The sequence below is a fragment of the Alteromonas sp. MmMcT2-2 genome, from assembly GCF_022348305.1.
In the GTDB taxonomy this organism is placed as follows: Bacteria; Pseudomonadota; Gammaproteobacteria; order Enterobacterales; family Alteromonadaceae; genus Alteromonas; species Alteromonas macleodii.
The window spans coordinates 1-57,671 of the sequence record NZ_JAKRFA010000011.1 but is presented as its reverse complement, the minus strand read 5'-3'; the positions used below and the strand labels follow the sequence as shown (position 1 = coordinate 57,671).

41 protein-coding genes (1 of these 41 running past the window's edge) are annotated in these 57,671 nt (G+C 44.5%); 26 read left to right on the top strand and 15 right to left on the bottom strand.

Translation table 11 applies throughout. The annotated features are described in order from the left end of the window. Positions 1-690 carry the end of an efflux RND transporter permease subunit gene (locus MHM99_RS08815; RefSeq protein WP_239219027.1) on the top strand. Its footprint begins 2,427 nt before the window's first position, so 690 of the gene's 3,117 nt are visible here — the last part of the coding sequence; the start codon falls outside the window, past its left edge; it ends in the stop codon at positions 688-690. A gap of 206 nt (positions 691-896) precedes the next feature. Here MHM99_RS08815 and MHM99_RS08810 read toward each other — a convergent pair whose 3' ends face one another. The 7 genes from MHM99_RS08810 to ffh form a co-directional block, all read right to left on the bottom strand. Next, positions 897-2,153, bottom strand: coding sequence for an alpha/beta fold hydrolase (locus MHM99_RS08810; protein WP_239219025.1), 1,257 nt, complete (start codon positions 2,151-2,153; stop codon positions 897-899). Positions 2,154-2,187: 34 nt separating this feature from the next. Continuing rightward, the gene (locus tag MHM99_RS08805) at positions 2,188-2,580 is read right to left on the bottom strand and encodes a TerB family tellurite resistance protein (RefSeq protein ID WP_239219023.1); all 393 of its coding nucleotides are present in this window, start codon (positions 2,578-2,580) and stop codon (positions 2,188-2,190) included. Between the two features lie 468 nt (positions 2,581-3,048). Further along, a complete protein-coding gene (locus MHM99_RS08800; protein ID WP_075176223.1) occupies positions 3,049-4,266 on the bottom strand; it encodes a phosphoenolpyruvate carboxylase in 1,218 nt (405 codons plus the stop codon). After that, the gene (locus MHM99_RS08795) at positions 4,263-4,898 is read right to left on the bottom strand and encodes a hypothetical protein (RefSeq protein WP_014976014.1); all 636 of its coding nucleotides are present in this window, start codon (positions 4,896-4,898) and stop codon (positions 4,263-4,265) included. The genes MHM99_RS08800 and MHM99_RS08795 overlap by 4 nt, the downstream gene beginning before the upstream one ends. Further along, positions 4,895-8,617: an ATP-binding protein gene (locus MHM99_RS08790; RefSeq protein WP_239219021.1), complete on the bottom strand. Its 3,723-nt coding sequence runs from the start codon at positions 8,615-8,617 to the stop codon at positions 4,895-4,897. The genes MHM99_RS08795 and MHM99_RS08790 overlap by 4 nt, the downstream gene beginning before the upstream one ends. Positions 8,618-8,969: 352 nt before the next feature. Then, positions 8,970-11,036: a collagen-like protein gene (locus tag MHM99_RS08785; protein WP_239219019.1), complete on the bottom strand. Its 2,067-nt coding sequence runs from the start codon at positions 11,034-11,036 to the stop codon at positions 8,970-8,972. A gap of 186 nt (positions 11,037-11,222) precedes the next feature. Beyond that, complete coding sequence (gene ffh, locus MHM99_RS08780; protein WP_014948819.1) at positions 11,223-12,662, bottom strand: signal recognition particle protein; 1,440 nt, start codon at positions 12,660-12,662, stop codon at positions 11,223-11,225. Positions 12,663-12,960: 298 nt separating this feature from the next. On the opposite strand from ffh, the gene ccsA reads away from it, so the two are divergent. Next, a complete protein-coding gene (ccsA, locus tag MHM99_RS08775; RefSeq protein ID WP_014948818.1) occupies positions 12,961-13,752 on the top strand; it encodes a cytochrome c biogenesis protein CcsA in 792 nt (263 codons plus the stop codon). Between the two features lie 175 nt (positions 13,753-13,927). After that, positions 13,928-15,223 carry an HlyC/CorC family transporter gene (locus MHM99_RS08770; RefSeq protein WP_014948817.1) on the top strand — a complete coding sequence of 432 codons (1,296 nt, stop codon included), beginning with the start codon at positions 13,928-13,930 and terminating at the stop codon, positions 15,221-15,223. Between the two features lie 37 nt (positions 15,224-15,260). On the opposite strand, the gene MHM99_RS08765 is transcribed toward MHM99_RS08770, so the two are convergent. Together MHM99_RS08765 and sixA are read right to left on the bottom strand one after the other, a co-directional pair. Beyond that, complete coding sequence (locus MHM99_RS08765) at positions 15,261-15,455, bottom strand: hypothetical protein (RefSeq protein WP_014978722.1); 195 nt, start codon at positions 15,453-15,455, stop codon at positions 15,261-15,263. A gap of 121 nt (positions 15,456-15,576) precedes the next feature. Next, a complete protein-coding gene (gene sixA / locus MHM99_RS08760; protein ID WP_014976012.1) occupies positions 15,577-16,092 on the bottom strand; it encodes a phosphohistidine phosphatase SixA in 516 nt (171 codons plus the stop codon). A 171-nt stretch (positions 16,093-16,263) separates the two neighbouring features. Here sixA and MHM99_RS08755 point away from each other — a divergent pair, with 171 nt between their 5' ends. The 3 genes from MHM99_RS08755 (at position 16,264) to MHM99_RS08745 (ending at position 24,258) form a co-directional block, all read left to right on the top strand. After that, complete coding sequence (locus MHM99_RS08755) at positions 16,264-19,011, top strand: insulinase family protein (protein ID WP_239219017.1); 2,748 nt, start codon at positions 16,264-16,266, stop codon at positions 19,009-19,011. Between the two features lie 225 nt (positions 19,012-19,236). After that, complete coding sequence (locus MHM99_RS08750; RefSeq protein ID WP_239219015.1) at positions 19,237-23,790, top strand: EAL domain-containing protein; 4,554 nt, start codon at positions 19,237-19,239, stop codon at positions 23,788-23,790. A 300-nt stretch (positions 23,791-24,090) separates the two neighbouring features. Beyond that, positions 24,091-24,258 (top strand): hypothetical protein, encoded by a 168-nt coding sequence (locus MHM99_RS08745; protein WP_168532690.1) that lies wholly within the window; start codon positions 24,091-24,093, stop codon positions 24,256-24,258. Between the two features lie 100 nt (positions 24,259-24,358). Here MHM99_RS08745 and MHM99_RS08740 read toward each other — a convergent pair whose 3' ends face one another. From MHM99_RS08740 to fadI, 3 genes are all read right to left on the bottom strand, one after another. Beyond that, positions 24,359-24,556 (bottom strand): hypothetical protein, encoded by a 198-nt coding sequence (locus tag MHM99_RS08740; RefSeq protein ID WP_136780893.1) that lies wholly within the window; start codon positions 24,554-24,556, stop codon positions 24,359-24,361. A 207-nt stretch (positions 24,557-24,763) separates the two neighbouring features. Continuing rightward, positions 24,764-26,905, bottom strand: a complete 2,142-nt coding sequence (gene fadJ / locus MHM99_RS08735; RefSeq protein WP_239219071.1) for a fatty acid oxidation complex subunit alpha FadJ — start codon at positions 26,903-26,905, stop codon at positions 24,764-24,766. Between the two features lie 19 nt (positions 26,906-26,924). Then, positions 26,925-28,235 (bottom strand): acetyl-CoA C-acyltransferase FadI, encoded by a 1,311-nt coding sequence (gene fadI / locus MHM99_RS08730; protein ID WP_187446097.1) that lies wholly within the window; start codon positions 28,233-28,235, stop codon positions 26,925-26,927. A 429-nt stretch (positions 28,236-28,664) separates the two neighbouring features. Between fadI and MHM99_RS08725 the strand changes: the two genes are divergently transcribed. The 17 genes from MHM99_RS08725 to MHM99_RS08645 all read left to right on the top strand — a co-directional run bounded on the left by MHM99_RS08725 (position 28,665) and on the right by MHM99_RS08645 (position 50,143). Beyond that, positions 28,665-29,621, top strand: a complete 957-nt coding sequence (locus MHM99_RS08725; protein WP_014948808.1) for a MoxR family ATPase — start codon at positions 28,665-28,667, stop codon at positions 29,619-29,621. A 3-nt stretch (positions 29,622-29,624) separates the two neighbouring features. After that, positions 29,625-30,599: a DUF58 domain-containing protein gene (locus MHM99_RS08720; protein WP_049585850.1), complete on the top strand. Its 975-nt coding sequence runs from the start codon at positions 29,625-29,627 to the stop codon at positions 30,597-30,599. Further along, positions 30,599-31,261, top strand: coding sequence for a DUF4381 domain-containing protein (locus tag MHM99_RS08715; RefSeq protein ID WP_239219013.1), 663 nt, complete (start codon positions 30,599-30,601; stop codon positions 31,259-31,261). Before MHM99_RS08720 ends, MHM99_RS08715 begins: the two co-directional genes overlap by 1 nt. Then, the gene (locus MHM99_RS08710; protein WP_239219011.1) at positions 31,254-32,330 is read left to right on the top strand and encodes a VWA domain-containing protein; all 1,077 of its coding nucleotides are present in this window, start codon (positions 31,254-31,256) and stop codon (positions 32,328-32,330) included. Before MHM99_RS08715 ends, MHM99_RS08710 begins: the two co-directional genes overlap by 8 nt. Beyond that, entirely contained in the window at positions 32,330-34,384 is a 2,055-nt protein-coding gene (locus MHM99_RS08705; protein ID WP_239219009.1) for a VWA domain-containing protein, read from the top strand. The genes MHM99_RS08710 and MHM99_RS08705 overlap by 1 nt, the downstream gene beginning before the upstream one ends. Then, entirely contained in the window at positions 34,385-36,205 is a 1,821-nt protein-coding gene (locus MHM99_RS08700; protein ID WP_239219007.1) for a BatD family protein, read from the top strand. Positions 36,206-36,410: 205 nt separating this feature from the next. After that, positions 36,411-38,264: a DUF885 domain-containing protein gene (locus tag MHM99_RS08695; RefSeq protein WP_156078085.1), complete on the top strand. Its 1,854-nt coding sequence runs from the start codon at positions 36,411-36,413 to the stop codon at positions 38,262-38,264. Between the two features lie 116 nt (positions 38,265-38,380). Continuing rightward, the gene (locus tag MHM99_RS08690) at positions 38,381-38,938 is read left to right on the top strand and encodes a sigma-70 family RNA polymerase sigma factor (protein WP_039233340.1); all 558 of its coding nucleotides are present in this window, start codon (positions 38,381-38,383) and stop codon (positions 38,936-38,938) included. Further along, positions 38,931-39,635 carry a DUF3379 family protein gene (locus MHM99_RS08685; RefSeq protein WP_239219005.1) on the top strand — a complete coding sequence of 235 codons (705 nt, stop codon included), beginning with the start codon at positions 38,931-38,933 and terminating at the stop codon, positions 39,633-39,635. The genes MHM99_RS08690 and MHM99_RS08685 overlap by 8 nt, the downstream gene beginning before the upstream one ends. 388 nt (positions 39,636-40,023) lie before the next feature. Further along, the gene (locus tag MHM99_RS08680; protein WP_239219003.1) at positions 40,024-41,814 is read left to right on the top strand and encodes a GGDEF domain-containing protein; all 1,791 of its coding nucleotides are present in this window, start codon (positions 40,024-40,026) and stop codon (positions 41,812-41,814) included. 116 nt (positions 41,815-41,930) lie between these two features. Continuing rightward, positions 41,931-43,436: a sodium/proline symporter PutP gene (gene putP / locus MHM99_RS08675; RefSeq protein WP_239219001.1), complete on the top strand. Its 1,506-nt coding sequence runs from the start codon at positions 41,931-41,933 to the stop codon at positions 43,434-43,436. 265 nt (positions 43,437-43,701) lie between these two features. Next, on the top strand, positions 43,702-44,616 hold the full coding sequence (gene cysD / locus MHM99_RS08670) for a sulfate adenylyltransferase subunit CysD (RefSeq protein WP_014948797.1): 915 nt from the start codon (positions 43,702-43,704) through the stop codon (positions 44,614-44,616). Next, positions 44,616-45,212: an adenylyl-sulfate kinase gene (gene cysC / locus MHM99_RS08665; RefSeq protein ID WP_049585841.1), complete on the top strand. Its 597-nt coding sequence runs from the start codon at positions 44,616-44,618 to the stop codon at positions 45,210-45,212. Before cysD ends, cysC begins: the two co-directional genes overlap by 1 nt. After that, entirely contained in the window at positions 45,212-46,003 is a 792-nt protein-coding gene (gene cysQ, locus MHM99_RS08660; protein ID WP_049585840.1) for a 3'(2'),5'-bisphosphate nucleotidase CysQ, read from the top strand. Before cysC ends, cysQ begins: the two co-directional genes overlap by 1 nt. A gap of 1 nt (position 46,004) precedes the next feature. Next, complete coding sequence (gene cysN / locus MHM99_RS08655) at positions 46,005-47,420, top strand: sulfate adenylyltransferase subunit CysN (protein WP_014948795.1); 1,416 nt, start codon at positions 46,005-46,007, stop codon at positions 47,418-47,420. Between the two features lie 16 nt (positions 47,421-47,436). Then, positions 47,437-49,161, top strand: a complete 1,725-nt coding sequence (locus tag MHM99_RS08650; RefSeq protein WP_014948794.1) for an SLC13 family permease — start codon at positions 47,437-47,439, stop codon at positions 49,159-49,161. 277 nt (positions 49,162-49,438) lie between these two features. Beyond that, positions 49,439-50,143, top strand: a complete 705-nt coding sequence (locus MHM99_RS08645; RefSeq protein ID WP_014948793.1) for a YIP1 family protein — start codon at positions 49,439-49,441, stop codon at positions 50,141-50,143. Positions 50,144-50,372: 229 nt separating this feature from the next. On the opposite strand, the gene MHM99_RS08640 is transcribed toward MHM99_RS08645, so the two are convergent. Continuing rightward, positions 50,373-51,242, bottom strand: coding sequence for a DUF3025 domain-containing protein (locus MHM99_RS08640; RefSeq protein WP_239218999.1), 870 nt, complete (start codon positions 51,240-51,242; stop codon positions 50,373-50,375). Positions 51,243-51,312: 70 nt separating this feature from the next. Between MHM99_RS08640 and MHM99_RS08635 the strand changes: the two genes are divergently transcribed. Together MHM99_RS08635 and asnB are read left to right on the top strand one after the other, a co-directional pair. Further along, positions 51,313-52,980: a M28 family metallopeptidase gene (locus MHM99_RS08635; protein WP_239218997.1), complete on the top strand. Its 1,668-nt coding sequence runs from the start codon at positions 51,313-51,315 to the stop codon at positions 52,978-52,980. 390 nt (positions 52,981-53,370) lie between these two features. After that, a complete protein-coding gene (asnB, locus tag MHM99_RS08630) occupies positions 53,371-55,041 on the top strand; it encodes an asparagine synthase B (protein ID WP_014948790.1) in 1,671 nt (556 codons plus the stop codon). A gap of 68 nt (positions 55,042-55,109) precedes the next feature. Here the strand turns inward: asnB and MHM99_RS08625 are convergent, their stop codons facing one another. Both MHM99_RS08625 and queE read right to left on the bottom strand, forming a co-directional pair. After that, positions 55,110-56,006: an amino acid ABC transporter substrate-binding protein gene (locus MHM99_RS08625; protein ID WP_014975996.1), complete on the bottom strand. Its 897-nt coding sequence runs from the start codon at positions 56,004-56,006 to the stop codon at positions 55,110-55,112. A gap of 76 nt (positions 56,007-56,082) precedes the next feature. Next, positions 56,083-56,757: a 7-carboxy-7-deazaguanine synthase QueE gene (gene queE / locus MHM99_RS08620; RefSeq protein WP_239219069.1), complete on the bottom strand. Its 675-nt coding sequence runs from the start codon at positions 56,755-56,757 to the stop codon at positions 56,083-56,085. A 95-nt stretch (positions 56,758-56,852) separates the two neighbouring features. On the opposite strand from queE, the gene queC reads away from it, so the two are divergent. Beyond that, positions 56,853-57,509: a 7-cyano-7-deazaguanine synthase QueC gene (queC, locus tag MHM99_RS08615; protein WP_014975995.1), complete on the top strand. Its 657-nt coding sequence runs from the start codon at positions 56,853-56,855 to the stop codon at positions 57,507-57,509. Positions 57,510-57,671 lie beyond the last annotated feature (162 nt).

The window sequence follows — 57,671 nt, the reverse complement described above, 5'->3', positions numbered from 1 at the left end:
CTGGAAATGGAATTGCCCGAAGACGTAGCGCTTAGTAATGTAGTGGAAAATATTCGCAATCTAGCAGCAGAATCATTACCGAACGGTATCGGACTTGTGTTTCTTGGCGAAGCACAAACTTATGAGGAAACGTCTAAGCAAGTAGCGCTTACCTATGTGTTGGCTTTTGTCATTGTACTGCTTGTATTGGCTGCACAATTTGAAAGTGTGAACAGTGCGGTTGTGGTTATGCTTACCGTTCCTTTTGGTATTGCAGCCGCGGTCTATGCCCTGTTTTTAACCGGCACCAGCATTAATATTTACTCGCAAATTGGCTTGGTAATGTTGATAGGTCTTCTCGCCAAAAACGCGATTCTTTTGATTGAATTTGCCGACCAGCTTCGCGATAAGGGTTATGATATTTACGATGCTATCGTTGAGGCTGGTAGAGTGCGATTACGCCCTATTATGATGACGCTGGTTTCAACAATCCTAGGTGGCCTGCCGCTCATTCTGTCCACAGGCGCTGGCGCAGAAGCTCGTAATGCTATTGGCTGGGTCGTATTTGGTGGATTGGGTATTGCCGTAGTATTTACCCTTTACCTGACACCGGTTTTGTATCTTGCACTTGCCCGATTTACCAAGCCACGTGCAGACGAAAGCGCTAAGCTTGAGAAGGAAATGGAAGAAGCCAACGCACAGCATTCCTAGGATTTTCCCGCTTAAGTAGGCGCTATGCCTATTTAAGCGGCATCTAAACGGCTACTGTGCGCTAGGTTTGCTTTGAGAATTAAGAGAGACGCCCAAGCTACGTGTGTTGTCACAACAAGTGTTACTTCCCGCGTTAAGGCTTGGGCGTTTTTTTATTAAAAAACGGCTGATGCTAGAGCTTTCAAATGGATTAAGAACCTACTGCCCTAGTAGGTTTTACAGAACGCTTTGACTTTGGCTTTACCAGTAAAGGCGAGTAGTTGATCGACCATTCTATCAAAGTAAGGGTTGTAGGTTAGCCTTGCATACACTTTATCTTTCTTATTAGTTGCTAACTCTTCATCAGCGTTATCGGGCTCAAATCCCCACGGCCCATACCACACTTCTTCGCCCGCTTTGCAGCGCGCTTCAGCGTCACTACCTTGACCGTTATCACATATGCGAAAGTCACTCGAAGTACCATATAGCGGGTTCTTATCTGAAAAAAGTGTACTCATATGGGAGGCTGCGCTAATCCGCTGCTCCGGGACCTTCATGGTTTGCATGACGAGTGTATTTTCAGGTACATCGGGTTCATCCTCACCCTGCCACAATAAACACTTGTGTGGATGAGTAAAATTATCTCTAAACTGTTCAGCTACTTTTGATGTGTCAACCACACTGTCTTTTTCTGCCACCACCATAAGCACAGGTAAATTCAACGCACGCTTTTCTTTTTCCGATTTAGAGAATAAATCTTGAAGCACATTTACGCTTTCTTGATAGGCAGCGAACCCTGGCATTGCAGTGGAGTTATAGCGGCTTGGGTTATCTTCTTCTTCAACATTAGGCCAGGGAAATAATGAGTCAATATAAGGCGCTAAACGGGACACAAAGAAGCGTGATTTAAAGGCTGGTGAAAAATGCATTAGCCCTTTTATATCAAGCTCTTCAGCCATCGAAAAACTTGCTATTGTGGTCAAGTTAGCGCCCGTCGAAAAGCCACCAATGTAGAGGTTGTCTACTTCTTCGGAAAATAGTCGTATGTGATGATTAGTTTCTGTCTGCCACTGCTGATAGCTAACATTTAGCATGTCTCCGGGTTTTGAGCCGTGCCCCGGCAACAAGATGGTTCTAACGTGAATGCCCTCTCTGCACATGGCGTTGGCGACATCACGAAAAAAGTAAGGTGAATCGCCTAATCCATGAACTAACAAGACGCCAATATTGCGGTATTGTGTGCCGCATTCAAATGGCATATTCATGGACATTTCTTGTGCTTTGTCGTCAGAAATAAATGCCCTATGTTCAAGCAAGTAACGTTCAACTTCATTTAGGTAATTATCGAAAGGCTGCACACCAACCGGGAAGGCCTGTGCACTGGCGCTGAACTGAGAACTGTGCGACGAATGGCAGCCGCTCAATAAGAACAGCGCGAGAGAAGCAGCACATGCGTGTGCTGCTTTAACGGTAAAATTTGGCATTGTTAACGTTTAGGTCTATGGCAATAAAAAGCGATTATTGCAGTGTATCTTTACCCGAAACTAATGCTTTGGCGAGTAATTTATGGGTAAGTAATGATAGCAGTTCGGTTTCTTCCTCGCTTCGTTCGCCATCAACGCCCGTGATCGCCATTGCAACCTCTAACGTTTTCTCGGCATCAAACGATAGGTCGTGCTTCAAACTGCGTAAAAACGTCCTGGCATCGCCGGTGTCAATGGCCTTTCGCGTTTGGTATATCGTGTCGTTTAGAAATGCTTCGCGACAGATTGGGCTTTGCCAGTCTAAAGACTCAACCATTGCATTCAGGTAGTCTTGTTCCGACAGTGTGACCATTCCGTCGACTTGATAAAGTAATACTGAAAGCTTGATAAGGGCTTGGTTAAAACTTTGTTCTTCTGATAATTGCATAACACTCTTCCTCTTCGTACTGTACGCGGCAGTACCACAACATGCTCTGCGTCCTAGCAGTAGCGATAATTTTTTTGTGTCTACACCGAGCTATTTAACACCCAAAGCATCAATAACGCGTCGTTGTTGAACTACGATAGGACCTATAAACCTTTAACTTGGTTCAAAGGTTTAACAGGGCTAATAATGTAGACCGCTGAATTGACGATAGTGTTACGCCGCGATGAAGCTTTTAGTTCACAATGTTAAATAAGTGTAAACACCTATTGCATTATAGGTGTTTTTTGACAGGTTCCAAGTGTCACACATCGCAAAAATTGGCGTGAAAAAGAAAAGAACGAAGTTAATCAACATTGTTAACTTACGTTTAAATTTGAACCGTTGGCGTTGTATGAAAGCCTGGCACACCCTTAATAAACGTGGGCCAGACTTACTTTTACAGGCGATGGGTAAAATTAAGAAATGACGTTAACGCAAGCCTAACGTGATATCGTTTATGTAGAAATTGCCCGTATAGACTTTATCGTTATTACCATGGGATTCTAATGCAAAAAACTGCTTATCTTCATCGTTCAGGGCTTGATACCCACCAATTACTTGATAAATCCACACTTCAGGATCAAAGTCTAAAGCCTGTTCCTCAAAGTAATCCAGCGCCGTTTTAGGCTGACCGGAATCGATGACTTCACAAAAATACGCTTCTACCGCTTGCTGCAATGGATCTTTTTCAAGTGACAAAGTTGATTGCTCAGTCACATCAATATCGACTGGCTTCGTGTCTTCGTGCTTAGTCTGACGTTTGTGTACGTGGGTTAACGACGCCACTATATTTTGGTAATCGGCTTCATGCTCAACGTTGTTCACGTCTGGAGCAGCGTTAGCAATAATCGCGTCCGATTGGTTAAACAACACAGGTACGTTAGTCAGGTTAGCGTAGTTGCCTGGAGCAAAATCAGGCTGCTGCTCCATGTGTAGCAAGAAGCCTTTAAGCAAGCGTGTTCGACCTTGGAACTCTCTGAACCGACCCAACAAGTCTAATAAGCGTGCTTGTACTACTGACAACTCCTGTGCGGCCTTGGCAAAGCGCTGCTGTAGCGACACCACCAGCAAGTGACGAAGTTCGCGGTTAGATCCTGCCAGTTCACTTAACTCATCAAAGCGGAAACACTCAAGCTGAGCAAGTAAGTCGGTTACCTGTCCTTGCGCTAGCTCATTTTCGCGAATTTTAGCTTCAACCGAAGACACGTAGCCAAACTCATTGTTAATACGGCCAAACATGACACGTACGCTATTACTCAATGATTCTGAAAGTTGATAGACATGCTCGGTTAAATCGCCCATGTGGGCTGCCGCTTCATTGTACTTGTTGTAGTGAAGGGCTTCTTTATAGTGCTCAGTTAGGGTTTTAAGGCTTGCCAGCGACGCACCAATATTGGCGTTGATAGTCCGGTTGCGCTCGTCTTGTAAGCTCCCCTCTAAAAGCGTTCTCACCGCGCTTTTCAAACGCAGTTCGCTTTGCGCTTCCGGGCGCCACAATACGCCTAGTTGAACAAGCTGGTCTAATACCTTAGGGCTGTGATCGCGCTCTTTTACTGAACCATTAATGTACGCCTGCATGATAAGGTCGCTGTGACGACCCAATGCGTTTAATAGTTTAGTTCCTGCCTGAATTAACACCTGACTCATATCAAGCTACCTTGAGAAATAGCGGCCTCCGCCTGCTCAGATAAACTCAGCGCTTCGGTTTCATCAATGAAACGTAGCATTTCGTAAAGGTGTTCAATTTTGCCAGTGCCCAAATAAATCTGTTTATCTGGGTTTGGCTTAATCAGATAACCCATTTCAGTTAAGCGTTTAAACACCTGCTTTAGCTGACCATCCAAATTCACACTGGTAGAACCAAACATGCGATAGCGCGATATTTTCTCTAACTGCTCAGCATAGGCGGGCGTATCTTCAATGGTAGTTTGCAGCTCGTTTAATCGAATAGCGCTACCCATGGTAATGGGCATATCAGATTCATTAGCTTGCTGAACTAGCAATAACCACTCTACCAGAGGCACTAGGTTAGATGCTGTATCTTGGAACTGCTGTGTAAGCACTTTGCGCTCGTTCTCACCAATGGTGAGGAAGCTGGCAAAGAATACGTCACCCTCAGCGGTGGTCGATAATGTACGATTTAATAACGCTAAATGAGGTTCTAACTGCGCAGCGTTGTCTCTTGATTTAAGATAACGCCATGCCTCTTCATCGGTCACCTGACATATAAACGCGCCTTGTAGAAGTGCACTTAGTACACGGCCTTGTTCTGTCATCATGCTGATGTCTCCTCACCTGCTACTTCACTGTTCTTTTCTGCTTCTTTTTTCTGTTTAATGCGCGCCCCTATAGAGCTTGCTTTTGGCTGAACCACCTGCAGTTGGCGGGTTACCTTATCTATCAAGTAGCGGTTTTCAAACAATGTCAGTACTTCCGATTCTGGGTTAGGGAATGCGCCGACTACACTAATGTTATTGTTTTGACACGCTTCAAAGATTTTCTTCACGTTGTTTTGGTGAAGTGTACCTAGTTCATCGATCGGCCAATGCACTGTGGCGTCGGCATCGCCGCGCAGCAGACGGGTGAAAGCGAGTAAGAATTTACACAGAATAAGGTAGGCCATACCGTGGCTTGATGACTCGTTAAGCTGGCGATCAGTACGAATGACAAGGTCACTTTTACCCTCACGAAGGTGTAGCTCGATATCAAGTAGCTTGCTAATGCCGCCCGTAAGCGCTGCACGGCCAAGAATATCAAGAACCCGGCGCATACTTTGACCGTACTCTTCCTCTGGTAACTCGTTAGCCCCCTCTTCCATCCAGTGCTCATAGAGCTTTCTGAATTGCTCAAGTTCGGGCCAGAATTCAAGTTCACTAATACGTGAGCGAATTTTAACAGCCGAGTCTGATACACCATCAAGAGAAAGGTCGCCGTCGACCTCTTGGGTAATACGGCGGCTTTGCGACACAATGCGTTTGTCGATATCGGCAAGTACAAAGTAGTATTGCGAAAGATCGGCACCAAAGATACGCCCTTGCTCACGCAAGCCCTGTAGCTTCTGCGGAACAATCACGTTTAGAAGCTGTGCCAAATGCGACACCATACGGCGATGATCAAAGCTCTTCACGCCGTGGGCGTTCAGCGTTGCACACTCTTCACGGGCGCGCTCCCACGTATCAGATAGCCCTGTGCCCGCTTGCGCGGCAATAAGCTGATCGAACCGCTCTACATAGGCGCGAATATCGCTTAGTAAGTTTTCGCGCTCTTGAAGCTGGCTTTGCACTTCTGAAATACGCTGACCAATACTTACATCGTCGTGCTTAATTTCAGCCGTTTCATCACCTGCCTGAAGCGTAAGCTTGGCAAGAGATTTACTTAAGGTTTTAACCTGTTCCAAGTGCTCACTGGCAGTTTTAAGCGTAGTTTCAAGCTGTCCGTGCTGCTCTTGAAGCTGTTCGCGGTTAGCTTTATAGGTTGCTTGTTTGCTGGCTAAATTACGCTCAGATTCGCCCAATAACTTACGCGACTTAGACAAGCCTTCCTGCCATACCACTTTTTGCTTGGTAAACACGTTAGTGTACCAACGCTCGTAGTCGGCTACTTTATGACGGTGGGTTTCAGTGCGCGTTATGTCTTCTTTAAGCTTATTGATTTGCTTTTTAAGCTGACCTATTTCATCAACATCCACACCGCGATTGCTCAATTCGCTTTCTAGCCAATCCTGCATATCTTTGCGATCTTGGGCAGCATTGTCTTTCGCCTTACGCATGTCGCTATCAAGCTGAGATATACGTGCTTCACTGTCAGCGATAAGCTGCTGCCAATGGAATTTGTGTTCGGTTTCCGCTTCGCGCTGCTGATCTTTGATTTCGTCACGACTAAGCTCAAACTGAGCCTTCGCTTGCTTTTGCGACTGCTGATTCGCTTCAAGCTTAGTTTTGGCTTTTTGCTTACGTGCAGAAAGCGCCTGCTGATATTCGCTAAGTACCGTATCGCGGTCTTGCTGTGCGCGTTTACGGCTGGCTTCGGCACTCTTAACAGCGTTGTCTTTTTGGGTAACCACAAGCTCGGCGTTGCGCACATCTTCGTTCGCTTTCGCCAAGCGCTGTTCGCATTCGTTTTGCGCAGCCAGGGCAGCGGCTTGACGAATTTCAGCTTCTTGCAGTTGCTGCTTAAGCGATTGCTCGGTAAAGGCATAGTCTGGGGTATCAAGTTCAGTAAGTGCTAACTTAACGCCCATAAAGGTATGGCTGTCGCCTTGTGCATCCTTTGCCATAGCAGGCGCTAAATCAGTGCGCTCTAGTAGCTCAGGACGCACAACTTTACCTAAGGATAACTCCCAGTCATCGACATTGGCGCGCAAGAACTCAAGTAGCGAGCCTTCGCCAGGATAAAGAAGCGCATTAATCTTGTTAACCGCTTTTTCTTCTTGTTGAAAGGCGTTGCGTGCTTTATCTAACGCATTTGAACATTCTTTGCGAAACTCAACTGATTTACTGTGCGCCTGCTGCGCTTGTCGCAGCTCACCGCGCGCTGCATCTTCATTGATAGATGCTTCTTTAATGGCCGCATCAAGAATATCTAGCTGAGATTGTTCAAACTCGTTGTAGCCTGCGTTACTTAGTGAAGCTTTTAGTTCAGCTTCAGCAACTTTTAGCTCATTCAAACTATTTTGGTAATCGTTCTGAAGCGCGCTTAGCTGGCAATTGTAGTCGCTCTGAATGCGACTTAATGCTTCACGCTCGCTCTGCTGCTGCTCAGCTTTATTCTCTGCGGCTTCTTGGCGTGCGGCTGACATTTCTTCTAGAGTAATTGACAGCTTTTCACCTAGCTCAGCCAAGCGCTTGTTGTAGGCCGACTCAATATCTTGGTGTTTTTCAGTAAGCAGTACATAGCGACTATCGGCCATGGCCTTTTCATTTTGCCACTGCGCTAGATTTGCCACGTCTTCTTTAAGCTGCTCAATATTTTCGTCTTGCCATTTATCGAATTCACGCTCTACCGTATCAAGTTCACTGGTGAACTTCTCAACATCAGCGCGAGCAGATGAAATTACCTGGTTTAGGTGATCACGGGTATCACCCCACTCGCTGTCCGTTTGTTTGCGCTGGAAGCTATTCTCATCCAGTTCATTCTTTGTTGTTTCAACGCGCGCAGCCAAGTAGGTCTTATCAAGCTCGAAGCTATGCTTAAGGTTAGCAAGCACTTGCTCTGTTGTGGTTAGCGCCATGTCAGCTTGTTCGAGTTTAGAAAATTCAGGGCGAATTTTGTCGAACTGTTTAATTAAGTGACATTCTTTAATCCAGTCATCGACGCGGTGGAGGCTTAGGCCTGAAGTAGGTGGCGTAACACCATCCTCTTCTAAAATGGCGGCAATCATGGCCTTGATAGTTTCCATCTTGCCTTCTTTAGAGTGAACCGCTTTAGCCAACTTCTCAATGTGGCGCATGTGTTTCGACGGTTCGCAAAGGCTAAAGATTTTGGCGTAGCCTAATAGCTCACGGGCATTGTTACTCTGGTTAAGCACCCCGTGGTCGTTTTGAATGATGGCACGGAAGTCTTTCGTATTAAGTAAGCTCGTAACCAATATGTTGTTACGCTTCATGGCACGTGCAAGCTCGGCGCTGCTTACACTAGCGTGTTTGCCGTTCTTTTGCTCTATTAAGTAGTCACTGATTTCAAATGGCTTGCCGATTAAACGATAATTAACGCCCGTTCCGTTTGAGCTTAATACTGCTTGGCAAAGGTCACCTTCGGCACGCGTGTATTCATAGATAATAAAGCTAGATAAACGAGGCAAATACCAGCGTTCAAAGCTGTCACGGGTTGCCGGTACCACGCGACTTGGGTACTCGCCGTAAAACACGGGAATAAGTCGTTGAAGCGTGGTTTTACCCGACGCATTGGTACCACAAATATTGGTGTGTCCATCAAGCTTTAGCTCGACCACGCCTGGTAAATGCGTGTCGATAAGAATAATACGTTTTAAGCCTGCCATAGTGTTCCTGTATCAATAACTCTGCCGCGTGAACGCTCACACAGCACAAAACTGTACCTGCTTTGATAGGGTAAAAGTTGCATACCTGAAAGAAAGCGAGCACATGCGCACGATGTAGCCCGTCAGTGTATTATGAATTCACGAATTTGCACAGATGCGCGGTGATTTGTTGGTTATAAAGCATGCTATTGTTTAAAAGTTAAGTTGGCGAAGCTTTTGAATATCCCAACAACGCCACATGAATATAAAGCGGCACGTACTGATTAGGTACGTGCCGCTTTAGCGAAAGCATTGAGCTTTCATAGAACAGCGATGAAATGAACGGTTTCTATAAAGCTGTCTATCAGCTGTTTTACTTCACTGACAATACATTTACCGACTCTGGTGCGGGATACATCATGCTAAAGCTGGGCGTAATATCACCCGAGGCTGCATTTAGAATATTGTCAAAGCGCAGGATCATGCCATTTGATTTTTCAGCAACATATACATGACCATTGCTGAGCATCAAGTCTACCGGATTACCCAACATTGAGTTCGGTCCTGCAATATTGACGGATACATCCGTTATGCCATCGGCACTGCCTGCGCCAGGAATCACGTACAATTTACCGTCAGTAGCATCCGCTGCGCTGCCTACATCAGAAATGACCAAACTATCGCTTTGGCTATCATAGTCTATGCCATGGATGTTGGTTGGCGCGGCAAATGCTGTCCCACCACTTGCAGGGACAATCAGCCTATCTTCACCCGTAATTACGGTTTCACCGCTTTCCATTTTGCGCATCACTTCTTCAAACACGGCAACCGAACCGTTAGTTAACGCCAGATACGCGCTATCAGTTGATGGGTCGTAATCCACATCCCAAGGGCGCGCCCCGTTGGCCGCTTCAAGTGTTAATAGAGGCGCAACATTGCCTGACGCACAAGGCGAGAATACGCGAACGGCAGGAGTAGCTTCGTTAACATCTGCCACAAATACCACACCTGCTTCTGAGGCAATGTCTAACCCTTTAGGTGCAATCAAGCCTGTATCGCTACCCGCAATCATGTGGTCGAAACTATCGCTATACATCATACCGTCTCGCATGGTTTTGAGGCGATTAATCACGAGTAAACCACCCGTTGAGGTTTCAACATCATCGAAGGTAATGACGCCATCACCGCTAGCCGTGAAAGCGGCACTCTCAATGCTCATACCAGCGTCAAAAGTGCTTAGCTCACTGGAAAGTACAGCGCTGTATTGCGCTACTTGCCCCATGGTTGCACCTTCGCTTGCAGGGTTACTTGATACCGAAAGGCCCATAATAGGCATGGTAGTTATGCCATCGTCCGATGCGTCTTTCATCTCGTTCAGCTGAGTTAACTCGGCCAACGACTCTGGTTTTACTGAAGGCGTTGATAGCGTTGGTGCAACGTCGCCGCTCGCACCGTTAAATATGTTTGAGAACACCAAAATGGCGTCATTGGATTTTTCCGCCACGCGAAGATCAGAACCGGTTAAAACAATGTCTACTGGATTACCAAGCTGGGTAGATGCGCCGCCAATCACTCTGCTTGGTACCACAGCCCCATCAGCCGTAGAGACATTTTCTAAAACAAAAATTTGTCCATCATCAGCAATTGCAGCATCGCCAACGTCTGATAACACCATACGATTGGACATAGGCTCGTAAGCGATACCGTGCAGATTAATCGATATTTGATTTCCGTCTGCATCTGAAGGCACCACTGAACGCATAACTGTGGGCGCAAAATCAGAACCAGCGACATTATCGTAAACCGCGAGTGTCCCATCGGTCAGTGCAACAAACAATCTATCGCTTTGTTCGTCATAGGCCACATCCCATGGTTTTGCTGAGGTCATTATTTCTGCAATCGGTGCAACATTGCCTGCTGCTTGGCCACCGAATACGCTAACCTTTTGACCGTTAAAGTCAGCCACCATAACTAAACCTGCATTTTCAGCAAAGGCAATACCTTTCGGATTAACAAGGCCCGTAGTTGCGCCCGTTATCTCATGCCCTGTACTCATCATGTAGTCGGCTTGAGCTTCAAAATTACAAAGCGTTCTTAATAACGGTAAATCACTGTCGCCAGCTTGTACCAAGCTTCCGCTTTGCGTGAATACAATCCCCTCATTCGCTCCAGTGGTTACCGTGGATAAGACGTTCGCGTTTTGGTCAATCGAGGTAACCGTATTGCGGTTATCATCGCCATTGTTTGCGACCAAGAAAGTCGCTGACGCAAAGCCTGGGGTTCCATCCTGACCGGGTGCACCATCTTGGCCAGGCGCGCCATCAGTCCCATCGACACCATTTGTTCCGTCGTCACCGTCGCAGGCACTTAGCGCGAGAACCATTGCCGTCGCCAACAGTGACAGTTTTAATTTTTGCTGTGATGTTTTATTGAATTCCATCTTCATCTCCGTACTTGTTGATTCGTGAAGAGACGTCACTTAAACGCGCGATGCGATAAGTACTGCTCACGTCCTGTTCAACAAGCCAAACGATTGATGAGTGATACTGGATGCAAAAAAATAAAAAAAACCTCAATCCATTGCTGAGATTGAGGTTTTTTAGCGTTATAAAATTATGCGATAGCCTTAACGTGGTGGGAAGCCACCGCCTCCGCCAAACCCGCCAGGACCGCCGAATCCACCTGGGCCGCCTGGACCACCAGGGCCTCCAAAACCGCCACCCGGAGGCATCATGCCTTTCATCTGACGCATCATCTTCTTCATGCCGCCGCCAGACATTTTCTTCATCATTTTCTGCATTTGCGTAAACTGCTTAAGTAAACGGTTTACGTCTTGAATTTGCGTACCTGAGCCTGCTGCAATACGGCGCTTACGCGACCCCTTAATCATATCTGGGCGCGCACGTTCAGCCGGTGTCATTGAATTAATGATGGCTTCCATTTGGTTAAACTGCTTGTCGTTTGCCTGATCTTTGATTTTATCAGACATACCGCCCATGCCAGGAAGCTTATCAAGCATTCCCATCATGCCGCCCATGTTCTTCATTTGCTCAAGCTGATCTTTAAAGTCTTGCAGGTCGAAGCCTTTTCCTTTCTGTACCTTCTTGGCCAGCTTTTCCGCTTTCGACTTATCAACTTTACGCTCAACCTCTTCGATAAGGCTAAGTACGTCGCCCATGCCCAAGATACGAGACGCAATACGCTCAGGGTGGAAAGGCTCAAGTGCATCAACCTTTTCGCCCATACCGATAAACTTGATAGGTTTACCCGTGATGTGACGAACCGACAGTGCAGCACCACCTCGTGCATCACCATCTGCTTTGGTCAGTATTACACCGGTAAGCGGTAGCGCGTCGTTAAACGCCTTTGCCGTATTCGCAGCATCCTGACCAGTCATGGCATCAACCACGAACAGAGTTTCAATTGGCTTAACAGCAGCGTGAAGCTCTTTAATTTCGTCCATCATGTCGTTGTCGACATGCAAACGACCTGCTGTATCCACTAGTAGTACATCGAAGAAATTCTTCTTCGCTTCAACAATGGCATCATTAACGATATCAATGGGCTTTTGTAAAATCGTTGACGGGTGAAAAGCTACATTCACTTCACCGGCAAGGGTTTCAAGCTGCTTGATAGCGGCCGGACGATAAACGTCGGCACTCACTACCATCACTTTCTTTTTCTCGCGCTCAGTTAGGTATTTCGCAAGTTTACCTACAGACGTAGTTTTACCCGCACCTTGTAAGCCCGCCATAAGCACAACAGCCGGAGGTTGAGTTGCGAGGTTAAGCTTTTCGTTCGCCTCCCCCATCACCGACTCTAGTTCAGACTGAACGATTTTAATAAATACTTGGCCAGGCTTGAGGCTTTTGGTTACTTCGGTACCAACTGCACGCTCTTTTACCTGTGCAACAAACGCTTTTACTACGGGTAGCGCAACGTCGGCTTCAAGTAGCGCCATACGCACTTCGCGTAGCGTTTCTTTAATATTGTCTTCAGTAAGACGCCCTTTACCGCTGACATTTCGTAATGTCTGGCCTAAGCGTTCTGATAAATTCTCAAACATAGTATGAAACTTCTTTTTATTTCAGACGTAATGCCCGCATTGTAACGTAAAAGCGAACGGTAACGTACCCACAATTGCGGTTAAATTTTTAAACTTTTGCGTCAAGGGTTGTCGAAATTTGATGTACGAATTTCGAAGTCGATATGGAGTAAAAATTGTCCTTCCATGATCCTATACCCACACTAAAAGTGGGTGTGAAACAAACAAAATCAAGGAGATGGTTGAATTTACTTGCAAGTTGCAGTATCAATACCGACTCAGTCGGTGAAGACGTCACCTACCTATTACAGGACGCATCATGAACACCCTTTTCGCCATTTCTGCTGCTTTACTCTACGCATTAGCTGCGGCAGTACTTATTGGCAAATTCGTACACCAAGACGGCCCGAATAAGCGATTGGGGCTATCCATCGCTAGTGTTGGGGCAATTGCACATATCGCTTTTCTCACCAACGTTATTATTGTCGCGCCTGGGCAAGACATGAGTGTAACCAACGTACTTTCATTAGTGTCGTGGATAATCACAGTATCCATGCTTATATTTGCCCGCGCCATTCCTAATCTTATTTTACTTCCTGTTGTTTTCGGCTTTGCAAGTCTTACGGTACTCGCCTCACAGTTTATTCCCGTGTCGTACATCATGCACATAGAGCTGCAGCCGGGCTTAGTTATCCATATTAGTTTGTCATTGTTTGCTTACTGCACTTTGGTCATTGCATTCTTATACGCACTGCAAATGTCCTACATTACCTACCGGTTAAAGCAAAAAGGTGCTGCGCTACTACATTCATCACTACCGCCTTTAATGCTTGTAGAAAACATTTTGTTCAAGCTGTTGCTTGCGGGAACTTGTTTACTAACCGTCTCACTAATTAGCGGGTTTGTTTTCTTAGAAGATATGTTTAACAAAACTTACGCGCATAAAACGGTGCTATCAGCGGCCGCTCTCGTTGTTTTTCTCATTCTTTTAATAGGCCAGAAACTTCGGGGTTGGCGCGGGCGACAAGTTATTGTGATGACAGTCTTGGGTGTGACGCTACTGTCCCTTGCCTATTTTGGTAGCAAATTAGTTCGCGAATTTCTTCTTTAAAATTCCCTGTATTTATTGCTGAGCTCGCTGCAGGGCTGGCTTTTTAGGCGGCTCGGCGGCGCTTGTCACTTTTGGGTGTTATCTAGTTAATTAGGGGCATATCAACAATTTTCCCTTGAAACTCGCACCTCAAATCAATACATTTGAAGCCTAAGTTAAGACAGGAACCCATTAATTGGACGACATATCAACGAGTACGCTGTTTATCGCGCTCGGCGTACTCATATTACTATCTGCGTATTTCTCTAGTTCAGAAACTGGCATGATGTCGATTAATCGTTATCGACTCAAGCATTTGCAAGGAGAAGGCAACCGCTCAGCTATACGTGTTGCTAAACTTCTAGAACGACCTGATCGCCTTATCGGCCTTATTCTCATCGGAAACAACTTAGTTAATATTGCAGCATCCTCGCTTGCAACCATACTTTGTATTCGTTTATTCGGTGACTATTGGGGGCTGTTTGCTGCTACCTTTGGCTTAACGCTGGTCCTACTTATTTTTGCAGAAGTAACGCCGAAAACACTGGCTGCGCTGTATCCAGAAAAAGTGGCATTTCCGAGCTCCATTATTCTGCTTCCACTACTTACATTGCTGTACCCTTTTGTGGCAGCGATTAACGGTATCACAAACGGCATTCTAGCTTTGCTAAGAATTAGTCCTGCAAGTGGAAGTGACGACTCGTTAAGTCGAGAAGAGTTAAGAACCGTGGTTTTCGAAGCTGGTGCTATGATCCCTAAGCGACACCAAGATATGTTGGTGAGTATTTTGGACTTAGAAAGCGTAACGGCCGAAGATATCATGGTGCCACGTGCTGAAATTTTTGCTATCGACATTAACGACGATTGGAAGAAAATTCAAAAAGCCTTAACCCATGCTCAACATACCCGTGTTTTATTATACCGAGACAGTGTCGACGATGCGGTAGGCTTTGTGCATGTGCGTGACGCCCTGCGCCTTCTATCAAAAGACCAGTTCACTAAATCAAGTTTGCTTCGCGCAGTTCGTGAGATTTACTACACACCAGAATCTACCCCACTGCACACGCTGATGTATAAGTTTCAAGCGGAAAAAGAGCGCATTGCTTTGGTCGTTGATGAGTATGGCGACATTATGGGTCTAGTCACTCTTGAAGATATTCTTGAAGAGATTATCGGTGACTTTACCACCAGTATGGTTCCAGACCACAGTAAAGAAGCACACGTACAACAGGATGGTTCAGTATTGGTTGATGGTAGTGCCAACGTCCGGGAATTGAACAGAGAAATGGATTGGAACCTGCCTACGGAAGGCCCTAAAACCCTTAATGGTTTATTACTTGAGTATCTTGAAGATATTCCTGAGAACAAAGTAAGCGTGCGTTTGGCGGGTTATCCGTTAGAAATTGTAGACATTTCAGAAAGCATGATAAAAACCGTCAGAATCATGCCGGAATACTATGTTGCACCTAAAGAGTCGAATAACGACCACTAAGCGTTTTGGTGGTTAACCTGCCTTTCGGCCTTATCAGCTAACCTTTTGATTCGTCAGCTAGACGCTGTGCTCTATTTGCCAGCGCTCTAGCTTTCGCAGCAGCGACCTTATCTGACAATTCAGATAATTTGGCAATAATATCCTGCGTCTCCTTATCTTCACGTAAATCAGCCTCCGCCATATGCGATTGCAATGAACGTTTAAGGAGCTCAGGAATAGATTTGCTGTCCATTTCCCAACCCTTCAATAGAATAAACTTTGACACTCTCAAAGAGTCTATCGACCATGTGGGAATATACTTAACGATTAATTGTTCAATTTCCGAAATTAATCGCTAAGAAGGAGCAAGGCGTTTACAGTCCTTGATAATGCGTTACCAGCGTGCCTTTGTGCTCTTTTAAAGAATACTTGATAACAGCAATTGAGGCCGTAGAAAACAAACTTGTGGTGTAAGACTGGCACAGTTCATCAACGAGATAGCTAACTAGCGGCATGTGACTAACAACAAGAAGTTTTTTGATTGGTTTTTTGGAATTGACCGCGGCGTGAAGAAGTCCATCAATATAATCACTCACCAGTCTTGGCGAGCCTTCCGGAACAATATCTTCATTATTTTCAACTTTGTTCGCAATGATATCAAGCGATACCATATCATGGGTCTGTTTGGCTCGACGATAAGGGCTCACAAGCGCTAAGTCCACAATGCCTTTCTGGCAATACTGGTCTTTTAACCATAAAGCTGCTGTTTTGGCTTGCTCTCTACCTAATGGTGTAAGTTGCCTGCTTTTATCATCGAGTCTGGGCGCTTCTGCTTCACCGTGACGCATAATGAAAAGATAAATGTCGTCGTTGCTACTTTGACCTGACATAACATTGCGCATAGTATTAATGAAAGTATGCTAACGATATCAGAGAGCTGATACTACGCCTAGCGCTAAACGGCGAATAGTGAGAATTTTCGTACATTATTTAACGTTTTGTGAAGTTTCTCTTTATAGACGCTCCAGCAGTAAGGTGCTCTTGACCAAAAACGAGACAATGTGAACAACACCATAAATTTAGAAAACGCACATCACGTTACTTTACCTAATGGGTTGCGTGCCATGTTATGTCACACGCCAGAAGCGAGTGAATCTTTTGTTTCAATGGCGGTAAGAGCCGGACACTTTTATGACCCAAACGATTGCCAAGGGTTAGCCCATCTTCTTGAACACATGCTTTTTATGGGTAGCCGTCATTTGCCCAAACCCAATGCTATAAATGGATTCATTGAGCAACACGGCGGCACAATCAACGCGTGGACAGGTACCGAGTACACAAATTACCATTTTAATTGCAGCGGTGACGCTATTGCGCAAACATTGCCTGCATTTGCAGATATGCTTAGGCAACCCTTATTTGAAGAAGACGCACTAACCAACGAAATAAAGAACATTCATGCTGAATTTGAGTTTAAGAAAAAAGACGACCTTCGCCGCCTTTATCAAATTCATAAAGAGACATGTAATCCAGAACATCCTTTTGCAAAATTTTCTGTAGGCAATTGCGATACCTTTTCTCAACACGAATGTACAGAGCTTAAACGGCGCCTAAAGGCACTGCACCAATCGTATTACTGTGCGCTTAATATGCGCTTGTGCATAGCCAGTCCTATGCCAATACGTCAACTCGAGGCGTTAGTGAATCAGTGTTTTGGGACATTGCCAAGTGGACAGTTAGCCTCTGACGACTGGCCTTCGCTTTACACAGAAAATGAACTGGGCATTCAAATCAACATTCATCCGCTGCAATCTGCTAGACGTATGATAGTGACATTTGCCCTCCCCGCTTTACAGAACGACTACAAAACCAAACCGCTGAACTACATCAGCCATTTGATTGGTGACGAAGGTGAAGGAAGCCTACTTGCCTATTTAAAAGAAAAAGATTGGGCGTTAAACCTGATAGCGGGCTCTGGCATAGAAGGCGATAAATTTAAAGATTTTAATGTGAGCTTTCAGCTTACCCAGGAAGGCCTTAAACACAAAGCGCAGGTGTTAGAGGCACTATTTAGCTACATCGAATTAATTAGAGAAGCATCGACTGAAGAGTGGCGCTTTCACGAAAAGTCGCAGCTAAACGCGCTGGCTTTAGAGTACGAAGAAAATGTGAAGCCGCTTGGGATCATAACTGAGTATGCACAGCATCAATTTATATTCGAACCTGACGAATTAAATAGACTTCGCTCTACTATTGGTAGTTATGACAGAAGCATAATTGAGCATGCTCTGTCCTTTTTCACGCCCAAGAACCTTCGTTTAAAGGTTATATCAAAAGATGTTAAAACCACTCAGGTTTGCGCATTTTATGAGGCTGAATATAGCGTTGAAGACATCGACGATGCGCTAATACATTCACTTGAAAGCGCAAAGAAAATTCCAGAATTGTGTCTTCCCCCACCCAACCCTTATTTGGCGAGCGAATACACGCTTATCCTCCCTGAAACGGGGTTTAGTGTTCCAAATAGGTTGGTAGATAATGGTGGCTATCGATTTTGGTTCGCTCAAGACCAACAATTCCATAGCCCTAAAGGCGATATTTATATCTCTTTCGACGCAGCTCAGTTTTCAGACTCTTTGACCTCTGTTGCGGCCAAGCGAATTTGGCTCGGCGCACTTAACGATCATCTCCAAGCTAAATACTACCGAGCTGAAATAGCTGGACTTCACTATCGGATTTATGGGCATCAAGCTGGGTTTACCCTACACACCCGCGGTTTTACGAATCAGCAGACATTGTTAGCAAGTCAACTTCTTGACGCCGTTCTCGGTTTTATTCCTGACGAAAGAGCCTTTGAACATCACAAAGCACTTCAAATTCAAAGCCTTCATAATTCACTGTTAAATAAGCCGACTAACCGTTTATTCTCTCGCTTAAGTGTTCTTATTCAACGCAACACGCAAGCGCCAGTTGAATTGTTAGACGTGATAGAAAACATCTCTTATAACGAGATGCTAGGCTGTCGCAGTGCAGCCTTTGAGCATTATTTTGTAGAGGCATTTATGCATGGCAACTGGGCAAGCGAAGAAGCAAAGGCATTTTCGACGTCGCTTCATAGCCATTGCAAAAATGCAGGGGGAGCTCCCCTTTCTCGTGCCGTATCTAAGCTGCCTGTGGGCGGAACTCTTTATCACGAGGTGTTGTGTAATCACGATGACTCTGCGGTCGTACTTTATTTACAAGCACCTTCTCCTAGCCTCACCGACACCGCATTATGTATGGTTCTTGAACAGATGCTGGCAGCACCGTTCTTCAATTCGTTAAGAACAGAACAGCAATTGGGATACATAGTCGGTACAGGCTATGTACCACATAATCAACACCCCGGAATGGCATTTTACATACAAAGCCCGCAATGCAGTCCAAAGCAGTTGCTAGATGCAATGACCGCCTTTTTGTTCCAGCAACTCAATGAAATAGAGTTCTATCGTTTTTATTGGCCTACTATCCAACAAAACCTCATTAAGCAGTTAGAAGAGAGAGACCTTACTCTTTCGATGAAGTCACAGCGTTTATGGGTAAGTTTGGGTACGCAAGATTTAGAGTTTAATAGAAATGCAAAGCTTGCTGAAAGGATCAAAGGCTTGAGTTTCGAAGAGATTCAAGACTTCGCGCATCAACTCGCTAAACGAGAGCGCTGCGGGGAATTGGTGCTGTTCTCTCGTGGAAAATTTGAGAGTATTCCCACGCAAGAAAAACGAACGATTAACAGTATTTCTGAATTCAAAAAAGAAATTCCTTACTACTAACGCTGCATTGTAGGCACGTGCCACGGTCGTTAAGATTTTAATCAATCTGCCGATACCCAGTGGTATTCGCAGACAAGGTTGGTTAATAAGTAAACCATCATTCTTGTTATTACTAAAAAGTCCTTGTAGAGGCTTAGTTAATTCGGCATATTTATTATTCTGGCTGTTAGGGATGCCGCCAGTGAAATAAAAAAATAATAAATGGCGTATGCCAAAGGTGTGTAGGTGCGCTCAACCCTAATTTATTCAATTTCTCTTCTTTTGTTGGCTTTGTCAGGAATTCTTTTTTCTTCTGCAAAGGCGATAGAGGTTTCTGATCTTCATTTCAATGAGCTAAATAAACAGCAAGGACTCTCTGACACTGCGGTATTGGATATCGTTGAAGACAATAAAGGATATATTTGGATCGCGACCTCCAATGGTTTAAATCGCTATTCTGGTTATGAGGTGAAGCAATACCACCCTTCAGATGTTGACCACAATTCACTTCCGTCCGGCTATACTCAAAATCTATTCTTAGATTCTCATGGCGAGTTATGGGTGGGAACACAAGCAGGTCTTGCCAAGTATCAACCTGAAAGCGACAACTTCAAAGTTTTCAATAGAGAAAATAGTGTAATTAAAGTTGATTTTATTACTGGCATCGGAGAATCGTACGATGGTGACATTCTATTCGCTGATCTGAAGTTTCTTTACAAGTTATCGAAAGAGAGTCATCAAATTGAGGTTGTAAAACAGATACACAAAGACCAGAGTTTTATAAAGGTCATTTATGATGAAGCGAACCGCACCTGGTTAGGTTCAAATGAGTTTGGGCTTTCGCTTATAGACAAGGCTGACGAGTCACTTTATTCCGCAACAAAAGTAAATCCATGGGGAATCAACTTGGATGTTCGTTCTCTTCACGACATCAAAGTAATCAACGGTAACTATTGGCTTGCAACCAATGAGGGCATCTATGTCATAGCTGCTTCGGGTAAAATACTTCAACATTTTAAAGACGCATTCACTTCTAAGTCTGATGAAGCGCTTAATACCCTAACAATCTATGAGAAAGATGACGACATCTGGATTGGCACTCAAGCAGGCCTATTCATATTTAGTGATGCAGCAACGTCAGAGATAAATGGCAGCTTCCAGCCGAGGGTCATCTACCTTGATCACGACAATCAAGAGCTGACAGGCTTGCCTACAGCAACAATCATGAACCTAGTAACAGATAGAGTCGGTGGTATCTGGGTTACGACAATAAAGAGCGGTGCATTTAGGTATCACCCAGACTACGCTACAACTAGGTATAAATCTGTTTTTAATTCTTCGAGCTTATCCGAGGATGACTACTCCTCAATATGGGGCTTTGCAGAAGACTCCGCCAACGACATATATGTTGTTTCTCAACAAAGAGGACTTGGCGTTATTAATAGCTCTAGCGGAGAAGTAAAGTTCTCAGAAACCTTCTCTGATTTTGCGAACTCAATAACTTACTGGGATGTTGAAATAGATACCAAAGGTACATTCTGGGTTGCATCCTCTAATGGCATCTATGTTTTGAGGCAGGTGGAAGGAAAGCTTCAATTAATAGATCATGTGTTCGAAGGGTTATTTATCGATTTTCTCTATACTAAAGGGGACGAAGTTTGGATCTGGGAGGATACACAGGGACCGGTAAAACTATCTCTTGGTTATGATTCGTCTAAAGCATCTGTTGAGCCAATAAAAATAGAGATAGACTCATCTCGTTTAGTTCCGATCTATAAAGATAATGATAATCGACTTTGGCTGAGAAGCGAGTCAGGTGTAAGTATATACTCGCTGAAGAACAGGGAGTTGATCAAAAACTTAGATCAGAGCAATGGTTTCGATTCACTCGTTTACGGCGTTTACGAAACACCAGACTCATACTGGTTAACTACTCGCTCGAAAGGAATTTTGCAGGTCGACAAGCATTCTCTTGAATTTGTCAAAAGGCAAGTTCGTACAGAAAACTCTGGGCTAATAATATCATCCGTAGGTATCGATAACAGTATTTGGTATGCAGATACTACGGGAGTTCACCAAATCAAACTTCCCGAACTTGAAGAAGTAAGTTCGGTTCCAAACTCAGAGCTTAACTACAATTCTTTAGGCGAGAGCTCAGCTTTCGCATCCTCAGAAAAAACTATCTATTTTGGTGGGATGACTGGTTACAACATAATAACGAGTAAGAAAACTAGCTCAAAAGATGATTTGACGAAAACACTTATCCCAGAGCTTTCTGAATTAAAAGTTTTTGGGGTATCTAACAATAGGTCAAATGTAATTCAGAGGGAAAGCAGTGGCGAAACAAGTTATTTCTCATCGGCACAAAATATAGGAACTAAAAAGTCGATTGCGCTAGATTACAATGAGTCTAGATTCAGCATATCTTTCAATTTACTCAACTCTGTTTACCCGCAACACGTGGTTTACCGATATCGGTTAATCGGTTTTGACGACAACTGGATTGATAATGGAGACGACAGAGTTGCTCAATTTAATAATATAAGCTTTGGAAACTACGTTTTCGAGGTACAAGCAAAAGCGCCAGGAAGGTTGTGGTCTGACAGCAGAAATCTTTCAGTTCAAATCGCAAGACCACCTTGGCTTCATACTGTTGCTATTGTTTTTTATTGTATTGTCGCATTCGCTATTTTTGCATTCATCGTTCGCCAATATCAGATAAGGAAGGCAAACCAGCTTGCCATTAAAGAGTCCGAAGAACGCCTTAAACTGACGCTATGGAGTTCTGGAGATGAGCTGTGGGACTGGGACGTATACAGAGGCCAAGTTTACCGTGCAAATACGTGGGGCACACTTGATTTTCCACAAGATGATATACGCACTACAGGCGCTTACGATGCAAACATTCATCCTAACGACGTAAACCGTGTTAAAACTGCCCTAAGAGACCATCTTGAAGGTAATAGCGACTTCTACGAGCTTGCATACCGCGCAAAGACATTTAAGAATCAGTGGATTTGGATACTTGACCGCGGAAAAGTGGTTGAAAGAGACCACAATGCTCAGCCGGTACGAATGACTGGTACGCTTAAGAATATTCATCACTTAAAAGAAGCTGAAGAGCAGCTGAATCTATTTAAGCGTTCAATTGAGAATATTTCTGAAGGTGTATTCATAACTAATACGCAATTTAAATTCATAAGTGTAAACAATGCATATTGCGGTTACACCGGCGAGACCCGCGATCAAGCGTTAGCAAGCTATATGCACTTCCATCTATATCCAGACGCGTTTACCGAAGAAATTAAGAAAACGCTAAAAGCAAAAGGTAACTGGTCAGGTGAAGTAGAAAGTGTGCGAGTGAACGGCGAGCGCTATGAAATGGAATTAAATATAGACGCCGTCCATGACGATGACGGAAAAATAAGCCATTTTGTAGGCGTATTTAGTGATATCACGTCAAGAAAAAGTACTGAAAAAGAACTATTGAAACTAGCTAATACTGACCCGCTCACAGAGCTTCCGAATCGTTCGTTCTTCCAAGCTAGCCACCAGAACTTGGTGCGGAAAGGAGCACAACATACTCTGCTCTGTTTAGATATGGATAACTTTAAGAAAATAAACGATTCTTTAGGCCACCAAACGGGCGATATATTAATTAAACAAATAGCAAAGCGCTTACAGAGAATTACGGGTAAGAGTGCGACCTGCTATCGTTTAGGTGGTGATGAATTTAGTGTGTTAATGGAAGACAATGCCGATATCCACACGGTAACGCATTACGCACAGAACCTATTAGACACATTATCTCGCCCCTTTATCATTAATAAGCAAGAGTTTGTATTGGGTGCCAGTATTGGAATCGCATTCTTCCCTGACGACGGCACTTCTCCCCAAGAAATGCTGAAAAACGCCGACACAGCCATGTATTTCGCTAAAAACAATGGCGGTAACAGCTATCAGTTCTTTAGCGGAGAGATGAATCAAAACGCCGTTAGGCAACTGCAAATTGAAAACCTTATAAGACAAGGTATTAAAGATGACTTGTTTACGGTTTACTACCAGCCGAAAGTAGATATAGCCTCAGGTAAGCTAGTTAGCATGGAAGCTTTGGTGCGCTTTGAGCACCCCCAAAAGGGCATAGTAAGCCCTGGGCAATTTATCCCTCTGGCAGAGCAAACAGGCCAGATTATAGAAATTGGTGAACAAGTGCTAAGAAAGGCTTGTGCAGATACCAAACGCTGGGTAAACCAAGGTTTGTTTAGTGGTCGTGTAGCTGTGAATATATCTGCGAAGCAGTTCGAATTACCTGACTTAGACGACAGAATAAACAAGATTTTAAGCGATATCGGTTTGTCACCACTACATTTAGAGTGCGAAATAACTGAAGGTACGCTAATGGAAAGTCCTGAAAACGGCCTTCAAATGATGACTCGCCTTCGCGAAAGAGGCATTCACCTAGCGCTAGACGATTTCGGTACAGGTTACTCGTCCCTAGCCTACTTAAAGCGATTCCCGCTAAACACGCTAAAAATTGACAAAGCATTTATTGACGATATTGCAAAAAGTAATGTAGATCGTCATATGGCGGCTGCCATTATAAATATCGCCCACAATTTAGGCTTAAAAGTTGTAGCGGAAGGCGTTGAAGAAGAAGCTCAGCTAGATATTTTACGTCGCTACGATTGTGAGATGTTGCAAGGCTTCTTATACAGCCGACCATTAAATGCAGAGCGCTTCGAGAAGCTTCTCACCGAGAATCAAAAGCTTCATACGCTGCTTGGCCACTCTAACTTTTAATAGCCCTTACCTTTTACTTGCGTATAGGGCGCGTGCTTTCCCCTGCCTAATGCCGCTCATTGCAGCTTTAGGCAAAGTCATGCCTATTCAACCTTAGTTTATTAGACTTTAGTGCCATTAAAATGGCGCTTGTGAACATCGACAATCCTCCGCATTAAAACGAAAAGCTAACCACTTGATTATATTGGATATTTTAAAAAACATTATTTTTGGCACACATTTAGCTAAGTATTAGATACCGATGACAAATATAAAAAATCGGTTTTGTTTGTTCGTTCAAAATAATCAGAGGAAATTAACATGTTAAAAGAGTACGCAGTTGCACTAGTACTTTCTACCGCTACCCCAGTTGCTGCCGACAAGCAAGAAGGCGCTAAACAAGCTCCTGAGTCGCAAAAAGAGACAGTAACTCAACCACAAACAGTTCGCCCTAAGACGGGTGGTGGCGGTTACGGTATTGGTCTTTAAGAGATACCTTAGAATTTCCAAAAAAAGAGAGCAACGCTCTCTTTTTTTATACCTGTATTTTACGCCACACTTACTTATTTCAGCAGACCGCTAGGAAAGACTACGCAGCAATGTAAAGGTTATTAAACCCCACCGCATTGCGCCAATGTATATGGCGAGAGATTGAGAACATGGGCAGTAAGATTGGACCTAACACAAAACCCGCTATCGCCCACTTTTTCGCGCTCATTCCCCATTTAAACGCTTCTACATAAAAATATAGAGAAAAGATAACGCTTAATACTACGAGTGAAATCACACTGCCTCCGCCTGTTTGACCTAGTTACGTGGGGTTACTTGTCCCCATCAATTATTCAATTTAACTTACTGATAATTGACGCCAACAATTTGACACGTTCATTTTTTAACCGCAGGAATTCTACCCAAAATAGAACAATAAACCAGCAAAAATACCCATTAGACATAAAAAAACCGGGCAATGCCCGGCTTTTAACATTTTATAAACTTAGCTGTAAAACTTTTGATCGTTTTCTGCCATTTTTACTAACACTTCAGCAGGTGCAAATTTATCACCTACAGCAGTAGCATAATGGTTTAAACGAGCAACAACGTGTTTAATTCCCAGTGTATCCATATAGCGGAACGGGCCGCCTAAGAATGGAGGGAAACCAATACCGAAGATAGCGCCAATGTCGCCGTCGCGGGCATTACGGATAACGCCTTCGTCTAAACAGCGCGCTGCTTCATTAAGCATCATTAATACACAGCGTTCAGCAACTTCTTTTTCGCTTAACTTAGCAGAAGGTGAAAGACCCAGTAGTTCGTAGATTGACTCGTCCACTTCTTTACCTGATTTTTTGCCTTCATAAGAATAAAACCCTTTTTGGTTTTTCTTACCCTTTCTGCCGTCTGCAAGTACTTTATCGAAAGCACTTGGCGCAGTGAAGCGCTCGCCGAACGCCTCTACAAGGAATGGGATGATCTTGGTGCCAACGTCAATGCCCACTTCATCAAGTAGTTTCACAGGACCTACAGGGAAACCTAACTTAACCAACGATTTATCGATATGCTCAATAGGCTCACCGTCAAGAATAAGGTTTGCCGCTTCATTCATGTAAGGTGCCAAAATACGGTTTACGTAGAAACCCGCACCGTCTTTAACAACAACCGGTGTTTTGCCTTGCTTTTTAGCAAATTCAACCGTCGATGAAATGACTTGGTCAGACGTTTTATCGTGAGCAATTACTTCGGCCAAAGGCATTTTGTCTACTGGAGAGAAGTAATGCAGACCAATCACGTTTTCAGGACGTGCTGCTTTAGCTGCAATTTGTGTAATTGGAATAGACGACGTATTAGACGCGAAGATCGTGCTTTCTTTGCAGTTCTCTTCAATATCCGCCACCATTTTCTGCTTAAGGTCTAGATCTTCGAAAACCGCCTCAACCACGATATCAGCATCTTGGTAGCCGCTATAATCTAGCGTACCGGTAAGAAGCGCTAACTGTTTCTGCATTTCACTATTGCGCATGAAACGCTTCTTCACCTTTTTATTTAAGATGTCATAGCTATATTTCATTGCATTGGCAATGCCTTCAGCACGCACGTCTTTAATACGGACAGGTACACCGGCTTTGGTCGACGTTACATAGGCGATACCACCACCCATTAAACCACCGCCAAGCACACCGACTTTCTTCATTTTTTCAGGTTTAACACCTTCAACGCCGTTTTCTTTCTTCATTTCTGTCGTAGCGAAGAAAATCTGACGTAACTGGAAAGATTCCGGCGTCATAACAAGCTTACCAAAGGCTTCAGCCTCGGCTTTAAGCCCCGCTTTCATCCCTTCGTTCATGCCCGTTTCAATTACATCAATAATGTAACCTGGCGCTGGATAATTACCTTTGGTTTTGGCAAATGTCGCTTCGCGCGCTTTTTTGAACATCATGTTACGGCCCGGGCCGGTCTTCTCTAACACTTTGTCCATTACGCTCTTCTGCGGCGCTTCACGTTCTGGTTTGCGTTTAAGCGCAAATTGCTCAGCTACCTTTAGCAAAACGCTGTGAGGGACCACATCATCTACAATACCGTACTTTTTAGCTTGCTTAGCGCGTGCTGGAGACCCAGTAAGCATCATTTTCATCGCTTGCTGAATGCCGATTAGGCGAGGAAGGCGCTGAGTACCACCACTGCCTGGCAACAAGCCAAGCTGCACTTCCGGTAGACCTACCTGAGTACTAGGTGAATCGGTACATACACGGTAGTGACACGCTAATGCTAGCTCTAAACCACCGCCTAACGCTGGGCCGTGAATAGCCGCAACGAAGGTAGCCTTCATGTTCTCAATTCTATCGAAAATGGCTTGACCGCCAGCGGCTATGGTTGTGGCATCTTCCGCAGTTTTACACGCTGCTAGCATGGTGATATCGGCACCTGCTACGAATGAGCTTGGCTTGCCGCTTGTTAACACCACACCTTTGATGCTGCTGTCGCGTTCAATATCATCAAGCATGGCAGATATCTCATCGCCAAACTCAGCTTTAAGCGTATTCATGCTCTCGCCAGGTACGTCCATGCTAAGAATAGCAACGCCATTATCTTGCTTAGTTAACGTAAATGCGCCTGATGTTGGCTGAACTTCATTTGTCATTTCTTGTTCCTGACTCATATTATTCTGTCTCCACAATCATTGCGGCACCAAGACCACCCGCAGCACATGCAGTAAGAAGGCCTGTACCACCGCCACGGCGATTTAGTTCGTTAAGCATTTGCGTAATCATGCGTGTACCGGTTGCAGCAAACGGGTGACCATAAGCAATTGAACTACCCATTACGTTGAATTTGTCCATATCAATTTCGCCCGTCGCTTTGTCGCGGCCAAGTTTCTCTTTAGCGAACTTGTCACTTGCGAACATCTTAACGTTTGCCAAGGTTTGCGCTGCGAACGCTTCGTGCATTTCAATCAGCGTTAGGTCGTTTAGCGTCATGCCTGCGCGGTCTAGCGCAATTGGTGTCGCGTACGACGGTCCCATTAACATGTCTTCCCAAACATCAATTGCCGAAAACGCGTAGCTCTTAATGTAACCAAGCGGCGTATAACCTAGCTCTTTCGCTCGGCTTTCTGTCATCATAAGCACTGCAGAGGCGCCATCGGTAAGCGGTGTAGCGTTTGCAGCTGTTACCGAGCCGTACTTTTTATCGAATACTGGGCGAAGTTTCGCGTAGCCTTCAAGCTTAGAATCGAAACGTACGTTGTTATCGCGCTCAAGCGCACCTTTATACGGTTCAGCATAAGCGGTCATCACTTCGCTAGACAGCTTGCCTGCTTCCCAGCTTTCAGCGGCTAGGCTGTGCGAGCGGTGTGCGAGCTTGTCTTGTTCTTCACGAGATATTTGATGCGTTTTCGCCATTTGCTCTGCCGTTTGTCCCATCGACAAACCGGTTGAGTACTCTGCTACCGCAGGAGGAACAGGCGCTAGGTCTTTTAAGCTTAAACGCTTGAAGATGTTTAGCTTTTGGCCAAGGGTCTTGGTTTTCTGTAAATCAACCAGCGCACGCGCTAAATTCTTAGAAACCCCAATAGGTGATACCGACGTTGAATCAGCACCACCAGCAATACCTACTTGTACCGTACCAGCCATCATGCTTTCTGCGATGTTAACCGTAGATTGAAAACTCGTCGCACATGCGCGAGATACGCTGTAAGCGTCGGTATAAATATTCATGCCCGTGCCAAGCACGATTTCGCGCGCAATGTTTGGCGCTTCAGGCATTTGTACTACTTGACCGTAGACAACCTGGTCAACCCATTCTTTTTGAACACCATGGCGAACGAGAAGTTCGTTTACGACCATTTTACCTAGATCAACAGCCGGAACACCGTGGAAATATGTAGCCATTTTCGCAAACGGAGTACGCAACCCCGCGACAATGGCGATGCGATCACCCTCTCGGGTAGTAACTGATTGTTTTGTTGCCATAATGCACCTAAATTAATGACCGACTTCCGTTTGAGCTTATCGCCCCAAAGTGGTCTGACCTGTAATAAACCCGATTTTTACAAACAATGAACAAAATAGCAAATAATGCAGGGTTAAGGGCAATATAAATGAAACTAAAGTTTGCCCTGTTTACAAATTTTGACCGTTTTATGCTATCGAAATTTAAAAAGCTTGCTTTGCATCCAACCGCATATCGCATTTTTATTACTGTTTGACGACTTGAAGAAAGATAGAATGAACCTTATATGGAAATGAAAGTCTGTTTTGTGTCATTGTGACGGGCTAGAGCTATCTAAATTAATATGTAATTTACTTTTTAGCTAAGCGATCACTTTGTAAGGTATTTAATAAATCTATCGTTCAAATGACACTTTCTGATAACGAGAACTCAAACGGAAATTTTGCATTATGGCAGCAGCGCAATTTCAACAGTTACACGCTTATTTAGACCAGCAGATTATTGGTCAGCACGCGTTAACCAAAAGCCTTCTTATCGCTCTTTTGGCCGACGGCCACCTTTTGGTAGAAGGTCCTCCTGGGCTTGCAAAAACACGCGCAATAAATGCACTTGCTAATGGTATTGACGGCGACTTTCATCGCGTACAATTTACCCCTGACCTCTTGCCTGCCGACTTAACCGGTACAGACATATACCGCCCCGAAACCGGTGAGTTTGTTTTTCAAAAAGGGCCGCTTTTTCATAACTTAGTGCTAGCCGACGAAATCAACCGCGCACCAGCAAAAGTGCAATCGGCTTTGCTTGAGGCCATGGCGGAACGTCAAATTACGGTAGGCAGTAAAACCTACCCTCTTCCTCCGCTATTTTTAGTAATGGCAACGCAAAACCCGCTAGAACAGGAAGGAACTTATCCACTACCTGAAGCACAGCTAGACCGATTCTTAATGCACGTGGACATCGATTATCCTGGCGCCGAGACAGAATTAGAGATATTGCGTTTAACGCGAGGTGAAGCCCTCTCAGAACCGCCTGTTACGCCACCAACGCTAACTCAAGACGATATTTTTACGTCGCGTAAAGAAGCGTTGTCTTTGTATATGGCGCCTGAGTTAGAACAGTATTTAGTTCAATTGATTATGGCCACACGTCAGCCTGCAAATTTTGACGCGGAATTAGGCCAGTGGATAGCGATGGGAACAAGCCCTCGAGCAACCATCAGTCTAGATCGCTGTGCACGCGCTCACGCATGGCTTAGCGGCAGAGATTTTGTTGGCCCTGATGATATTCAAGCTGTGGTTCACAACGTGCTTCGCCACCGCATTATTCTGTCATATCAAGCCGAGGCTGAAGGCGTAACGATTAACGACGTACTTGATAAGATTGTTGCAACTGTCGCAGTCCCTTAAGCTATGGTGAATGTACAAGCGCAGCTAAACAAGCTGCAAAGTAATGGCGTCTCGTTGTCTACAGCAGAATTATTACGCTACCAGCAGTTAGCTAAGCTGTTTAGTTTGGCGCCTAAACGTATGCCACAAGCTAAACTTGCTGGAAGTTATCTCACCAAGCACAAAGGCCGAGGCATGGAGTTTGATGAGGCCCGGCATTATCAGCCCGGTGATGATATTCGCGCTATTGATTGGCGCGTTACTGCGCGCACGGGTAAAACTCACACTAAAGTGTATCGGGAAGAGCGAGAGCGCCCGGTTTTTCTATTCTGTGACTACCTACCTTCAATGGCATTTGGCACGCAGCTGCTTACTAAAGCGGTGCAAGCCGCGCATGTATCTTCATTAATAAGCTGGTCTGCTGCCGCTCGTGGCGATAAAGTTGGCGCACTGGTATTTAATCAGCAACAGCACAAAGAAATTAAACCACTAACTCGCAAAAAGGCCGTGTTGCACGTGTGTCATGAACTTATGGCATTGCACGAACAGAGCGCGCAATCTGAGCCGGACAAAGACCAAGACGAACAAGCTTTTGCCGATGCGTGTGCTAGGGCAAGACGACTAGCAAGGCCGGGGAGCCTGGTTTATCTCGTGTCAGACTTTCAGCATTTAAGTACCCAAGCTATTCAACACTTGAGTCACTTAACACGACACTGTGAAGTAAGGGCTATCGTAATTAACGATCCAATAGAACACGCCTTGCCACAAACCAGTTCACTACAAACCGTCAGCGTTTCTGATGGCCGAAACCAACAACGCTGGGTGTTAGGCGACAATACCGAGCAACAGCAATATCAAAAATGGCGCAGTGAACACAACAGCGCGATTTATAGCACCTTGCGCAAAAACAATATCGCTCGATTCAGTGTTTCAGCGGGTCTTCCCCTAGACGAACAGCTTCAAAGTATGCAACAAGAACAAAGGTTGGAGCTTAATTAATGCAGAGCAGTATTCTTTCAACCCATTTTTTATCAAGCTTTCTATCTAGTTACACAAAATCAGCTGCTCAATCGATGCCGCCGGCAAATCAAATGCCAGTGCCCCCTCAGCAGCAAGACCCACTTGCTCAACTGCGCGATATACACGTACCTACAGAGGTCAACATTTGGCCATTAGATTGGGGTTGGTGGGTCGCAATCGCAGTATTTTTACTTGCCCTATTTTGCCTATATAAAGCGATCACTGCTCACATACGTCACAATAAGGCACGTAAGCAAGCTTTAGCCTTACTTGAATCGATTTCAGCACAACAAAGCAATTGGCCCGTAGCGTTAAACTCAATTCTAAAACGCACGGCGATGAGCTATTACCCAACTCAGCAAGTGGCTGGGTTATATGGTAAACAGTGGCAAGCGTTCTTAACCTCTGCATTGAAAAGTAGTGATAGCAAACTTGAAAGTGATTTAGGTTTGTTAGTAAGCAATGTTTATCAAGCCACCCCCACCCCTAGTGATTTTGAAACCTGCAAGAGGGCAGTAAAAAACTGGCTTTCAAAAGCCAAACTGCCAAAAAACAAGGGGGCTTACGGCGATGTGAATGATGGCGGTCTAAACGATGGTAGCCCTCATGATAAACAAGCCAAGGAGCCGCATCATGCTTAATTTTGCTTGGTGGTGGGTCTTTTTTGTACTCCCCTTGCCTATTATCGTACGCCTGCTTTCTAAAAAAGCACAAGACATGCCTATGGCTGCATTGCGGGTTCCTAATTTGCGACCTGGCGATGTGTCAGAGCAAACCCAGTTGAAACAAACCAAAATACCGCTGTTGGTAAGTAGCTTGATATGGCTGCTGCTAGTGACGGCTGCCGCACGCCCTCAATGGTTAGGAGAGCCTGTCAGCATACCGAATGAAGGTCGAGAAATGATGTTAGCGGTGGATTTATCTGGCAGTATGAAGATAGATGACATGCAGCTAAATGGCCGACAAGTTAACCGTTTAACCATGACTAAGTCGGTGGTTTATGAATTTATTCAGCGTCGCGTTGGCGACAGAATTGGCCTTATCTTATTTGCCGATACCGCGTACGTTCAAGCGCCGCTTACCTATGACAGAGATACCGTTTCTACACTTCTGAGTGAAGCTGTCATTGGGTTGGTTGGCGAACAGACGGCTATTGGCGATGCGATAGGTTTAGCGGTGAAGCGCTTTGACGAACGGGAAGAGTCTAATAACGTATTAATTCTTCTTACCGATGGGCAAAATACTGCAGGGAATATTACACCTGAGCAGGCGAAAGAGTTGGCGATTAGTAAGGGTGTGAAGGTTTACACTATAGGTGTGGGCGCAGATAAAATGCTGATCCAGAGCTTTTTCGGCAGCCGACAAATAAACCCATCGCAAGAACTTGATGAAGGCATGTTAACCGACATTGCGACTAGCTCTGGCGGCCAATATTTTAGGGCTCGAAATGCCCAGGAACTTCAAGCTATTTATCAACAACTTGACGCGCTTGAGCCTATTGAAGGTGAAACGCGTAAGATGCGTCCATTGAGCGCACTGTTTTACTATCCCCTTGGTGCGGCAATATTACTGTCAGCACTATGGGCATTCTTGACGGTTCTTTTATCAACATTTCGTTGGTTCGCACAAAGACGAATTAACTCGTCCCAGCAACCCCCGAACTCAGCTGATTCAATACAAGCAGCTCAAATAAATAGGGAGACGAAGTAATGGAATTCGACTTCTTAAACCAATTTCATTTTTTACGCCCCAAATTGTTTATCGCACTCGTTCCCCTGATGCTGCTTGTGCTTTTAATTAGAAAAACCACGGCTAAGCAATCTGGCTGGCAATCTGTGATCCCTTCTCACCTATATCAATACATGGTGATTGGAAAAAACGAAATGGGCGCAAAACCTCCAATGTGGATGCTTGCTCTTGTGTGGATTATAAGTGTGATAGCACTCGCTGGCCCAACATGGGAACGCCTGCCGCAGCCGGTTTACCAGTTGAAAATGGGACACGTTATAGTCATAGATATGTCGCTTTCAATGCGCGCTACCGATATGACGCCAGACAGGCTAACTCGCGCTAAATATAAAGCGATAGACCTAGTCAACGCTATTGGTGAAGGTGAAATGGGCTTGGTTGCTTACGCTGGCGATGCGTTTGTCATTAGCCCCTTAACCGAAGACGCAGGAAATATCACAACCCTAATCCCTAGCCTGTCACCGGAAATTATGCCCGTTCCGGGCAGCGACCCTCTCCTAGGTATAGAGAGTGCGTCAGAGCTTCTCACGAATGCCGGATATAACTCAGGCATGATCTACTGGATTACTGACGGAATAGAGTTAGAACAACAACAAGAGCTTCAAGAGTATGTGGCTTCTATTCCTTTTACAGTAAATGCACTTACCGTTGGGACATCTGAAGGCGCGCCTATCCGCCAGCAAAGCGGCGAGCTATTAAAAGACTTCACCGGCAGCATCGTTATACCCAAGTTAAACGAAGGCGCAGTGAAAGGCGTGGTTAAAACGAGCGGCGGACGCTTTGAATCCTTTACATCAAACGACACCGACATTGATGCCCTCGCCTCGGTATCTCTGCTTGATAAAAGCGACAGCGAAGAGAACGAAGAAGAGAGTAATTTACAAGGAGACCAGTGGAAAGAAGTTGGACCTTACTTGCTACTTATACTTCTTCCATTTGCCGCCTTTGCATTCAAACGCGGGTTAGTTTTCATCGTGTTGGTGGGTTTACTTAGCCCCTCTATGATTAAAAACGCCCATGCTTTGCAACGTGCCCAACCCTCAGAAATTGCTGGCACGTCACAAGGCATAGGCGCACCAGAAGATACTCTAGAGATGGCAAATAAACCTGATTCACTCTCATGGTGGCAAACGCCATTTATGAATGACAACCAAGAAGCATTAAACAGCTATCAAAGAGGCAAGTACAAAGACGCCGTTAATCAGTTTAATGACGACACTTGGAAAGCATCATCACTTTATAAATCAGGTGACTACGAAGGTGCATTAAATGCCTTCAAAAGCATTCCTGGTGCCGAGAGTCTATACAATCAAGGCAATTCACTGGCAAAACTCGGTAAACTTGAAGACGCTATTAAGAAATATGAGCAGGCGTTGAGCGAAGCCCCCGATTTCGACGATGCAAGAACCAACAAAAAGATTGTCGAGGATTTGCTGAAGCAGCAGCAACAGCAAAATCAGGATCAAAACCAGAACGAAAATGGCGATGATGGCGAACAGAGTGACTCGCAGGATAATGGCCAAGATAGCTCTGATAACTCTGATAATTCTGATAACTCTGATAACAACAGGCAATCAGGTGACCAGGACAATCAGGAAGGTTCAAACGAGCAGAATGGTCAGCAAGACGATAATAAGGGTCAACAGTCTGACCAAAGCCAAGCTAACGATGAACAGCAAAATGGCGGAGATAACTCACAACAGCCTGATGATTCCGAGATGAACAGTCAGAACGAGTCATCAGACTCTCAGCAGCAAAATGCAGAACAGGAAGAGTCTGATCAAGGTAACAGCGCGCAAGCACAAAAAGACGAACAACAAGCAGAGCAGGAAGCACAGGCAATGCAAGGTCAAGAAACAGAGCTTACCGACGCAGAAAAAGAAGAGCTGCAGCGAATGGAGAGTTTAATGCGCCGCGTGCCGGACGACCCTGCATTCCTACTAAAACGAAAAATGCAATTAGAAGCACAAAAACGTCAGCGTCAACGTATGCCTTCAAACCGGAGTGATTGGTAGATGAGAGCCTTATTACAGTCTACACGTATAGTTTTTTTATTAACCCTACTCTTAAGTACGGCGGCTTATGCCGATGTAAATTCGCTGGAAGCCACCATTGATAGAAACCCTGTCATGTTGGATGAAGCCATTCGCTTAACGGTTACCGCAGACGGCAGCGCGGACAGAGATGCATTCGACAGCTCTCCCCTGCTTAAAGACTTTGTGGTCGGAAGAACATCAGTAAGTAGCCAAACCTCAATTGTCAATTTCGACACCAAGCGCACCACCGTTTGGACCACTACGTTATTTCCTCGTAAGGAAGGCACGTTCACCATTCCTTCATTAACCATTGAAGGTAAATCAACCAAGCCTATTCAAGTTAAAGTAATACCAGTTCAAGAACAAAGTAATGTCGCACGAGACTATTTTGTTACCACTGACATCGACGTAAAAGAGGCCTATTTAAATCAACAGCTGCTTTACACGGTTAAGCTGTTTCTTTCTAGCAATATTGAGCGCGGCAGCCTACAAGCGCCAGAAATGCAAAATGCGGAAATCACCCAGCTAGGAGAAGATAAACAGTATACAGATATCGTAAACGGTAGAAGGTATCAGATTATAGAGCGTCAATTTGCCGTTGTGCCTCAAGCATCCGGTGAATTCACGCTAAGAGGCCCTATTTTCACTGGCGAAGTTATGGCTGCCAATACTAACCAACGTTTTGGCTTCTTCAACCGCACCCAGCAAATCAATCGGGTTGGGCCCGACATTACGGTGAACATTAAGCCCATTCCTCAGGGGATAGATTACCCTTGGTTGCCTTCTGAAATGGTGCGAGTGGATGAAGAATGGCCACAAGGTGATAGTTTTGTAGCAGGTGAACCAGTCACTCGTATTGTTACGCTAACCGCATTGGGCGTAGTAGAAGAGCAGCTTCCTGATATTCCTGAGTTTTATCCGCCAAACTTTAAGCTGTATCCTGATCAATCTAATACTACGACAGTCGAAAAAGACCAGAGCTTAATTTCACAGCGCCAAACGTCGCTGGCGATCATTCCAACGCAGCCAGGTAACTTTGTCTTACCTGAAATTACTATCCCTTGGTTTAATACGCTTACTCAGCAAACTGAGTATGCCACTATTCCCGCTCGTTCAATTACGGTAACGCCAGCATCTGGCGCAAATAATGCCAATACTCCGAATAGCTTAGACACTCCATCAATGAGTAGTGCAAGCAATGAAGATATTCAAAACGATATACCGTCAACTGCAACACAGCCTAACGCTAGTGCTAGCAATGAGGATAAACCATTAGACAGCGCTTCAGGTGAAGTCAATACTGACGAAAATACCCAGCTTAATTGGATGGTAACAGGAGCACTACTTGTACTGTTCGTCATAGCGCTTACAGGATGGTTAGTTACCTACAGAAAGCTTAAACAGGCTCAGTTTATGGGACCTGGGATCACTCACAGAACCGGCTCTGCACAGCGCCCCCACTCTCATGCGCAGTGGGATGAAAAAGCACAGTTTCAAAACCTTATGTCAGTAATAAAGGCAAAGGACACACGTTTACTTACGTCTGCTCTTAAGCAGTGGATAAACGCGTTAACTTCGGGTAAAGCGCAACTTTCGCAGTTTGAAGGAATCAACGCTAGTGTTAATGAGCTTTATGCACTGCGCTTTTCAGCCAATAAAGCTGACGCTAACACCCAATCTAAACAGGTCATGAAAGCTTTAGATAAACTTTCACATGAAGCTAAGCTTGCCCGCAGCGAATGGAAGCAAAAAAGTGAAGGGAACAATAACACGCTATCTGCCTTATATCCTGCTTCATAAAACGCATTTCATTTGCCAATACACTATAATTTGCGTAATGAAAGCCCTTGCAACTAGCTAAATCACAGTGACAAGGGCTTCGTAACAGAAATGATTGCGTTCGAGAAACAGTCGAGCCTTTGAGCCTTATTGTCCTCTTTAAGGCTTATTAACCTTAGAAGCTTTAGCTTATAAAAATAATCAATTAAACGCGACGGGGAATATAATGAAGAAAACACTAGTAAAGCTAACGCCAATTGCGTTGGCCATTACCACGCTTACGGCTTGCTCTCCTGCAAGTGAAACCGCTAAAACAGCGCCAGAACCTATTAAAACAGAACAGCCAGCCGGGCAGTCTGAATCAGAGCGCCTTAATGCGTTCTTCGAACGTACTTTTGAAGAAGATCTTAAGCGTTCGCCATTATTTCAAAGTTACTTGGGTAAAAAATGGGACTATGACAAATGGGATGACATCAGTGACGAAGAAGCTGATGCTCGCATTGCCATCGCCAAAAACCGACTAGAAAAGCTTAATAGTTTTGACACCAGTCAGTTAAGTGAACAGGAACAGCTAAGCTTGCGCCTGTACAAACTAGGTATTGAGCGCGATTTAGCTAACGACGAATTTCGACATCACCGTTACATTGTACATCAGTTCCGCGCCGCACATACACAAGTGCCTAGCTTCCTTATCAACATTCACAGCGTAAAGAGTAAAGAGGACGCTAAGGCATACATTGGACGACTAGACAATGTACGTACGTACTTTGATCAAGTTATCGAACAAATGAAAGTTCGCGAAAAAGCCGGCGTATTCCCCCCTGCATGGGCCTACGATCAAATGATTGATGCGTCAAAAAACGTGATCACCGGCGCACCATTTGATTCTAGCGAAATACCTTCAACTATCTGGGAAGATTTTCAAAATAAAGTAAATAGCTTGGATGTTACAGAGGCTGAAAAAACGACGTTATTAGGTGAAGCGAAAGCCGCTTTGGTAACATCAGTCATGCCGTCATACGAGAAGTTTATTGAAGAACTCGCTCATCAAAGGGAAATCACGCCTGAAGGCGATGGTGTGTGGCGCTTACCCAATGGTGATCAATGGTATCAGAATCGTCTAAACTGGTTTACCACTACAGACCTAACCGCTGAAGAAGTCCATCAAATTGGCTTAGACAATGTAGAGCGCATACACGATGCAATGCGCGACATTATGAAACAAGTGAAATTTGAAGGCACCCTTCAAGAGTTTTTCGTTTTCATGCGTGAAGACGAGCAATTCTATCTACCTTCAACAGATGAAGGTAGACAGCAATACCTTGATATGGCGAAAACCGCCATAGACGACATGCGAGAGGCGATTCCTGAATACTTTGGTATTCTTCCAGAAGCGCCAATGATTGTTAAACGTGTTGAAGCGTTCCGCGAACAGTCTGCGGGCAAGGCGTTTTATCAAAGCCCAGCGCAAGATGGCAGCCGCCCAGGTATTTATTACGCAAACCTTTATGACATGAAAGCAATGCCTACTTATCAGTTAGAGGCGCTGGCGTATCACGAAGGCATCCCAGGTCATCACATGCAGCGCGCTATTGCACAAGAGCTAGAAGGTGTACCTCAATTCCAGAAATTCTTGAGCTTTACCGCATACACAGAAGGTTGGGGCCTATATACCGAAGAACTTGCAAAAGATATGGGCTTTTATAAAGACCCTTATTCTGATTTCGGTCGTCTAGCCATGGAACTTTGGCGCGCTTGCAGACTTGTGGTTGATACGGGTATTCATGCGAAAAAATGGACGCGTGAAGAAGCCGTAGATTACCTTGTTGAAAATACGCCAAACCCTAAATACGACGCGCAAAAAGCCATTGAGCGCTACATTGCTATGCCAGGTCAGGCTACGGCCTATATGATTGGTAAACTGAAAATTATGGAACTTAGAGAGCATGCCCAAGCTGAACTTGGTGACAAGTTTGATTGGAAAGGCTTCCATGACGAGGTATTGAAGTACGGTCCAGTCCCACTTTCTATTTTAGAAGAAAACATTAATGCTTGGATTACTTCCCAAAAACGTACCTAGCTTTTCGAACTAGGTGCTCTGATCACTGGAAATAAAATGAAAACGCGCCTTTCGGCTAACGAAATGGCGCGTTTTTTATGCCATAGTGAGAAAAAATTAAGTTTTTGGATTTTTTTATGTTTGGGCGAAATAAATCTGATAATGCTCAGGTCTTATCGGGTATGAAAGCAAAACACCAAAGATATGAAGCATTAGTAAAGGCATTTCACGCCGACATCTACCGCTATGCATTTTGGCTTATCAAAGACCAGAGCATTGCTGAAGATGTTGTTCAGGAAACCTTTTTACGTGCTTGGCGCTCATTAGACGCCCTAAATGATGAAAAAGCAGCAAAGTCATGGTTAATTACCATTCTTCGCCGCGAAAACGCCCGTCGGTTTGAACGCAAACAGTTCGACACAGTAGATATTGATGATTGCCATATTCAAGATGACACACAGCATGCTGATGGGGACTTGAAAGATAGAGAGCTTCAGCGACTATTAGGTGGATTGAGTGTGGAGTATCGTGAACCCTTAATACTCCAGTTGATTTTCGGTTTTAGTGGCGAAGAGATCGCCAACCAGTTAGGGCTTAACAAAAACACGGTAATGACTCGCCTTTTCAGAGCGAGGAATCAGCTAAAAGAGGCATTAGAGAAGCAAAATGAACAGAGAGGTCGTGTAAATGGATGAGTTAGAATTTAGGCGTCGTATCTACGCCGATCCAGAAACGACTGACAGTGATGTTGTAGAAGCGGCAAAAGCGGATGAAAGTAAACGCAGTTTCTGGAATGAACAAAAGCAGTTAGATAAGCAATTAAAGCAAGCATTGAAAGTCGATGTACCAGAGGATCTCGCAAGCAAGCTAATATGGCAGCAGTCTGCAGACGAATTCACCCGTTATAAACGCAGAAGTCGCTGGTATTTAGCCATGGCTGCATCAGTTGCCTTTACGATAGGCATTGGCCTTACTATGTGGTATCACCAGCCGCTTAGTATTGGCGGGCAAGCACTTGCCCATATGCAGTACGCAGAAATGGAACACGCTCATTCGTTGCTTCCTGTTGATTTGAATATGGTTAACGCAAAGCTAGCAAGCTTTGGTGGCAGCTTTAGCGAAATGCTCGACGGTGTAGAGGTCGCAAACTATTGTCATTTGAGCACAGTTAGAAGCCTTCATCTGATTGTGAATACGCCGCAAGGCAAGATGTCGGTATTCGTAGTACCTGAACGTGGAGATGTCTCCGTTCCAAGCGAGTTTGCCGATGGTCAGTACCACGGAGAGAGCATTAAAATGAAACACGCCAATGTAATGATTGTTGGCGATAAAGATGCTGATTTAAGCGATATGAAAAAGGCGGTGTCAGAAAGGATTCAATTCTCTGCTTAACACACGTTATGTAACTGTAAAGCGTTCCAAAAAAGTGCGTATCTTTAGCACTTCCCTTCGTCGGCCCCCTATGGGCCGATTTTTTTTGCACAAAATTAAGATGAAACCCTGTTCAATAAAACTTATACTCCGACTTAAAGGTTAAAACGTCCGTTTTAATTTCAGTTAATCACTTCATTCACTTACCCGCAGTAAAGAGGTCTCCATCACAATGAGCGCTTGGTTTCGTTTTACAAGGCTAATGATTTGCCTTTTGATTCCTGCAATAGCTTGTTTCGCTGTCTTTGCTCAAAGTATAGATATTCCCAACGCACTTAGACTAAAAAAACTTGATAATTATAGTCATATAGCTGCAACGACAATTTATCATTGGAATACACCTAGCGAGGTGAGCAATGAGAATATCATTGCTATGTTAACGAGCGCCGGTTTGCAGAATGACACGCAAAGTGAAGGCGTGATATTTAGACACTTGTTGGCCACTTATACTGCGAATGATGCTGACTCACCGAGAATCCCACTTTTCGTTAAAGAGCCTCTATTAGATAAGCATTGGCAAGAGCTTAAGACAATTAAGCCTGAGCTTTTCGCTGCTTCGAAGGCATATTACATTTATGCTAGAGCGGTAAATGATTTTAAAGGCTCTGACCATAGGGTAAATTTTTCTGTTCCTGAACTGCGCCGTTTACAGCGAGAAGCGCTAGAAACTGGGAGTCGACGAGCCACTGCTATAGCTAGCATATGGTTAGCGATGGAACTCACCCTTGCGAACCCAATACAAGCAATTAATGAAATCGAATATGCGTTACCGCACCTTCCTCGATACTCATCAGACAAAAGCTTAGAAAATGCGTTATCAAACGTAATTGCACATGATTGGCTGAGAGGTGCTTATCTGGAACTCTTCGTTCCAAGCAGAGCATTTTTCCACTCAAAAGAGATCATTGAAAGTAAAACGCAAGATAACAACACCATGGTAAAAACTTGGGCCTACTTCTCGGCCATCGATTCATTGTTAATTCAAAATAAGTTTGAAGAAGCATTGGCTATGTCAAACGACGCAATAGAGCATTTGTCCACAGTAACGTCAGTGCACGAAAAGTTGTTGACGTATGTCCAAAGACTTCGTGTAGTAGTGTTTCAAAAAAGCGAAGGATATGAACTGCTAGCGCAAGAAGTCATGACGCAAATCAGGCAGCTTGATACCACAGAGGTAAAACAAAGAACTGAGGAGCTTTCAGCTTACGCAGATGCACTTTACGCAGCGGTATTGAACGATGATGCTAAATTTCAAGACTCCCTTCAGCGTTACCGCAATATCGTTCTGGCTACTATTCCAAATTCGGGTTTTAAAGAAAAAATCAAGCTTAGGTTAGAGCGGGAGCTTTCTAGGCTTTACGATGCTTCGGGTGACTACGAAAAAGCATATGAGCATTCGAAAACCTACAATAGGCTTCTTGTTGAAAAAAACACTGAGCAATTCAAGTTGTCAAATTCTTCGTTTACCGACGGTATTGCGAAAGATATCGAGTTAGCGCGATATCGACAAAAAGAACTCACTGTGCTCAGAAGTGAAAAAGATGGCCTTTCTACCGACAAAGAAGCAATGAAAACCACCATTTTTGCGTTGATTATCACAATTCTCATCATTCTTGCACTATGGCTATGGATTTCAAAACGACAGAGCGACTTGCTAGCTGAGCGTGACTCACTTACCGGCGCTCTCACGCGACGAGCTATGCTAAACAGTTTGAAAAAAGCACTGAAAGGCAATAAAGCGTCCTGTATTGCTCTACTTGATGTCGACAACTTTAAAAAGATTAATGACAAATACGGCCACGTTGTCGGTGATGAAGTGTTGACTACCTTTACACAGATTATCAAAAACCGAATTCGTAAGTCAGACAAGCTCTGCCGATATGGCGGCGAAGAGTTTTTGATTTACTTTTCCGACTCCGACCAAAGGTCTGCTAAGCGAATTCTGGACGAGCTGAATTTCGCGCTTTCTCGCCAGAAACACTGGAGCAATACAAAAGAAATGTTTTCCGTGAGTTTTTCTTCGGGTCTGTTAGACGTCAACGGAGAAACCAACCTAGACACCATTATCAAGATGTGCGATGAGCTTCTCTACAGAGCCAAAAGAGAAGGTCGAGCGCGCGTTGCATCTTTTCCAATTTAACCTTTCGCCAAACTTTATTTACGAATTACCGTATAGAAAACATGCAAGGTCGCTGACTGACATAGAGACTCTATGTCATAGGTGTTAGCATGAAAGAAAAAACATAGGGAATTTATATGGCTACTGGCACGATAATCTCGTTGGGTTTGTATTTTGTTGTAATGTTAGGGATAGGCCTTTTCGCTTATCGGCAGACAGACACCAACGTAGAAGGCTATATGCTTGGCGGCCGCCAACTAGGCCCCGCGGTAACCGCGCTTTCAGCAGGTGCATCGGATATGAGCGGATGGATGCTCATGGGCTTACCCGGTGCAATGTATGTATCAGGCTTATCTGCTGGCTGGATTGCCGTTGGTTTGACACTCGGTGCTCTGGCAAATTATATGTTAGTTGCTCCACGCCTTCGCGTTTACACTGAAGTAGCCAACAACTCCATTACCCTCCCCGACTATTTTGAAAATCGCTTCGCTGACAACACGCGTTTATTGCGCGTTATAGCCTCTGTGGTTATCGTTGTCTTCTTTACGCTTTACACCTCTTCTGGTGTGGTAGCTGGCGGAAAGCTCTTTGAGACATCATTTGGATTAACTTATGAGACCGGCTTATACGTCACCGCGGGTGTCGTCGTAGCTTATACCCTCGTAGGCGGTTTCATGGCAGTAAGCATGACCGACTTCGTTCAGGGGTGCATCATGTTTGTATCTCTCATTATGGTACCTGCCGTTGTTATTAGCGAGTTGGGTGGAATCGGCGCGTCAATTGACGCCTTAGATACCATTAATCCGGCGCTTTTCGATGCATTTATGGATGCGTCTACCAATGAAGCACTAAGCGTAATAGGCATTGTTTCACTGATGTCATGGGGCCTAGGTTATTTTGGTCAGCCTCATATCATTGTGCGTTTTATGGCGATACGTTCTGTTAAAGATATACCAACTGCGCGCAATATCGGTATGAGTTGGATGATTGTGTCGATTATTGGTGCGTTGATGACGGGGCTTTTTGGCCTTGCCTATGTAACAGGTAACGGAAACGAAATCGATCCAGAAACCGTCTTCATCTACTTATCTCAAATTCTATTCCACCCGCTTATCGGTGGCTTCCTGCTCGCTGCGATTTTAGCGGCTATCATGAGTACTATTTCTTCTCAGCTGTTGGTAACCTCAAGTTCACTAACCAGTGATTTTTATCAAGCCTTCCTAAGACGTGATGCGTCAGATGGCGAGCTCGTTATTGCTGGTCGAGTCAGCGTAGTAGTTGTCGCGCTTGTAGCAATCTATCTAGCTTATGATAGAGACAGCACCATTTTAACGCTTGTAAGTAATGCTTGGGCTGGCTTTGGTGCAGCCTTCGGACCGCTTGTACTATTTAGCCTGTTTAAGCGTGAAATGACTCGCCGTGCTGCATTAGGTGGTATGATCGTTGGTGCAGTGACGGTGTTACTGTGGATTTATCTTCCTATTGAAATCGGCGGCCAAAAGCTTGGTGACTGGATGTACGAAATTGTCCCTGGGTTTATTTTATCTAGCTTAACCATCATGATTTTAAGTAAATCTGGCTCGCCAAGAGAAGGTGTGGTCGATACGTTCGACGCTTTCCAGACCAAATTGAGTGAAAGCTAAGCGAACGATACGAAATAAGTCATTCGCAACGAAAGTGAATAACAAGCCCTGTTTATATTACTAAACAGGGCTTTTTTCTTTTTATAGGCCTTGAAAAAAGTGGCTTATGCTTCAATTGCATGACAGTTTTATTTAATGGAATAAGATAGCTATTTTAAATAGCAAAATCGCATACTACTTTTGAAATTAAATATGTTATCGTTCTATGCAGAAAAATAACCCATATATAACTTTTTTGTATATAACATAAAATTCGGACTTCAAAATGACTGCTAGTATCCCGTCTGTAACGCATTTGAAACAACTCGAAGCCGAGAGTATCCAGATTTTCCGTGAGGTTGCTGCTGAGTTTGAAAACCCAGTTATGCTTTACTCTGTAGGAAAAGACTCTTCTGTACTGCTTCACCTTGCCCGTAAAGCGTTCGCGCCCGGCAAAATTCCTTTCCCATTATTACACGTAGATACCACGTGGAAGTTTGGTGAAATGATTAAGTTCCGTGACGAACAAGCTAAGAAGCACGGTTTTGATTTGCTTGTTCACATCAATGAAGAAGGTGTTGAAGCTGGTGTTGGCCCATTTAGCCACGGCTCAGCAAAACATACTGACATCATGAAAACCCAAGCACTTAAACAAGCACTGAACAAATATAAGTTCGATGCTGCATTTGGTGGCGCTCGACGCGACGAGGAAAAATCACGTGCCAAAGAACGTGTTTACTCATTCCGCGACAGCAACCACCGCTGGGACCCAAAAAACCAGCGTCCAGAGCTTTGGAATATTTATAACTCTCAGGTTAATAAAGGCGAAAGCATTCGTGTATTCCCAATGTCTAACTGGACTGAGCTAGATATCTGGCAATACATCTACCTAGAAAACATCGATATTCCGCAACTTTACCTTTCTAAGCCTCGCCCTGTCGTTGAGCGCGACGGCGTTCTTATTATGGTTGACGACGACCGTATGCCGCTAGAAGAAGGTGAAGTACCAGAGATGCGCTCTGTGCGTTTCCGTACTCTTGGCTGTTACCCACTTACCGGTGCGGTAGAATCAGAAGCAGCTACCCTACCTGAAGTTATCCAAGAAATGCTGCTTACCAAGACGTCTGAACGTCAGGGCCGAGTTATCGACCATGACAGCGCAGGCTCTATGGAGAAGAAGAAAATGGAAGGGTACTTCTAATGGCCACCGACAACGTTGTTTGGCATAAACACGAAGTAAACAAGACCACCCGCTCTGAAAAGCTTGGTCAAACGCCTCGTGTATTCTGGCTAACGGGTTTAAGCGGCTCTGGTAAATCGACATTAGCCAACCTGCTTGAGAAAAAGCTTCACGAGCAGAACAAGCACACCTATCTGCTTGACGGCGACAACGTGCGCCACGGTCTGTGTGGCGATTTAGGTTTCAGCGATAAAGATCGCGTTGAAAACATTCGCCGCATTAGCGAAGTCGCAAAACTTTTTGTCGATGCCGGTACCATTGTGCTTACCGCTTTTATCTCGCCTTTCAAAGCCGACCGCGATTATTGCCGCAGCTTAATGGAAGACGGAGAGTTTGTAGAAGTGTTTGTCGATACACCTCTTGAAGTGTGTGAAAAACGCGACCCGAAAGGGCTATACAAGAAAGCGCGTAGCGGTGAAATTAAGGACTTCACAGGTATTGATTCAGCCTATGAAGCACCTGAAGCGCCAGAAGTACACTTAACCTATCAGGATGAACCAGCAGAGCAAACCGCTGAGCGATTGTATGCTTTGCTTCAAGAAAAGGGATTGGTGTAATGACACAGCCTTTAAATAGTCTTGCACAGAAAGTGCTAGCTATCGCCAAAGAAGCCGGCGATAAGATAATGGCCATTTACGAGAAAGACTTCGCCATTTATGAAAAGCAGGATACCAGCCCGCTAACAGAAGCTGACCTTGCCGCACATAACGTAATCGTTGACGCCCTTGAAGCTGAATCTAACCTACCGATTCTTTCTGAAGAGTCAGCAGATATTTCATGGGAAGAGCGCAAAACGTGGTCGTCATACTGGCTGGTAGACCCGCTAGACGGCACTAAAGAGTTTATTAAGAAAAACGGTGAGTTTACGGTAAATATTGCACTTATCGAAAACGGTAAACCGACCATGGGTGTGGTTTACGCGCCAGCACTAAACAAAAGCTATGTAGGTATTGTTGGTGAAGGTGCGTGGACTGAAGTAAATGGCGAATTTTCCGCTATTTCTGCGCGCAAGCACGATGGTGCCGAAGTGTGGAAAGTGGTAGGTAGTCGTTCTCACCAAAGCCCAGAAATTCAGAATTTATTGGCACAGCTTAAAGGTGAAACCGAGCTTGTGGCGATGGGTAGCTCACTGAAGCTTTGCTTGGTGGCTGAGGGCGAAGCACATCTTTACCCTCGATTAGGCCCAACATCTGAATGGGATACGGGAGCAGCGCACGCCGTCGCATTAGCGGCAGGCGCAAACGTAACCGTACTAGACCCTGGAAACCCATTAGATGACAACGCTGACGCTCTTACGTACAACCAAAAAGAGTCTGTGTTAAACCCCTTTTTCCTTGTGAGCGCATAACATGAACAACGAAAACGAATTATTAAGACAGGATATACTGTCTTACCTTGAGCAACACGAAAAGAAAGACATGCTACGTTTCCTTACCTGCGGTAGCGTAGACGACGGCAAAAGTACCCTTATTGGTCGCTTACTTCACGATTCTAAAATGATTTATGAAGACCAACTTGCCGCTATCACTAAAGACAGTAAAAAAGTGGGCACTACCGGCGAGAAAGTTGACCTTGCCCTTCTTGTAGACGGTCTTCAGTCTGAGCGTGAGCAAGGGATTACTATCGACGTAGCCTATCGCTACTTCTCTACTGACAAGCGTAAGTTTATTATCGCTGATACTCCGGGGCACGAGCAGTACACTCGTAACATGGTAACCGGTGCGTCAACATGCGACCTTGCTATTATTCTTGTTGATGCTCGCGGCGGCGTTAAGGTACAAACGAAACGTCACTCGTTCCTGGTTTCTCTTCTAGGTATAAAACACGTTATTGTTGCTATCAACAAAATGGACTTGATGGACTATTCAGAAGAAGTGTACAAGCAAATTCAGGAAGACTACCTGAAGTTTGCTGAGCAGCTTGATATTCCTGACATTCAGTTCGTACCTATTTCAGCACTTGAAGGCGACAACGTAGTAGGTAAGAGCGAAAAGACACCATGGTTTGACGGCACGCCACTTATGGAAATGTTGGAAAACATTGAAATTGGTGAAGACGATAACTTAGAAGATTTTCGCTTCCCTGTACAATACGTTAACCGTCCTAACTTAGATTTCCGCGGCTTTGCGGGTACCGTGGTATCTGGCCAAGTTGCACCTGGTGATGAAGTAACGGCACTTCCTTCTGGTAAGAAATCAAAGGTGAAGCAAGTCGTTACGTTTGAAGGCGACCAAGAGCGCGCTTATGTACCTCAAGCAGTAACGTTAACGCTAGAAGATGAAATTGACATCTCTCGTGGCGATATGATTGTAAAATCAGACAACTTGCCACTGCTTAACACGCAATTTAAAACTCACCTCGTGTGGATGTCTGAAGAGCCGCTAATGCCAAACAAGCAATACTTGTTTAAGTTCGCGACTAAATCAACGCCAGGGGTAGTTGCTCATATCGATAATCAAATTGATGTGAACACGTTGGAAGAAACGGATGCCATGCACTTAAATCTTAACGAGATTGGTGTAGTAGACGTTAAGTTTACTCAACCTGTTGCCTGCGACCCGTATAAGCGCAACCGCCCTACCGGTTCATTCATCGTCATAGATCGCTTGACCAACGGAACCGTTGGTGCAGGTATGATCATTGACGAAATTGCGGGTGACGCACAGCATACCTCACCAAACTTCTCTGAGTTCGAGCTTGAATTCAATGCACTAGTACGCAAGCACTTCCCGCATTGGAACTCTGTGGATATCAGTAAACTTTAAGCAGGACTGGAGCAATATGGATGTGACCCAGTTCATCGTACTGGCAGTATTTGCCGGTACGATATGCGCGCTGATCTTTACCAATCAGCGCCCTTCCACTGTGTTTTCTGGTGCAGTGTTAGCTTTACTGGTTACCCAGCAGTTATCTCTTGATGACATCTTGCTAAATTTAACAAACAAGGGTCTTATTACCCTTGTTTTGTTGCTTTTGGTAAGCAGTGCAATTGATAAAACAGCGTTAATAAAACGCCTAGGTAGGAAACTAGTAAGTGCTAACTTTACTCAATCCTATTGGCGCTTGTTTTCACTGACCTTTTTATCGTCTGCGCTTTTGAACAATACTGCTATTGTGGCAAGCCTTATTGGTCCAATTAAGCAAAACCAATATCATCCTGCCTCTCGATTACTGATCCCGCTCTCATACGCAGCTATTTTAGGCGGTACGGTCACCTTAATCGGTACGTCTACCAACCTGATCGTAGACAGCTTTTTGCAAGAGCACGGGCATCCAGGCTTTAACTTTTTTGACTTCACACTTTATGGCACCGTAGCGGGTTTAAGCTGTGGTCTACTCATGTTTTTGCTACTTCCTTTGCTACCTCATATTGGCAATAAGAGTAACAACTATCACGAGTATATGGTTGAAGCCGAAGTGGAGTCTGGTTCAGAACTCATAGGCAAAACCGTAGAACAAAACCATTTACGTAACTTACCAGAACTCTTTTTGGTAGAAGTGGTGCGCAATGGCAACCTGATATCTCCTGTGGGGCCTGACCTGGTCATTCTGGAAAACGACAAACTGATCTTCTCTGGCAACGTTCAAAAGCTTGATAACCTTAGCCACATAAAGGGGCTAAGCATGTTTGCTGAGACCGATGGGGTATTGCGTGAGAGCTTAACCGAGGTAGTTGTTGCCAATCGCGCTCAAGTTATTGGGCAAACCATTAAAAAACTTGGCTTTAGAGCCCTGTTTGATGCGGCTGTTGTAGCCATTCGCCGCGATGGAGAGCAGCTGTCAGGCAAGTTAGGAGAAATTAAGCTTCAAGCAGGTGACTTCTTACTTTTAGCTACAGGCCCAGACTTTGCGACTCGTCAAAATTTAAATAAAAACTTTTTTATTTTGTCAGAGCAAAAAATCGCCCGCCCACTAACCAACAAGCAAGAGTGGATTACCCTTGGCGGCTTCCTTTCCACGGTGTTATTGGCTGCAACTAATGTCATTTCACTGGCTATTGGTCTGCTGTTTTTAGCCGCTGTGCTAATTGGCGTAAGGGTAACGTCAAACGGCGAAATGAAGCGAAATTTACCGTTGAATTTGATTGTAGTGATTGTGGGCGCGCTAAGCCTGGCAACCGCATTAGAAAATTCAGGGGTTATAAATATAACCACCGAGGCACTTATGCCAGTGTTGTCGGGTACTGACTGGTTCATAGCATTGTTAGTCATCTACTTGCTAACACTGGTTTTAACAGAGTTCGTTACCAACAACGCTGCTGCGGCACTAATGTTCCCGTTTGCCTACGGGTTAGTGCAAATCATTGGCGCACCGCTAATGCCATTTGCATTAGCGGTAGCATTTGCAGCAAGTGCCAGCTTTATTTCACCATTCGGCTATCAAACCAACTTGCTTGTTTATAATGCGGCGAATTATAAATTTTCGCATTTTATAAAAATTGGACTGCCTATTTCGCTGTTGTATAGCACCATAGTTTTGACACTGCTTAATATTACTTATTTGTAAGGTTTTGCGGCGCGTTTTGAGAGGACATAGAAAATCACCAAAGATAGAGCAGCAATCAGTAGGATTACGTAAAGGGAAGCGAACGCTTCCCTTTTTTTATTTATAACCTTTCAATACATTCATTTTCTCTTACAAATATCAAGATGTTGTGCTGTACAACACCTGTAGCCAACAGTAATCTATAACTCAATTTATTGCCTGCCTGTTGGCAAGCTAACAATGACTCATGGCTTTACCCAGAGCCTGAGTAATAAGAAAAACGAAATAGGAGCAAGGGATGCACAATGTGACGAACCCCTTTCAAGCGTGTAACGATATTTTCTTCAAGCCTAATGGCGTATTTAAAGCAGTAGGTGAAAACAACAATTGGAGCTGGATGCCATTTATTTTGATCATGGCAATTTCGCTTGTTTCCCAGTACTTGTATGTAAACTTCGTTGACATTGAATGGTTCGCTCAGATGAATATTGCCGCGCAAGGGGATATGAGTCCGGCAGAAGAAGAGCAAATGAAGGCCTTCTTCACCAGGGATGCATTGCTTTGGTCATCGGTTATAGGTGCCTTTTTTATTCCTATTATCGTAAACGCCATTTACGCCGTGTACGTGAATTTAATGACCCGCTCTGACGACAGCCATGTGTATGGCTTTACTGACTGGTATGGTTTCGCTTGGTGGCTTTCAATGCCTTATGTGCTTACTGGTTTGGTGGGTGTTGCTTTGCTGTTGTTCGCAGGCGACCATCAAGTAGCGCCATCAATTTTATCGCCAGCGTCTCTTGGGTATATTGCGAATATCCCGATGGACTCGCCTTGGTACGCTTTCGGCCAGGCGTTAAGGGTAGAGCTATTCTGGGGCATTTATTTAGCCACCGTAGGCATTACTCAATGGACCGCCTTTTCTCTTAAAAAAGCGGCATTAATTGCAAGTGCACCTTATATTGTTATCTACGGCATCTGGTTGATTGCCCTCGCCTTGTTCTAATTAACCTTGCGAATGTAACGCGCCCACTATACGAAAAGTGCGCTGTGCTATTAATACAGTAGTTATGAATATAATGTTTGTGATTACCGTGTTTTAGTACAGCGTTTCTATAAACTGGCCGCGCAGCCTTACTTTAAAAAGACGCACCCTTTCATTTCTTTCACTACCCATGAATAGCATCATTGCCGCTTTTGTCGTCACACGAAGTATCATTATACCATATATGGTATTACACCCACAGCGGCAGCTGTTTCGTTGGCTTAGCCCCTTGTCGTAACGGCCTGAAATAATCTTTATTTTGATAAAACTTCGCATCCTGCGGTGAATGCCATAAAGGCACGCCTAACAAAGGAAGGGGCTTTAAGAGCGGTGTGATCTGAAAAGCATCGAGTGCTGAAATTCGGGCTGACATTGCATCGTCGAGTACGGCGCGTTGTTGCCATTTATCGAGCTCACTAAATCCTTGAGGCACTGAAACCGCGAGCCACTTTCCAGTAAGCCCAATAAACGGGTTCAGCATCATTTCTAAATTCGCATGCCCAAATACATAGGGCGTTACTTCAGCATGCCAACGCCCTCGATTTGCTAGAAATACCTGTTCCCATTCATGGGTGGCCAGTTGCTGTAGGAAAACTTCTAGCGATTCAACGCCACTTGGTCTGAGCTCTTCTATCGCTAGCACCACGCCACATTCATCAAAGTGGGTAATCCGATTGCGACGTGCGGTGCGAGGGTTTACGCCGTACGCCTCGATATCGCTTATATGCAGTTCATTTAATAAGGATTTTGTTTTGGGAAATTGCAGCCAGATCAGTGCATTAAACAAATCGTGCCAGCTTTGCTCTCTGGTAGGGACAACCCCATCTTCACTAATAATCGTTTCATAGTAACGCTGTTCATCTTCTGAAAACTGACTCTGTCCTTTAAATACAGGCCCCGTCCATTGCTTGTGATATCTAGATGTAAGTTCATTAAGCACATCAGGAGATGGAAACTTACTATGACTCGTTAAACCGAGTTCATCTAAAAGAATGGTTACAGGATAACTTGCGTGTTTTTTTAAGTAGTCTTTACAGAAAGGGATTGAGTCTGATTGCATATCAACTATTGGTTCGCTCTGGGGTTTTCTCTATACTGAGCAAGTATTGTAGAGCAAACAGAGACTAACAATGAAAAAAATGTTTTTGCCATTGCTTGTACCTACCCTTCTGGGCGTAAGTGCTTGCACACCTAACAACGACAGCGCGTCACAAAATCAGTCTGCGAAAAAAGAGATGCCTGTGGCGTCTAACTTTGACAGTGTTTACAACAATATTTCAGACGCCGATATTCGCGAGCCATTAAAGGTACTGTCTTCAGATGAGTTTGAGGGCCGTTTACCGACGACTGAAGGCGAAAAGAAAACCATTGAATACTTGGTTAGTGAATTTACCAAAGCGGGACTTAAACCGGGTAACGGGGATAGCTTTTTACAAAAAGTAGCCCTTATGGAAATTACTGCTGACCCAGATATGACCATGACTATTGGCGACAATAACTTCGCGTATAAAGAGCAAATGGTTGCCTCTTCTAAGCGAGAACAGAGCTCAGTGTCGCTCGAAGATTCAGAATTAGTCTTCGTTGGCTATGGTGTGAATGCACCAGAGTACGACTGGAACGACTACGAAGGGTTAGATGTTGAAGGCAAAACCGTCGTCATGCTAATTAATGACCCGGGATTTGAAAATCCAGAAAGTGGTAAGTTTCAAGGCACAACGATGACCTACTACGGTCGTTGGAGCTACAAATATGAAGAAGCGAGCCGTCAGGGCGCTGCTGGCGCCATTATTGTTCACGAAACAGCCCCTGCCTCTTACGGCTGGTCAGTTGTTGCTAACAGCTGGAGCGGTCCGCAGTACGGCCTAGTAAGTGCCGACAAAGGAGCAAGTCGTGTGGCTGTTGAAGGTTGGTTAACGTTAGATGCGGCGAAAAAAGTGTTTGCTGATGCAGGGCTCGACTTTGACCAAGAGAAAGCAAACGCCATGCAAGGTCCTTACAACAAAGCAATGGATATCAAAGCATCGGTTACGGTTAACAACACCTTCAAAAAGTCAGAGAGCAACAACGTTATCGCGACTCTGCCGAGCGAAGAGTTTCCTGATGAGCATATTATCTACACGGCACATTGGGATCATTTAGGTAAAGACGAGAGCAAAGAAGGCGACCAAATCTATAATGGCGCTCATGATAATGCGACGGGCACTGCGGCTATTCTAGCCATGGCCAAAGCATACTCAGAGTTGACGCCTGCACCAAAACGCTCTGTATCATTTTTAGTAGTAACTGCTGAAGAGCAAGGGCTGTTAGGCAGTAAATATTATGCAAGCAATCCTGTTATTCCGATTGAAAATACGGTTGCTAATATCAACATGGACGCAATGAACGTATTAGGTAAAACCAAAAACGTTGCCGTTGTAGGCATGGGTAAGTCAGAAATGGAAGACTATCTTGAAGCCGCTGCGGCTAAGCAAGGCCGTACACTGACTCAGGAAGACAGACCAGAAGCTGGGTACTACTACCGCTCAGATCATTTCAGCTTTGCCAAGCAAGGTGTTCCAGCACTGTACGCTGAAGGCGGAAATGAACCAGCAGATGAAGAGACAGCCAAATACAGAAAACGTATGAATGTCATTGTTACGGGCTGCTATCACCAAGTGTGCGATCAGTATCGTGACGATTGGGATTTAAGCGGTATCGTACAAGACACGCAAATGCTGTTTGATGTGGGTGTAGGTGTTGCAAATGCAGAGGCTTGGCCGAAGTGGAATGAAGCAAGCGAGTTCCAGCGCCAAAACTAAAACACTTTGACGTAAAAACGCAAAGAAGGCCGCGTCTTCTTTATCGTTAATAAAGGGTTTCTTCCTGAAACCCTTTTTTATGACCCGCATTAATTTACTACCCTCTATATTTGAACTCACTTCCCTCTATATTAAGCACTGCTTACCGCATTCATAAGCTTACCTTTGCATGGAATTAGGATAAAAATGTTAATAAACGGCTATTTTGGGATAAATGGAATAAGAATTTCCATTTTCTCATCATAATGTACTTGCAATTTCCTGTCAGACTGGCACATTCAGGGGCACGCGAATAAGAATAACAACAAATCATCGCCCACTCGTACGCGAGTACCGACAGAAAAAACTTCTATTATTTTTTTCAACAAGTGAACAGAGAGAATCCGTTATATGTGTGGTATTTTCGGTATCCTTGATATCAAAACCGATGTGTCTGAACTCAGAACCCAAGCCCTCGATTTATCAAAACTTTTGCGCCACCGTGGCCCTGACTGGTCGGGTATCTGGAATAATGACAATACCATTCTTTGTCACGAAAGATTGGCGATTGTCGACGTTGATACAGGGGCGCAGCCTCTTATCAGCCAAAACGATAAACAAATTCTTGCCGTTAACGGCGAGATTTACAACCACAAGCAACTTGCTGCTAATCTAGATGAGCCGTACCCATTTAAAACCCGTTCTGATTGCGAAGTTATTCTTCCGCTTTTTCAGCAAAAAGGCATCGACTTTATCGATGAACTAGAGGGTATGTTTGCGTTCATTCTATACGATGAAGAACAAGACGCTTACCTTATTGCCCGCGACCATATTGGTATTATTCCGCTTTATACCGGTTACGATGAACACGGTAACTTCTATGTTTCATCTGAAATGAAAGCGTTAGCAGGCGTATGTAAGACAATCAGTGAGTTCCCTCCTGGCCACTACCTGTGGAGCAAAGAAGGTAAAATCACCAAGTACTACAAACGCGACTGGATGGAATACGACAACGTAAAAGACAACACCAGCAACCTAGAAGAGCTACGTGTAGCATTCGAGAAAGCTGTGAAGTCACACATGATGTCTGACGTTCCCTACGCTGTACTTCTATCGGGCGGTTTGGACTCTTCACTGGTTTCAGCTGTCGCTGCGCAGTACGTTGCAAAGCGCGTTGAAGACGAAGACAAGACAGATGCATGGTGGCCTCGCCTGCACAGTTTTGCTGTAGGTCTTGAAGGAGCACCTGACCTTAAGGCAGCGAAGAAAGTGGCCGACATGATTGGCACCGTACACCATGAAATTCACTTTACCATTCAAGAAGGTTTAGATGCCATCCGTGATGTTATCTATCACTTGGAAACCTACGATACAACAACGATCCGCGCCGCTACTCCAATGTACTTAATGACACGCAAGATTAAAGCGATGGGCATTAAAATGGTGCTATCGGGTGAAGGTTCTGACGAAATTTTTGGTGGTTACCTATATTTCCATAAAGCGCCAAACGCCAAAGAATTCCACGAAGAAACGGTACGTAAACTTGATCGTCTACATATGTTTGACTGTGCGCGTGCTAACAAAGCCACATCAGCATGGGGTGTAGAAGCTCGTGTACCATTCTTAGATAAGAACTTCATTGACGTAGCTATGCGTTTAAACCCACAAGACAAAATGTGTCTAGATGGAAAAATGGAGAAGTGGATCCTTCGTAAAGCGTTTGATAACGGCGAAACCCTTCCAGCAGAAGTACTGTGGCGTCAAAAAGAGCAGTTTGGTGATGGTGTAGGTTATTCTTGGATTGATTCAATTCGCGATTTCGTTGAAAACGAAGTGACTGATCAGCAACTTGCAACAGCGGAATTCCGCTTCCCAGTTAACACACCAGACACCAAAGAAGGCTACTACTACCGCACTATTTTCGAGAGCTACTTTCCTCAAGAAAGTGCAGCGCGCTGTGTGCCAGGCGGTAAATCTATTGCGTGTAGTACAGCAGAAGCACTTGAGTGGGATGAGAGCTTTAAAAACAACGCAGATCCTTCTGGCCGTTCGATGAAAGGCGTCCACGCTGGCGAGTCTTAATAGACAATCGTACAAGCAGAGCTAACATTTAAAAAAACGCGGCCTAAGCCGCGTTTTTTATAGTCTATTTATTCTTTTGAAGCTTCTGTTTTTGGTTTATACCATAAAGCAGAATTAGTAAGAGGGGTCTCAATGGGTAATAACGGATTTTCGAGAGTGAAAATTTTACGCTCATTAACTCCTAAAGAGGCTAAGATTGGGGCGTACGTAGATTCAAATAACGCATCAAAAGAGCCATCTTCAATGGCTCTGTTAAGGCCTGTTTCAATAAGATTCGCTAACGTCTTGTTACTTGAACTTACAAAGTAATACATAGCGGTGGGGTAATACAGCGCCATTGAAGGCTCAAGGTAAAGGTTGTTACGACGACCTTCCACCTCCAGCTCTGCGTCCACTTCCATAACAGAACGAGGAAAGAAGTCTCCTTTACCTTGTTTAATCATGTCATACGCTTCGCGAAACTCAGGCACAGTAAACACGTTAAACCCGTTGGCTTGAAGAATTTTGGTGTCCGGCCATTCTTCACCCTGAATGGGTATAAGTTTACGCATGTCAGTCAGCGATAATACATCATCGAACTTCGTCTTTTTATTTTCGTTAATAACGAAAACACGAAGACCTATAAGCCCTTTTGCGATTGGAATACGAATGGGGGTCAATTCCTTTTCGCGTTGGCTGTCCGTCATACTCCATACTACGTTAACTTCTCTGTTTTCACGTAGCTGACGCATCGCTTTGCCCGTCAGCAATATACGATCAGAAGGGCGTAGCTCATAATTTACGCCGGTTTTATCGAGCGCAAGTTTAAGCAGTGCTATCGGATATTGAGCACGGGCATCTGAGTCGTCAATAGGACGCGGATAAGTGATTGTCCAAGTAGCGGCCTCAACCATTGATGCAGCAGTAAAAGAACATAAAGCGACGGCCGCTATCACGGCTTTTTTTAGCAGATTAAAGCTATGCATCTTCTTTATGTCCTTTGTTAATTTGATTACTTAAGCGCAAGACGTGTTTGCCACAAAGCCGGCGCGTTTCAAACACTTATTCAATACCAATGTATTTATGTGTTTGTAAAGATAGCCGCCAGTTACGTTCAATACAAGTACGCACTGCAAGTTCTGTGGCTCTCTTTTGCTGGCTAATTGGTTGTAAACAAACCTGTTTTCCGTCTAATGACGATACATTAGCAAGCAGCGCATCAAGCTCGTCAATATGCTTTTGCATTGCGATGGGGTGCTTGATTTCATTCGCTCTTTCAAGGGCACTTACTAAGACGTCATATCCGCCTTTCATGTTTATTTTAGGAGAAACCGTCACATACGTACGCGTGTTACAAAGTACCTCAAAAGTACCGCTGGTCTCTATTTGTGTTGTGTATCCGTTGTCGTGAAGTAGGCTCGTCAGAGGACGTAGGTCGTACATACATGGCTCACCGCCGGTAATAACCACATGCTTTGCCACATAGCCTTGTTTCTCAAACTCAGCCAGCAAAGCCTCCTCACTGGAGATGAAATAGGTTTCAGACTCTTCGCCTTTTGTGATCACAGCTTGTGGCGACACACTCAAGTCAGGCTTAATTTCCCACGTATGTTTTGTATCACACCATGGACAGCCCACAGGACAGCCTTGTAAACGAACAAAGATAGAGGGAATACCAGTGTGAGCACCTTCACCCTGGATAGTTTCAAACATCTCATTGATGTTTAATGTGGACATTACAGACAATTTGACACCCTTTAACGATTGTATGTTGGGATTTTACCAAGGATCACATAAAATTCGGGCATAATTTCTTAAATCTTCGAAAAACTATGTCAGAAAACGTTGTTGTTATCTATTCAGGAGGCATGGACTCCTTCACAGTGCTGCATAAGGCGCTAAAAGCAGGCAAAAAAGTTCATGCACTGAGCTTTAACTACGGACAACGCCACAAGAAAGAACTCGATTATGCTGCCAACGTGTGTAATTCGCTTAACGTTCCCCACAAAATTGTAGATATTAGCGCCATAAATACGCTCATAGGGGGTTCAGCGTTAACCTCAGATATCGAAGTTCCAGAAGGCCACTATGAAGAGCCAAGCATGAAACAAACCGTGGTGCCCAATCGCAACATGATTTTGTTATCGCTGGCCGTTGGCTACGCGGTCAGTTTAGACGCTAACGAAGTATACTATGGCGCTCACTCTGGCGATCATGCCATTTACCCAGACTGCCGCCCTGAGTTTGTTCATAAAATGAATGATGTGTGCGGCATTGCGAATTATACACCGGTTACGATTATGACGCCTTATATCGACGACAGCAAAACCGCTATCTTGACCGATGGTCTGTCAATGGGACTGGATTACGGCCAAACGTGGACCTGTTACAACGGCAGAGAAAAAGCATGCGGAAAATGCGGTGCGTGCGAAGAGCGCTTAGAGGCGTTCAAGGAAAATAACGCCGTCGATCCTCTAGAATACGAATAGCGTAATCTGAAATAAAAACACCTCTTATTGTTTATAAGCGCTTTATTCCAAGCGTTTATAAACAATAATACCAATTGCATTAATTAATTGACCAACTTTATCCACTCTCTCCAACAGAGATTTTTGACTCGTTCAACATCCGCAATGAATGTATTCCAAGCG

Excerpts from the sequence above, each read along its gene's own strand:
- cysD (WP_014948797.1), top strand. The coding sequence starts at position 43,702 with ATGACTGCTAGTATCCCGTCTGTAACGCATTTGAAACAACTCGAAGCC.
- queE (WP_239219069.1), bottom strand. The coding sequence starts at position 56,757 with ATGTCCACATTAAACATCAATGAGATGTTTGAAACTATCCAGGGTGAA.
- MHM99_RS08765 (WP_014978722.1), bottom strand. The coding sequence starts at position 15,455 with ATGGACAGCAAATCTATTCCTGAGCTCCTTAAACGTTCATTGCAATCG.
- asnB (WP_014948790.1), top strand. The coding sequence starts at position 53,371 with ATGTGTGGTATTTTCGGTATCCTTGATATCAAAACCGATGTGTCTGAA.
- MHM99_RS08800 (WP_075176223.1), bottom strand. The coding sequence starts at position 4,266 with ATGAGTCAGGTGTTAATTCAGGCAGGAACTAAACTATTAAACGCATTG.
- MHM99_RS08725 (WP_014948808.1), top strand. The coding sequence starts at position 28,665 with ATGGCAGCAGCGCAATTTCAACAGTTACACGCTTATTTAGACCAGCAG.
- MHM99_RS08650 (WP_014948794.1), top strand. The coding sequence starts at position 47,437 with ATGGATGTGACCCAGTTCATCGTACTGGCAGTATTTGCCGGTACGATA.
- MHM99_RS08715 (WP_239219013.1), top strand. The coding sequence starts at position 30,599 with ATGCAGAGCAGTATTCTTTCAACCCATTTTTTATCAAGCTTTCTATCT.
- fadJ (WP_239219071.1), bottom strand. The coding sequence starts at position 26,905 with ATGACAAATGAAGTTCAGCCAACATCAGGCGCATTTACGTTAACTAAG.
- cysN (WP_014948795.1), top strand. The coding sequence starts at position 46,005 with ATGAACAACGAAAACGAATTATTAAGACAGGATATACTGTCTTACCTT.
- MHM99_RS08790 (WP_239219021.1), bottom strand. The coding sequence starts at position 8,617 with ATGGCAGGCTTAAAACGTATTATTCTTATCGACACGCATTTACCAGGC.
- ccsA (WP_014948818.1), top strand. The coding sequence starts at position 12,961 with ATGAACACCCTTTTCGCCATTTCTGCTGCTTTACTCTACGCATTAGCT.
- cysQ (WP_049585840.1), top strand. The coding sequence starts at position 45,212 with ATGACACAGCCTTTAAATAGTCTTGCACAGAAAGTGCTAGCTATCGCC.
- MHM99_RS08745 (WP_168532690.1), top strand. The coding sequence starts at position 24,091 with ATGTTAAAAGAGTACGCAGTTGCACTAGTACTTTCTACCGCTACCCCA.
- MHM99_RS08635 (WP_239218997.1), top strand. The coding sequence starts at position 51,313 with ATGAAAAAAATGTTTTTGCCATTGCTTGTACCTACCCTTCTGGGCGTA.
- MHM99_RS08640 (WP_239218999.1), bottom strand. The coding sequence starts at position 51,242 with ATGCAATCAGACTCAATCCCTTTCTGTAAAGACTACTTAAAAAAACAC.
- MHM99_RS08805 (WP_239219023.1), bottom strand. The coding sequence starts at position 2,580 with ATGCAATTATCAGAAGAACAAAGTTTTAACCAAGCCCTTATCAAGCTT.
- queC (WP_014975995.1), top strand. The coding sequence starts at position 56,853 with ATGTCAGAAAACGTTGTTGTTATCTATTCAGGAGGCATGGACTCCTTC.
- MHM99_RS08810 (WP_239219025.1), bottom strand. The coding sequence starts at position 2,153 with ATGCCAAATTTTACCGTTAAAGCAGCACACGCATGTGCTGCTTCTCTC.
- MHM99_RS08695 (WP_156078085.1), top strand. The coding sequence starts at position 36,411 with ATGAAGAAAACACTAGTAAAGCTAACGCCAATTGCGTTGGCCATTACC.
- sixA (WP_014976012.1), bottom strand. The coding sequence starts at position 16,092 with ATGTCAGGTCAAAGTAGCAACGACGACATTTATCTTTTCATTATGCGT.
- MHM99_RS08690 (WP_039233340.1), top strand. The coding sequence starts at position 38,381 with ATGTTTGGGCGAAATAAATCTGATAATGCTCAGGTCTTATCGGGTATG.
- fadI (WP_187446097.1), bottom strand. The coding sequence starts at position 28,235 with ATGGCAACAAAACAATCAGTTACTACCCGAGAGGGTGATCGCATCGCC.
- MHM99_RS08685 (WP_239219005.1), top strand. The coding sequence starts at position 38,931 with ATGGATGAGTTAGAATTTAGGCGTCGTATCTACGCCGATCCAGAAACG.
- MHM99_RS08625 (WP_014975996.1), bottom strand. The coding sequence starts at position 56,006 with ATGCATAGCTTTAATCTGCTAAAAAAAGCCGTGATAGCGGCCGTCGCT.
- MHM99_RS08705 (WP_239219009.1), top strand. The coding sequence starts at position 32,330 with ATGGAATTCGACTTCTTAAACCAATTTCATTTTTTACGCCCCAAATTG.
- MHM99_RS08720 (WP_049585850.1), top strand. The coding sequence starts at position 29,625 with ATGGTGAATGTACAAGCGCAGCTAAACAAGCTGCAAAGTAATGGCGTC.
- MHM99_RS08710 (WP_239219011.1), top strand. The coding sequence starts at position 31,254 with ATGCTTAATTTTGCTTGGTGGTGGGTCTTTTTTGTACTCCCCTTGCCT.
- MHM99_RS08785 (WP_239219019.1), bottom strand. The coding sequence starts at position 11,036 with ATGGAATTCAATAAAACATCACAGCAAAAATTAAAACTGTCACTGTTG.
- MHM99_RS08645 (WP_014948793.1), top strand. The coding sequence starts at position 49,439 with ATGCACAATGTGACGAACCCCTTTCAAGCGTGTAACGATATTTTCTTC.
- putP (WP_239219001.1), top strand. The coding sequence starts at position 41,931 with ATGGCTACTGGCACGATAATCTCGTTGGGTTTGTATTTTGTTGTAATG.
- MHM99_RS08795 (WP_014976014.1), bottom strand. The coding sequence starts at position 4,898 with ATGATGACAGAACAAGGCCGTGTACTAAGTGCACTTCTACAAGGCGCG.
- cysC (WP_049585841.1), top strand. The coding sequence starts at position 44,616 with ATGGCCACCGACAACGTTGTTTGGCATAAACACGAAGTAAACAAGACC.
- ffh (WP_014948819.1), bottom strand. The coding sequence starts at position 12,662 with ATGTTTGAGAATTTATCAGAACGCTTAGGCCAGACATTACGAAATGTC.
- MHM99_RS08700 (WP_239219007.1), top strand. The coding sequence starts at position 34,385 with ATGAGAGCCTTATTACAGTCTACACGTATAGTTTTTTTATTAACCCTA.